Source organism: Cryptosporangium aurantiacum (genome assembly GCF_900143005.1).
GTDB lineage: Bacteria > Actinomycetota > Actinomycetes > Mycobacteriales > Cryptosporangiaceae > Cryptosporangium > Cryptosporangium aurantiacum.
Genome location: NZ_FRCS01000029.1, coordinates 1 through 57,671, shown reverse-complemented (window position 1 = coordinate 57,671; position 57,671 = coordinate 1). Strand labels below are relative to the sequence as shown.

Here is a 57,671-nt window from a genome sequence, read left to right as displayed (position 1 = left end):
CGGCGGGCTTCTCCTCGCTCTTCGCGCTCTGCTCGGGAGCGTCGCCGCTGGGCGCCGCCGCCGTGTCGGTGCCGGCACCGCTGCCGCCCCCGAGCGCCCCCACGAGGCCGCCCGCGACGCACAGCGCGAGGATGCCGAGGAAGACGAACAGCACGATCTTCCCGCCGCTGGTCTTCTTCGGCGGCGGCGCGCCGTAGCCGCCCGGGCCGACCATCGCGCCACGGGGCGGGTAAGGCTGGTGAGGCGGCTGGGGCTGGTGCGGCTGGTGGTACTGCGGCTGCTGGTACGGGTCGTACGCGGACATGACTGAACCCCTTGGGTTTATCGAAATGGAGAAAACGAATTCCGCAGCGGCGGGCCACAGGCCGCGGCCCGCCGCCGCTCACCCCACCGCCGGTGCGCGCCCCTCCAGCGCACCGACGGTCCCGCGCACCTCGACGTAGAGGTGGCGCAGCTCGCCGGCCGTGGGTGCCAGCTCGTAGCTCCGGTGGTGCCCGGCCCGGGAGAGGGCCCACCAGAGGTAGCTCGCCCGGCCGGTCAGCGCCGGGCCCGCGTGCTCGGTCAGCATCAGCAGCTGTGCCCGGCGGTTCCGGCAGCCGGCGACCGCGGGCAGCGTGCGCTGCCAATAGGCGTCCAGGGCGGCCTCCAGCGCGAGCCGGAGCAGCCAGACGCAGATCCGCGGCCAGACGCCGGGAGTCCCGGCCACGGCCCGCCGCAGAACGTCCTCGGCACCGGCCAGGTACCCGCCCGCCGTCACTTCCGGCCCGGAGGTGGCAGCGGGCCCCGCCGTCACACCCGGCCCCGGCGTCGCACCGGGCCCCATCACTTCCGGCCCCGCAGCAGGGCGGTCAGCCGGGTGGTGTCGGCGACCAGCTTGGGCAGGTCACCGGAGTAGCGGCCGTGGGTGCCTTCCTTGCACGCCCGGAACGCGTCGGCTGCCCAGCCACCGGCGCGGTTCAGCCGCGGCAGCACCCGGCCGCCCGCCGCCGGATCGTCGAACAGCGCCAGCGCGGCCACCTGCGTGGTCGGCCCGGCCGCGCCCAGCACCGCGTCCACGTCGCGGTGCGGCTGACCACGGTCGATCCGGACCCTCCGGACCTGCTCGTGGCACGCGGCCTCGACCGCCGAGCGGCAGAGCGCCGCGACCACCGGCCCCCGCACGTCCTCGGTGAGCTCGTCGGTACGGGCGAGCGCCCGCGCGTCGTCCAGATACCGGTCGACCGGGTCGTGGTTGGCCCGGATCTCGATCCGGGAGTTCTCCCGCCGGGTGACCTCGAGGATCCGGCCACCGAGCCCCAGCCGCCGGACCGCCTCGGGCAGCCGGTCGTCGTGGGTGAACACCACGACCTGGCGGTGCGCGGCCAGCCCGGCCAGCACCCGGGCCAGGCCGTCGACCTTGGCCGGGTCCATGCTCTGCACCGGGTCGTCGACGACCAGGAAGCGGAACGGGCTCTCGGTGGCCACCGCCCGAGGCAGGAACACCGCCAGCCCGAGCGCCTGCAGTTCACCCTGGCTCATCACCGCGAGCGCCGGTGCGGCCGCGCCGTCGACCGCGGCCGGGAAGCTGACCCGCCGGCGGGTGCTCGACCCGTCCAGCGTCATGCCGGCCAGCTCGACGTTGCTCTCCTGCCGCAGCGCCTGCCAGATCTGCTGCGACCGCTCGGCGAACGGGGCGAGCCGGGCGGCCCGCAGCTCGCCGATCGCGCCGCGCAGCCACTCGATCGCGGCCTTCAGCTCGGTCAGCGGCTGTTTGGCCGCGGCCGCCTCGTCCGCCGCGGTCAGCCACTGCTGCAGTGCCGCGGCGGGGCCGCGCCAGGCGTCGTGCCGGTCCCGCAGCCAGGCCGCGACCGCGTCCGTGGTCCGGTCGACCGCGTCCCGCAGCCCGGGGTACTGCAACCGCAATTCGGACGCCAGGCGCAGCGGATCGTCGTCGGGATCAACGGTGCGCCACCGCACCAGCGCGTCCAGAAGCCCCGCCCGAACCTCCGCCGGCACCCCCTCCAGCCCAACCAGCCCGCCCCAGCCGTCCGAACCGCCCGCGGCGCCCGGGTCTCCCGGGCCTCGCGTCCCGTTCGGGCCTCCCGGGCCGTCCGGCAGGACGGCGCGCACCCTCGCGAGCAGATCGCGGGCCTTCCGCCGAGCGTCGGCGAGCGATTTCGCGGCCTCGCGGGCGCCGGCCACCGCACGATCGGCCTGCTCCAGCCGGTGCCGCGCCTCGGCGGCCCAGTCGGCGTCCAGGCGGCCGGTGCGGCAGACCGGGCAGTCCTCGTCCCCGTGCGCGGCGTGCCGCCCGACGGCTAACCGCAGCAGCCCGGCCAGCTGCTCGACCCGCTCGGTCTCCGGACCCGTTCCCCCGGCGACCCGCCCGGCAGCGGACTCCAGCGCCGACGCCACGTCCTCGGCGTACTCGGCGCCGGGCAGCGGCGGCGCGGCCAGCAGACGCCGTGCGGCGGCCACCCCGGGCTCGTCCACGTCGTCGGCGCGCGCCAGCAGAGCGTCGATCCCCGCCCGGTCGGGCCGGGGACGGGCCAGCAGCCGCTCGGCCTCCCGCGCCCGCTCGTCGGTGCTCGCCGCCAGCAGCGCGAGCAGCTCCTTCTTCCCGTCCCGGACGGCGTTCTGCCGGGCGGTCAGCTCCCGGCGCACGGCCTTCAGCCGCTCGTCCGCGGCGGTGACCGGTTCGATGCCGAGCAGCGGGGCCAGCGCGTCGAACAGGTCGCTGGGCCGCGCGGCGATCAACCGGCCGAGGTCGTCGGCGGTCAGGAACGGCCGGTAGACCTCGAGCGGCCGCTGCCAGCCGAGCGCCGCGGTGCCGTCGTAGCGATCCGCACCGTGGCGGACCTCGACGGCTGCCTCCTCGGGCGCGGTCTCGTCCTCGCCCCAGGTACGCCGGATCCGGATCGGCCGGGCGTCGCCGTCGACCAGCGCGTTCAGCTCGATCAGGCCCGGCGACGGCACGTGCAGGTTCCGCCAGCCCGACCGGAACGTGCCGGACCGCTCGGCCAGGCGGGCGCTGCCGCCGGTGAGGGCCAGCTCGACGGCCTCGGCGAAGCTCGACTTGCCCGAGCCGTTACGGCCGACGATCAGCGTCAGGCCGGGCTCGGGCCGCAGCATCAGCTCGGCCTTCGGTCCCACGCCGCGGAACCCGGCGACCGTGATCGACCGCAGATAGACCGCGGCCTGCTCGGCGTCGGCCGCCGGACGTTCGGGAAGTTCCACGCGCTCACCGGCCAGCACGGCCCGGAGTTCGTCCTCGCCCGCGTAGGCCGCGAGCACCAGGTCAGCGGTGCGGTCGGCGACGTCGTCCGTCGTCAGACGGTCGAACAGTGCGTCAAGCAGTACGTGCTCTCGATCCATGTCTCCCCTCCGAGGGTGCGTCGTAGTCGCGTAGCGACGCCCATCGGGCCAGACCCGTTTACTGGAACATGCTGGAGATTATGGGGAGACATGAGCACGCAGCGCAAGAGGAAAACGCTGGGTCTTGCTGGAGAACACTGGAAGCGACTAGGTTCGAGGCGTGTCCGAGACCGCCGAGGCGCTGGAGCGCCGCATCGACGATCTGCGGGCGGCCGTCCGCCGGGCCGTCACCGCGGGCGACCGGTCACGCGCGCAGACGCTGCGCGCCGAACTCCGGCGCGCCGAACGCGAGTGGGACATGGCGCTGGACGCTCTGGCCCCACCCTCGGAGCCGGACCCCGACGAGCCGCCCCCCGCCGACCACCGCGCGGCCGCCGCCCTGCTCCCGCTCCGTGAGCAGGTCCACCAAGCGCTGACGATGCTCGGCGCACCGGCCGCGCCGAAGCTGATCGTCCAGGTACACGAGGCGTTCTCCACCGGCGAGATGACGTCCGCGCGGCTGACCAGCCTCCGGCGCGACGAGGAGCGCTCGTTCCGGTCGGCGCCGCACGCGCGGCCGTACTACCTCTGCGCGGCGCTCACCGCGGACCTGCTCGCGCCGGCCAGGGGCCTGCTCGCGGTCTCGACCTGGTCGATGTCCACCCGCATCATCGGGCCGCTCAGCCCCCGCGTCGACTTCCTCACCGCCGCAGCGCGGCTGGCCGAGGAGATCCAGCGCCTGGCCGACCCGGGTGCGGCGGCGCGCCGGCTGCTCTGGCGGTTCGCCGCGAACATCCCCGGCGCAGGCACCGGCCCCGACCGCATGACCCCGGAGGCCGTCGCCGCCGCCGCGCGCGCCGAACTCGCCCTACACCAGGACGCCGACCAGCGACATCGCGACTCCGCCGCGCGGCGAGCCCGGGACCAGCTCGACGAGGTCCAGCAGTTGTTCGGCAGCCGGTTCGTCACCGTCGCGGGCGGCGCGGGCAGCGGCTGAGTCACACTGTTCCCACCCGCCAGTCCGTTCCCCCGCGCTTCCCCGCGAAGGAATCCCGTGCCGAAGCCTCCCCTTCCCCCGCCCGATCCCCGCCTCGCCGTGCTGCGCGGTGGCACCCCGCCGAAGCGTCACAACGCCCGGACGATCGCGGCGCTGACCACCAACCCCGGCTGCGTCCGGCGCGCGGTGCTGGACACCGCGGGGATCGACAAGGACGCGCTGGCCCGGCACCTCGGCTTCCCCGCGCCGTTCGGTCAGTCGTCGTTCGCGATCACCCGCGGGAACTCGTTCGAGGCGCAGGTGAAGGCCGACGGCTGCGCGGAGCTGCTGACGCTGCTCCGGGACACGCTCGACCTCGACCTGACCGAGGTCGCCTACACCGACCTGGAGAGCGTCGGCGACAACACCTCCGAGGACGTCCGGAACGTCTACTCCGAGCAGCAGCTCGCCCACGCTGCCGGGCAGGGTGGCGGCACGCTCTTCGACCATCCGCTGCTGCGCCTGATCGTCGCCGGGCAGAGCGTCTACCTGGAGCCCGACCTGGTCGCGTTCCAGCACGACGGCGTCTTTCACATCGTCGAGATCAAGTCGTTCGCGGTGATCGACGGGCAGGCCGACCCGGGGAAGGTCGCGGCAGCCGCGATCCAGTCGGCGGTCTACGTTCACGCGCTCCGGCACCTGCTCGGACGGCCGGAGGCCGTCGCGGACGAGGTCGTGCTGGTCTGTCCGAAGGACTTCTCCAACCGGCCGGTGGCTACCAAGGTCGACGTCCGCAAGCAGCTGATCGTCCTGAACCACCAGCTCACCCGGCTGGAGAACGTCGATTCGCTGCTGAACGAGCTGCCGTCCGGCCTGAGCCTCGGCCTCGACCCGGACGCCGACGGCCGCCCGACCCGGCCGGTCAAGGAGCTCACCGCCACGCTCGACGAGATGCACGCCCGGTACGCGCCGGACTGCCTGGGCCACTGCGAGCTGGGGTTCTACTGCCGCGAGGAGGCCGCCGGGTACACCGACGCGCTCGGCACCGCGGTACGTGAGCAGCTCGGCGGCGTCGACACGGTCGCGGAGGCGCTGGCGCTGGCCGACGGGTCCTGGACGGGCGCCGACCACCAGGCGGAGGTGGCCGCAGCGCTGCGCACCACCGCACGCGTCTGGACCGAGACCCGCGCGACGGGCAGCGGAGCGGCATGAGCGCGGTCAGTGCCTACGGGCGGGCGATCGCGGTCGTCGACGGCGCCGCGCAGCCGATCACCACGGTCGCGCACGTGCACGTCGCCGCGCGTCCGCTGGTGTTCGTCCCGCTGGCGCTGGCCGGTGAGGCCAACGCGCCGCTGGCGGCGATGGTCGGCACCGACCCGTCCGCGCCCCGGTTGCTGATCGTGCCGCAGCCGCGCGACCGCGGGCTGCGGTTCGGGTTCGCGGCGGAGCTGGCCGACGTCGTGCTCGCGTACCTGGACGAGTTCCCGGTCGCCGAGGGTGAAGAGCCGACCGCGGAGGACGCGCCCCAGATCTGGGTCCCGAACGCCGCCGGCCTCGGGTTCCTCCGGCTGTTCGGACGCTCGACGCGTTTCCGCCGCACCACCGGGCAGTACCCGGTCGCCCCCGGGGTGCCGGTGCTCGGCCGCTGGCTGACGTGGTTCGCCGAGCGGTCGGAGTACCCCGGCGCGAGCACGCTGCTGGCTGCCACCGAGGTCCTCGCGGCACACTGGGCCACCGGGCAGAGCGCGCTGGAGGACGCGAACCTCGCGGCGCTGCTCGGCTGGATCGACCCGCCGCCGGGACGGTCGCCCCGGGAGGCCGCGCGCGACGCCGAGGACCCCCTGCTGTCGCCGCCCGCGGGCCCGTCGACCGACCCGTCGTTCGACAACGAGATCCTGGCGCCGGCGATCGCCGCTTACGGCGCGGCCCCGGACGGCTCGGCGGTCCAGGAGCGGGCGCGGACGAACCTGGAAAACGCGCTGCGCAGCCAGACCCGCCCGACCTGGGACCTGATCTGGCGGGCGATCGAGCTGCTGCGCGGGCTCACACCGGGCGCGTCGGTCGCCGGGCGGTGGGCGGTCGACCGGCGGCGGTTCGCCGGGTTCCACCAGTGGCTGGCCGAGGACGGGCCGCCGCAGGCCCGCCGCGACGGCGCGGTCGCCGCGGCGCGCCGTCTGCTCGCGCTGGAATGGGCGCAGCACGAGTACACGGTGTCGCGCTCGTTCGACGATCCGCTGGTGATGGCCGACTTCCGGGTGACCGGCGAGGCGTTCCGCGGCACGGTGGTCGAGCTGGACCCGGAGCGTCGCGTCGAGAACGAGAACGGCAACCTGGTGAAGCGGCCGCGGGTGGTGGTTCGCACCGAGGACCCGGTTCAGCTGGCGCCGGGCACGGCGGTCGGTTCGCCGGTCCGCCCGAAGCAGTTCGGCCGCATCCTCGAGATCACCGACGGGCTCGTGACGCTCGAACTCGACAAGGGCATCCGGCCGGCCAAGGGCGGCAGCGTGCTCGACGTCCTGCCCCGGGTCGGCGACGAGCTGACGTACACCAGCGTCCTGTCGTCCGGGAACCGCGGACCGGCGCTGCCGTCCCCGGAGGACACCCCGTGGACGCACGGCGGGCCGCCCGAGCCGTACGTGCCCACCGACGAGGACGCCGTGGAGGCCTGGGAGTGACCGTTCTGACGTCCGACCCCGCCGCCGAAGCCGCCCGGACGACCGACGCGATCCTCGCCGACCTGCGGTCCGGCACGTCTCGCGGGATCGTCGTCGACTCGCCGCCCGGCGCGGGCAAGTCGACGCTCGTGGTGCGTGCCGCCGTCGAGCTGGCGCGGGCCGGCGAGCCGCTGATGATCGTCGCGCAGACCAACGAGCAGGTCGACGACCTGATCGTCCGGCTCTCCGACGCGCTGGGCTCCGCCCGGCCGGACGCGCGGATCGGCCGCCTGTCCCGCGGCGGGTTCGTGGCGCCGCCCCGGATCGCCGACCTGCCCAACCTCGTGGTCTCCAGCAGCCTCGGCGACCTCAACGACCCGCTGGTGACGATCGCGACCGCGGCGAAGTGGGCGCACGTGAAGGACCGCGTCTGGCCGTGGGCGATCGTCGACGAGGCGTACCAGATGCGCTCGGACGCGCTGCTCACGCTGGCCGCCCGGTTCGAACGCGCGCTGTTCGTCGGCGACCCGGGTCAGCTCGACCCGTTCTCGACCGTGGAGAACGACCGCTGGCGCGGTCTGACCTGGGATCCGATGCAGAGCGCCGTCTCGGTGCTGCTGCGGAACAACCCCGACGTCCCGGTGCACCGGCTCCCGGTGTCGTGGCGGCTGCCGCACACGGCTCAGGACGTCGTCGCGTCGGCGTTCTACCCGTTCACGGGGTTCCGCACCGGCACCGGCCCGGGCGAGCGAGAGCTCGGGTTCACGGTCGCCCGCTTCGGCCGCAACGCCGAGGACGCCGTGCTGGCCAAGGCGGCCGAGAGCGGATGGGGCCTGCTGGAGCTCCCGCGGCGGCACACGATCCGCACCGACGGGGAGGCCGTGGACGCGGTCGCGGCGGTGGCCAGGCGGCTGATCGAACGCGGCGCCACCGCCCGCGACGGCACCACCGTCACGCCGATCGGCCCGGACCGGATCGCGGTCGGTGCGGCCCACCGCGACCAGGTCGCCGCGATCCGCAGGGCCCTCGACGACCACCCGCGCATCGTGGTCGACACCGCCAACCGGCTGCAGGGCCGCGAGTACGACGTCACGGTGTTCCTGCACCCGCTGTCCGGCCGCCGGGACGCGACCGCGTTCCACCTGGAGGCAGGACGGCTGTGCGTGCTGGCCTCCCGGCACCGGCAGGCGTGCATCGTGGTGGCCCGGGCGGGGATCCGCGACCTGCTCGACGCGCATCCGTCCAGCGCGCCGGTGCACCTCGGCGATCCGGTGAAGTTCCCGGACGGGTGGGCCGCCAACCAGACGATGATGGCCCACCTGGAGTCCCACAGCGTCCAGTGGTGACCCTCGCTCAGGAGTCGCGTGCCAGGCGCACGAGGTTCCAGGAGAGCGGCGGCAGCTCCACGGTGACCCGCCCGCCGTCGACGGCCGGCGGCTCGAGCGGCCGCGGAACGACCCGGTCGGGCTCGGCTTCCGTGTTCACCGCGTCCGGGTCGTCGTCGGCGAGCGCGACGTGCGACGTGACCCGGTACCCGGGCCAGGCCCGGAGGTCGACGTCCAGCGCGAGCGGCGTCGTCTGCGACCGGTTCACCGCGAACAACGACAATGAACTCTTTTCAACTTCACGTATTTCCGCAGGCTGAGCGCCGCCCGCCGGGGTCGGTCGAAAAGAATTCACGTCTTCGGACGCCGAGAGCACCGCCACCGCATCCAGCAGCGGCACCTCCCCCAGCCACTTCGTCTCGTACGTCGGCGAGACCGGCTCCACCCGCAGCACGGTGCCCCGCCCGTAGCGTGACGTCAGCGCGAACGGGTGGTACGTGGTCTGCTTCCACGCCCCGCCGCCGGGCGACGTCATGATCGGCGCGATCACGTTGACCAACTGCGCCTGACAGCCGATACGGACCCGGTCGGCGTGCCGCAACAGGCTGATCAGCATGTTCCCGACCACGACCGCGTCGGTGACCGAGTACACGTCCTCGATCAACGGCGGGGCCTCGCGAATGGCGAGGTTCGCCTCGCCCTCGAAGCGCTTGAGGTACCAGACGTTCCACTCGTCGAACGAGATGTTCACGCGTTTCGCACGGCGCTTCACGGCCCGGACGTGGTCCGCGGTGGCGATCACCGCGTCGATGAACCGGTCCATGTCGATGCTGCACGCCAGGAAGCTGTCCCGGTCGTCGCCGCGCTGCTCGTAGTAGGCGTGCATCGAGACGTAGTCGACCTGGTCGTACGTCTCGCCCAGCACGGTGGCCTCCCACGAGCCGAACGTCGGCATCGAGGAGTTCGAGCTGCCGCACGCGACCAGCTCGATCGACGGGTCGACCAGCCGCATCGCCTTCGCGGTCTCGGCGGCGAGCCGCCCGTACTCGTACGCGCTCTTGTGGCCGATCTGCCAGGGCCCGTCCATCTCGTTCCCGAGGCACCACGTGCGAATCCCGTACGGCTCCGGGACGCCGTTCTTCCTGCGCAGATCCGACCAGTACGTGCCGCCGGGCAGGTTGCAGTACTCGATCAGGTCCCGGGCGGCCTCGATGCCCCTGGTGCCGAGGTTGACCGCCATCATGGTTTCGGCGCCGATCCCGGCGGCCCAGCGCTGGAACTCGTCCACCCCGACCCGGTTGGTCTCGAGGGAGCGCCAGGCCAGGTCGAGCCGCGTGGGCCGGTCGGCGACCGGCCCGATCCCGTCCTCCCACTTGTACCCGGACACGAAGTTCCCGCCGGGGTACCGGATCAGCGGAACGCCCAACTCCCGGGCCAGCGAAGCCACATCGGACCGGAACCCGTCGGCGTCGGCACGAGGGTGCCCCGGCTCGTAGATACCCGTATACACACACCGGCCCATGTGCTCGACGAACGAGCCGTACAGCCGCGGGTCGACCTCGCCGACGGTGAACGCCGGATCGATGGTCAGCGAAGCAGGTAACACGTGGTTCACCCCTTGATCCCGGTGCCGGCGATGCCCTCGACGATGTTCCGCTGGAACAGCAGGAACAGCGCGACCAGCGGAACCGCCCCCAGCACCGCGGTCGCCATCGTGTCGGCGTACCGGATACCGAACGCGCCCTGCACGGTCGCCAACCCCACCGGGATCGTCATCAGATCCGGGTTGGTCAGCACGAGCAACGGCCAGAGCAGGTTGTTCCAGGCCATCACGAACGAGAAGATCGACACCGCGGCGACCGCGGGCCGGGACAGCGGCAGCACGATCTGCCGGTAGATCCGGAAGAACCCGGCGCCGTCGACGCGAGCCGCCTCCTCCAGGTCCGGCGGCAGCCCGTCGAAGAACTGCTTGAAGATGAACACCGCGATCGCGGTCGGCGCCTGTGGCAGCGCCACGGCCCAGAACGTGTTCAGCAGGCCCACCGACTGGAACTCGCGGAACTGCGGCACCATCAGCACCTGCGAGGGCACCATGATCCCGGCCAGGATGAACCAGAACAGCAGCGTCCGGTACCGGAACCGCATCCGGGACAGCGCGAACGCGGCGAGGCTCGCGGTCACCACGGTCAGCACCGCGGCCAGCGCCGACGCGATGAACGTCGACGCGTACCAGCTCAGCATGTCGGTGTCGGAGAGCACCCGCCCGAACGCGGCGAGCGTCGGGCTCTCGATCCACCACGTGGTGTTCACGGTCTCGGCGTTCGGCTTCAGCGCGGTGTCCACCGCCCACAGGATCGGGACGAGCCAGAGCAGCGCGAACGCGATCAGCACCCCGATGCAGATCCGGTTGAACAGCGCGACCCGGCGGTCGAACGTGGGCACGGCGACCGCGCGGGCTCGCAGCGGAGGCGCCAGCGTCTCGGAAACCACGATCAGACCTCCTTCTGCTGCGAACGGACCATGCGGAACCAGACCGCCGAAATGGCGAGCAGGATCACGAAGAACAACATCGAGACCGCGGACGCGTAGCCGACCCGGTAATTGGTGAAGCTCTCGTCGTAGACGTATTGCAGGAGCGACCGGGTGGAGAAGTTCGGCCCGCCGGACGTCATGATGTACATCTGGTCGAACACCTTCATCGACGCGATGAGTTGCAGCACCGCCACCAGCGTCGTGGTGCGCCCCAGCAGCGGGATCGTGATGTGCCGGATCTGCTGCCAGGGGCTCGCACCGTCGAGCGCCGCCGCCTCGTACAGGTCACGCGGAATCTCCTGCAGACCCGCCAGATACAACACGAAGTTGAAGCCGAGCGTCCACCAGACCGTGGTGAGCGCCAGCGCGGGCATCGCCCAGTTCTCGCTGCCGAGCCAGTTCGGCGCCGTGATGCCGATCTGCGCGAGCGACGTGTCGAGCAACCCGATGCCGGGCGCGAGGATCCACATCCAGATCAGCGCGACCACCGCGGACGGCAGGACGTACGGCAGAAAGAACGCCAACCGGTAGAACCACCGGCCGCGCCCGACCCGGTTCGCGAGCAGCGCCAACGCCAGCGCCAGAATCACCAGCGGGGGTGTGGTCAGGATCGTGAACCACAGTGTGTGCCACAGCGACGACCAGAAATCGGCGCTGCTCACAGCGTCCACATAGTTTTGAAGGCCGGCGAAGGTCGACAGACCGGCCTTCACCATGCTGGTGTCGAAGAAGCTCATCAGCAGGCCGTAGAGCGCGGGCCCGACGATGAACAAGACGTAAAGAATCAGGAAGGGAGCCAGAAACGCGGCGGCAGAGCGCCCCTGCCGCACCGTTGGGGTGGTCATCGTCGACCTCCGGAGTCGGGAGCAGGGCTCAGATCGGTGAGGCGGTGGCGGCGAGGTTGTCGAGCTTCGTGCGCATCTCGTCGAGTGCCTGCTGCGGCTCGGAAATGCCGGCCATCATCGCGCCGATCGCGGAGCCGGTGACGATCTCGAAGTTCGACCCCGAGCCGGAGTACCAGCCCTCCGGGTCGTAGGCCGCGCTGTCGGCGGCGGACGCATACGTCGCCTGCGGCTGCAGGGCCCGGTACTCGGCGCTGTTCCGGTACGGCAGCCAGGACGGGATGTGTCCGCCCTCCGCCCAGGTGTTGCTCTGGTCGAGCAGGCTCCGGATGAACGCCAGCGCCCGGTCCAGCCGCTCCGGCGTCAGCTTGGTGTTCTGCGGGATGACGAGCGTGTGCGAGTCGGCCTGCACGGCGTACGGACCCTCGTCGAAGACGTGCGGGAACAGCGCCATCGAGAACGGCGTCTTCGCGGTCTGGAACGTCGTGATCTCCCACTCGCCCTGGAACAGGAACGCGGTCCTCCCGGCGGAGAAGTCGGCGATCGAGCCCTGGTAGTCGACGTTCTCCGGGAACAGGCCGCTCTTCGTCAGCCCTCGCAGGAACGTCAGCGTCCGCAGCGCCTTCGCGTCGTCGATCACGACCTTCGTGCCGTCGTCGGCGAGCACCGTGCCGCCGAGCTGGGAGTAGAGCGACTGGAACGCGCGCCACGGCGTGACGATCTCGGTGTTCATCGCGATCGCACCCGCGAACCCGCCGGTGACCTGCTTGGCCTTCTGCATGGCGTCCAGAAAGGCTTGTTCGCCGTTGAGGGGTTTGAGAACGCCGTCGGCGTCGAGCAGGCCCGCCTTCTCGCAGATGTCGGTGTTGTAGAACATCACGAACGGGTGGGTGTCGAACGGGATCGCGTAGGCCTTGCCGTCGACCAGCCCGGCGTTCCACGCGCGGTCGTTGAACTTGTCCGGGGTCATGCCCGCTCGCTCCAGGGTGTCCGGCGTCAGTTCCTGCAGCAGGCCGCCCTCGACCATCGACTTGGCCCTGGTCAGGTGGGCGACCGCGACGTCAGGCGGCTTGTTGCCGACCGTCGCCAGCGACACCTTCGTGTAGTACGGGTTGCCCCAGTTGAACGTGGTGGACTTCAGCGTGATGTCCGGGTTCTGCTTCCGGTAGACGTCCAGCATCGACTGCATGCGGACGCCGTCACCACCCCCGAACAGGTCCCAGAACTGGAGTGTGCTCGCCGGTTCACCGGCGGTGGTGAGGCCGGACGCGACGGAGCAGCCGCTGAGAGCGGCGAGGGCTCCGGCGCCGACGGCACCTCGGAGTAACGATCGTCGGGAGAACGCTGCTGGCGGAGAGGTCATCGCTGTCCTTTCCGTTTCTCGGGGTTACGGGGGCGGTGCGGTGGAGGCTCGGACGACGAGGTGGACGGGCAGCAGGTCACGGGGCGGGATGTCCTCGCCGCGGATCCGGGCGAGCAGCAACTCGGCCGCGCGCGCTCCGGTCTCCTCGAACGGAACCCGGACCGTGGTCAGCGGTGGCGCCGCGAACCCGGCCAGCGGCGCGTCGTCGCAGCCGACCACCGAGCACGCCTGCGGCACCGGCACGCCGCGCACCCGCAGCGCGGCCAGCACGCCGAACGCCATCGTGTCGTTGTGGGCGAAGATCGCGGTGATGCCCGGGTCGGCGTCGAGCAGGCGGTGGGTGGCCGCGGCGGCGCTCCCGGCGTCCCACTCGGTGGCCAGCACGCGGTGCTCGGGAAGACCGACCCCGGCCGCGTCCAGCGTCGCGCGGAAGCCGCCGAGGCGGCTGCCCACGACCCGCCGTCCGGTCGGACCGGTCACCGTGCCGATCGCCCGGTGCCCGAGACCGACGAGATGCTCCGCGGCGAGCGCACCGGTCTGGCGGTGATCGGACCCGACCGCGGGCACCCCGCCGCCCGCGATGTGGTTGAGCGTCACGGCCGGCAGCGGCCCGCGGAGGTACTCGCCGAACCCGGCGTCCTCTTCGATGCTCGGTGCGACGACGACGATGCCGTTGACGCGGTACTCCTGCAATCGCCGGAGTGGCGCCGCGCTCTCCGGGGCGGTGGTGGCGACCAGGGCGGCGTGGCCCTGCCGCTCGACCGTGCGCTGGACGGCCACCACGAACCGGGACAGCGCGACGTCGGAGAAGTCGTCGGCGAGGATGCCGACCGTCAGCGAGTCCCGCCGGACCAGGCCGCGCGCCAGCGCGTTCGGCACGTAGCCGAGTTCGCGCGCCGCCCGCTCGATGCGCTCGCGGGTGGCCACCGAGACGACACCGGACCGTCGGTTCAGGACCTTGCTGGCCGTCTGGAAGCTGACCCCGGCGCGCTCGGCGACGTCCTTGAGCGAGACGTACACGGGATCACCTCCATGTGACCGCTAACATCCCGCCAGGACCGTCCGTCGGCAGAGACCGAGGGTTGGTTAGGCGAACGTTCGCCTTCGGCAGGATGCGCCTTCTCGACCGAGAGTGTCAAGGATCACTCCGTTCGCTAAGGTGAGCCGGTGTCACTCCCCGTCACGTCTCATGTGACCGATCACTTCACCCCGTTCACCACCGTGGACCCGCACGAACCGCTCGACGACCTCGAGCCGCTCGCAGCACTGTTCGCGCAGGCCAGAGTGGTGGCGATCGGCGAGAGCGCGCACTACGTACGCGAGTACACGCTGCTCCGGCACCGCATCACCCGGTTCCTGGTCGAGCGGTGCGGCTTCACGGTGTTCGCGCTGGAATCCGGGTTCTCCGAGGGCGTCGCCGTGGACGCGTGGATCCGTAGCGGGCGTGGCGACCTCCGGACGCTCGCGGACCAGAACCTCACCTACCGGATGGGACAGTCCGCGGAGATGCGCGGCCACCTCGCCTGGATGCGCGAGGCCGGGGTCCGCTACGCCGGCCTCGACCTGCCCGGGTCCGCCGCGACGCCGCTTCCGCTGCTGGAACGGCTCCGGGTGGCGTTGGACGGGACGAGCGGGCGGGCACTCGTCGAAGATCTGATCACCGCGACCGGGGCGTTCGCCGACGAGCACGCCCTGCACACCTACGCCGCCTACACGGCGCTCCCCCGCGCCGACCGCGACGCGCTGACCGCACACTGGGCCGAGCTCGCCGCCTGGTGCGATACGCAAGTGCCGGGGCCGCCGGCGGCTACCCGCCACGAGGTCCGGCTCGGCGTCCTGTTCGACCAGATGCTGCGCGGCCACGCCGCGCGGAGCGCACTCATGGCTTCCGCCCGCGACCGGGCGATGGCCGAGACCGTGTTCTGGTTACTACAACACCATTCGGACGCCAAAATCGTGATCGGTGCGGCGAACGGGCACATTCAGCGGACGCCGGTCAGCCTGCCGGGGATGCGGGTCTCGCCGGCCGGGCACCACCTGGCGCAACGCCTCGGCGAGGCGTATCTGAGCATCGCGATGACCGCGCTCGGCGGGCACACGCCGAGCCGCCGGGCGGATTCGTCCGCGCCGGGTGGGGTGGCGGTGTCGTCTGTGGACCTGGGGGCGCCGCGGGCGGGGAGCATCGAGGCGGTGCTGCCGGGGCGGCTCGGGGTGCTGGATGCGCGGGGTCTGCGGGGTCTTTGGGGGGCCCCGGGGGCGGCCGAGGCGCCGTCTGCGATTCGCGTGCAGGACGGGTATCTCGACGGGGCGGTGGCGGAGGCGCACGATTTTGTCGTCGGCGTGCCGTTGACGTCGGTGAGCGAGCAGGTGGGCGACTAACCGGCCACGGTCGCGGGTCTTCGCTCGTTCCGCCTCTGTTTGGGCTTGTTATTTTGCCGGGCTCCCGGGTTGTCGGTGGGGCACGGCACACTGTCGGCATGGCGGGGAGGCGTAGCGCGGGGCTGCTGATGTTCCGGACGAGCGACGACGGGTTGGAAGTGCTGCTCGGGCACATGGGCGGCCCGTTCTGGGCCAGGAAGGACGCGGGCGCCTGGTCAGTGCCGAAGGGCGAGTACGCCGACGACGAGACACCGGAGGCCGCGGCGCGTCGGGAGTTCGCCGAGGAACTCGGGCTGCCCGCTCCGGACGGTCCGCTGGTGCCGCTCGGCGAGGTGAAGCAGTCCGGTGGCAAGACCGTGACCGTCTGGGCGGTGGAGGGCGACCTCTCCCCCGAGGACGTCGTCCCGGGCACGTTCACGCTCGAGTGGCCGCCGAAGTCCGGGCAGATGCGGGAGTTCCCGGAGGTCGACCGGGTCGCGTGGTTCGATCTGGACACGGCGCGGGAGAAACTGGTCACCGCGCAGCGCACGTTCCTCGACCGGCTCGCCGAGTCGCTGCCCTCCGGCGCCGGGTGACCGGCCGTGGAGCAGCGCATCGGCTTCTGCTCGGTGCCCGGCGGCCGGATCGCGTACGCCGAGACCGGTGACGGCCCGCCGCTCGTGCTGCCGGCGCCGTGGGTCAGTCATCTGGAGCGGGACTGGGAATTCCCGGAGTACCGCGCGTTCGTGACCGCGCTCGCCCGAACACACCGGGTCGTCCGGTACGACCGCCTCGGCACCGGCCTCTCCGATCGTCCGCCGCTCGCCGATTCAGTGCTGCCGGGCGTCGGCACCGATGACGTAGTGCTCGGTGCGCTGCTCGACGCCCTAGGCCTCGACCGGGTGGCCCTGCTCGGCATCTCGGTCGGCAGTTGCGCCGCGATCCGGTACGCCGCGACCCATCCCGATCGGGTGACGCGGCTGGCGCTCGTGGGCGGGTTCGCCGACGGTGCCGCGAGCGCACCGGCCGCGCTGCAGGAGTCGATCGTCGCGACGATCCGGGCGCACTGGGGCGCCGGGTCACGCCTGCTCGCCGACGTCTGGATCCCGGGAGCGGACGCGCGGGTCCGCGACGCGTTCGCGCGCCTCCAGCGAGATTCCGCAGATGCGGACACCGCGGCGTCCGTGCTGGCGTCGGTGTACGGGGTGGACGTCCGCGCCGCGTTGCCGCACGTGCAGGCTCCGACGCTCGTCCTGCACCGGCGCGACGACCGGGCGATCCCGTTCACACTCGGACGCGAGGTGGCCGCCGGGATACCCGGAGCGCGGCTACGGCCGCTGGACGGTGTGGTGCACCCGCCGTGGCTCGAGGACTCCGCCGCGGTGCTCGCCGCGCTGACGCCGTTCCTCACCCCCGCGGTTCCGTCCGACGGCGCCCAGGTCGGCAGCGCTCCGTCCGATGGTGCTGTGGTCAGCGGCGCCCGGGCCGGCGGGGAGGCGTCCGGTGGCGGGGACGGGCGGCTCACTGAGCGGGAGCGGGACGTGCTGCGGCTGGTCGCCGCCGGCCACAGCGACGCGGAGATCGCAGCCGCACTGGTGGTCAGCGCTCACACCGTGCATCGACACGTGGCCAACATCCGGCGCAAGCTTGATCAGCCGACCCGCGCCGCGGCTGCCGCCGCCGCGATCCGCCGCGGCTTGATCTGAGCGACAGATCCTCTGGTTCCCGGAGTGGGTGGCGAAGCGGTGAACATTTTGTGCCGTCAGAGGGGCACAAAGTGTTCAGCGCCTCCACGCGGGTCGAAGGCGTCACGCGGCGGATGGCAGGCAGGCGGCGGCGGCGCTGCCGGCACGGCGACCGGCCCGTACGGCGTCGGCGACCCGGCCGGGCGCCATCGGATCCGGCCCCATCGCCGCTCGGGCCGCCGGGTCCGGCGACACCGTGACGACATGGAACCCGGCAGCGGTCAACGCGGCTTCCTCCCGGACGGCGGCGGCCGCCCAGAGCGAATCGGGGCCCTCGGTCGCGGCGGGATCGGTCGCGCTCACGACGACGACCGGCCCGGCGGGGATGCCGAGCGTCACGAGCAGGTCCGCGTTGGCCGCCGACCCGACCGCACCGTCGATGTACGCGTTCCCGTCGATCGGCACCGGCGGGCGCAGCACCGGCACGGCCTGCGATGCGGCGACGGCCCTGGCGAGCGCGACGCCGTCCCAGGGTCCCCAGACCACGCGGCGACCGGCCGTGGCGTCGACCGCGGTGATCCGCAGCGTCTCCGGCCATCGCGCCCGCCCTAGCCGGGCCGCGGTGGCGGTGAGGAAGGCGTACGCGTCGCCCGGCGAGTTCTCGATCGCCAACCGCCCGATCAACCGCCGGCCGACGTCCGGATCGCCGTCGGCCGGCCACACCTCCGCGAGCGCCCGGAACAACGCGCCCGCGCGACTGTCGCCCGAGCGCTCGCGCGGCTCCACCGTCCCGCCCGACCCAGCGGAGGGTTCACCAGAATCCCCCAACTCGTCCGATCCGGCCGAGGGCGCCCCGGGTTCCGCCAGCCCGGCCGCGGGCTCGTGGGGCTCCACCGGCCCGTCCGATCCGGCCGAGGCCGCGGCTCCGACCGACCCGGCCCACCCACCCGGCGAGTCCGGCGAGTCCGGCCCGCCGGGCCTGCCCGCCAAGCCGGTAGAGCCCGGCTTGCCACGCCCACCAGGCTCGCCGCGCACGCTCGACCCGTCCCGCGCACCCGGCACACCTGGCCCGCCAGGCACTGAAGGCACACCCGACCCACCCAGCACACCAGACCCGCCGGGCTTCCTCGGCGCGCGGGAAACCCCGGAGCAGCCGGGCACGGACGACGCGGACGACGCGGACGACGCGGACGACGCGGAGGGCGCCGACGGCTCACGCGGCGCAAGCGGCGCGCACGCTAGCCTCTCCGCTTCCTCGCGGGCGTCGACGCCACCGGCGAGCCGTGCCGCCAGGAACGCCCCCGCCGACGTCCCCAGCACCACCGACGCCGCCCCGAGGGTCAACCCCGCGTCGGCCAACCCGGCGACCACGCCGAGTTCCCAGGCCAGCACCCGCTCGCCGCCACCGGCCAGTACCAGCACGAACCCGGTCATCACGCGTCCGGCGCGGCAAGCGCCCCGACGACGAGCGGACCGACGATCGCCGGCATCCCGCTCCAGTGGTCCCGCCACAGCGTCTCGACGTCGAAGCCGGCGTCCGTGAGCACCCGGCCGGTGGACTGGTCGCACCGGCAGCCGGCCGCGAGCGCCTTCCACGGTCCGGCCAGCCGATGCTGCCACCGAGCCAGACGACTGCCGTCGACGGCCCGGACGTGCTCGATCACCAGGAACCGGCCGCCCGGACGCAACACCCGGCGCACCTCCGCGGCAGCCGCCGCCGGGTCCTCGACCGTGCACAGCACCAATGTCGACACCACCGTGTCGAACGCGGCGTCCTCGAACGGCAGAGCGGACGCCGACGCCGGCGACACCACGGCCGGAACCCGGGATTCACCGACTCGACGTTCGAGCACGGCCCGCATACCCGCGTCCGGCTCGGACACGATCAGCGCCCGCACGTCCGACGGGTAGTGCGCGAGGTTGAGCCCGGTGCCCGCGCCGATCTCGAGGACCGCGCCACGCGCCCCGGCCAGCAGCCGGTCGCGCCGCTGGGCCATTCCCCGCCGCTCCCCCAGCGCGAGGAACGGATCGTAGATCGCCGCGCCGAAGCGTTCCCTGCGGCTCGGGCGCTCCCCGGACCTGACGGGCGACGGAAGCGTGGTGGTCATCGCATTTCTCCTGTGAAACGAGTTGATCGGACCCCTGTTTTCTACGGACCGCAGTGCCTCCACCGCGTCCCGCGAACCGGCCATCCGCGGAAGATGGCCGGAACCGGCCACGCGTTCACCGGACGTTCGTACGGCGACCATCCGCCGCCCCTAACGTCTGTCCGGATTCGTCCATACCAGACCGGAGGTGCCTTTGATGTCCCGCCGCCCACTGTTCCTGAGCGCCGTCGGCCTCACGATCGCGCTGCTCGCGGGGACCGGCGCAGCCGCCGCCGAGTCTCCCCCGCGGGCGGCCGTGACCGCTGCGGTCGAGACCCCGGCCGAGTTCGACGACGAGGCCGGGGGCAACTCCGACGCCGACGACCCGGCGATCTGGGTCGACCCGAGTGACCCCGCCCGCAGCCTGGTGATCGGCACGCTCAAGGAGGGCGGCCTCGCCGTCTACGACCTCGCGGGCAGGCAACTGCAGCGGATCGCCCCGCCCGCGCCTCCGACGGCCGACGACGCCCCGGGTCGCTTCAACAACGTCGACGTCGCGTACGGCGTCCGCCTCGGCCGGACGACGGCGGACCTCGCGATCGTCTCCGACCGGGGCCGTGACCAGCTCCGGATCTACCGGATCGACGGCACCCGGGCCGCCCGTCCGCTGGTGGACGTCACGGCGCCGGACGTGCCGTTCGCGTTCAACGCCGACCAGGCCGCGGTGAACGACCAGTCGACCGCCTACGGTCTCACGACGACGGTCGACGGCGGCACTGCGTGGACGGTGGTCAGTCGCCGCTCCAGCACCCAGCTCGGTCTGTTCCGCCTCGTGAACACCGCACGGGGCGTCAGCTACCAGCGCGCCGACACCCTGACCCTGCCCGGCCGGTTCCGGCTGCCGAACGGCACCACCTGGACGCCGTGTGACGAGCCGGGCGTCGGGCCGCAGGTCGAAGGTGTGGTTGTCGATCCGGTCGCGGGTGTGCTGTACGCCGCTCAGGAGGACGTCGCGCTCTGGAAGATCGACCTGCGGAACCACCGCTTCGGCGCGGCCCGGATCGTGGAGAAGGTGAAGGAGTTCGGCGTCCCGGGCACGTACGACGCGGCCGCCGACGAGTGCGCGTACGGTGCGAATCCCGGCTACGGCGGTACCCGGATCACCGCGGACGTCGAGGGGCTGGCGATCTACGCCGACCGGTACCTGCTGGTCTCCAGCCAGGGCGACTCCGGCTTCCTCGTCTACGACCGGCGGACGCTGGGTTACCTGGGCCGCTACGACGTGACCGACGGTGCGGCCACCGACGGCGTCCAGCACTCGGACGGCACCGCGGTCGTGCACACGCGGCTGAACGCCACGTTCCCGGCCGGGCTGCTCGTCGTCCACGACGGCGAGAACACCCCAGCCGCCGACGGACGGGCGAACACGAACTTCAAGCTGCTCGACTGGCGGGCGGTCGCCAAGCCGCTCCGCCTCGCGGTCACGCCGTCGGCACCGGGTCCGCGGTAGCGGCACCCCGGCGGGAACGACGCCGGGTGTACCAGGCGTGCGCGAGGCCGAGCGACCCGACCAGCGCGACCAGGCCTACCGAGAGCAGGAACGCGGGTGAGCCGGGGTGGTCAGCCGACGCGCCGACGAACACGTACGCGGTGGTGCTCGGCGCGACGCCACACACGGTGCCGACGACGAACGGCAGCAAGCGGACCGACGTCGCACCGAACAGGTAGTTGAGCAGGCCGAACGGGAAGACCGGCAGGATCCGGGCGTACACCACCGCCCGGGTCCCGTCCCGGTCGAGCCAGGCCTGCAGCCGGGCCAGCCGGGCATCGGGGGCGACGCGAGCCGTCCGTCCGGCCAGGTAGGGCCGGCCGAGCCAGCGGCCCAGCGAGAACGCGACCGTCGCACCGAGCGCGATGCCGCCGAGCGCGGCGGCGACGGCGAGAACCGGCGGCAGCAGCAACCCGGCCAGCACGGCGGGCACCCCGCGCGGCACCATCAGCACCGACGTGACCACCGCAACGGCGCCCACCCCGATCGACGTCCAGGCCCCGGCGCCGGCGACGAACGCCCGCAGCTGCGAGGGCTCCGGAACGCCGCTCGTCAGCAGCACCGCCACCAGGACGAGAAGCAGGAGCCCGAGGGCGACCGCCCGGAGCGCGGGCGAGCTCACTGCGGCAGATCCCTGCGCAGAGCGGCCGCCCCACGCAGGTAGACGTGGTGCAGACCGGAGCGCGGCGTCTCGGTCTCGACGTGTGCCAGCAGCCGCAGCACCCGTGGCATCGACCCCGGGACCCCGATCTCGGTCGTGCACAGCAGCGGCACGTCGGTGAAGCCCAGCAGGCGCGCCGCGTAGGCCGGGAACTCGGCGTCCAGGTCCGGCGTCGCGGTGAAGATGACGCTGATCAGGTCGTCCGGGGTGATCGAGTTACGGTGCAGCACCGCCTTGATCAACTCGGTCGTTCCCTCCAGGATCGCGTCCCGCGAGTTCTCGTCGACCTGGATCGCACCGCGCACAGCCCTGACCGCCACCGGCCGTCTCCTTCCCGTCCGCCTCGGCCCGAGCCTAACGGCGACCTCCGACCGCCTCGGCTACAGGCCCACCTCGGAGTGCAGGCGGCCGATCTCCTCACGGTTGAGGTGGCGGAACTTACCGGGCTTGAGGCTGGCCAGCTGCACCGCGCCGATCGACGTCCGGACCAGGCGACTCACCGGGTGCCCGACCTCCTCGAGCAGCCGCCGGACCACGTGCTTGCGGCCCTCGTGGATGACGACCTCGACGAGCAGCTTGCCGGGCAGGTTGTCGACGACCCGGAACTTGTCGACCTTCACCAGCCCGTCCTCCAGGTCGACGCCCTCCAGCAGCCGCTTGCGGACGTCGCTCTGCATCGGCCCGGGGACCTCGGCCAGGTAGGTCTTCAGCACGCCGTACGACGGGTGGGTCAGGCGGTGCGAGAGCGCGCCGTCGTTGGTGAGCAGCAGCAGCCCCTCGGACTCGGCGTCCAGGCGACCGACGTGGAACACCCGGGTGTCCCGGTCGGCGACGTAGTCACCCACGGTGGGGCGGCCCTTGTCGTCGGTCATCGCGGACAGCACGCCCTTGGGCTTGTTGAACGCCAGGTAGACCATCCGGTCGTCGACGATCACCCGCTGGCCGTCGACGTGGATCACCGCGGTCAGCGGGTCGACCCGCTTGCCCTGGACCCGGACGACCTCGCCGTCGACGCTGACCCGCCCCTCCTCGATCAGCTCCTCGCACGCGCGGCGCGACCCGACGCCCGCGGCGGCGAGGACCTTCTGAAGGCGGTCGCCTTCCTTCGGTTCGTCGAGCTTCGCGGCCCAGTTCGGGTCGCCCTCTTCCTCTTCCCACACGTCTTGATACGGACGCTGGGGAGAGGCGGCTTTGCCCCGGCCGACGGTGCGGGACGCGCGCCGCGGCGCGGGTTCACCATCGCGGCCCAGGGGTTCCGAGCGCGGACCGTCCGAGGCACGCGAGTACCGCGCGGCACCGCTGTCGCCCCGCCGCGGTCCGGCGCCGCGGCTGGCGCCGCCCGTACCCGGCGCACCGCCCGTACCCGGCGCACCGCTACCGCCCGTTCGCGGAGCACCGCCGCCGACGCGTGAGGCACCGCCGCTGCCGCCGGTACGCGGCGCACCGCCGCGGCTACCGCTGTCACTGCCCCGGCGAGGCGCACCATCACGCCCGCCGCCGTCGCCCCGACGCGGCGCACCGTCACGCCCGCCATCGCCACCTCGACGAGGCGCACCGTCACGCCCGCCATCGCCACCCCGGCGCGGCGCACCGTCACGCCCGCTCCCCTCGCCGCGGGCAAAGCCCTCGCCCCGACCGGAGCTCTCGCTGCGGACAGGGCGGTCGCTGCCGCCAGAGCGCTCGCTGCGACCGGGGCGGTCGCTACGAGCGGGTCCGTCGCCGGACCCGCGGCGGTACTCGCCCCCGGCCTCCCCACGGCCGCCGCGGGCGTCGCCCGCGCCACGGCCGCCGCCGTCACCAGCGGCACCGCGCGGCGCTCCACCCGAGCGCGGCGCCCCGCCTCCAGAGCCCGGCGCTCCGCCCGTACGCGGCGCGCCACCGCCCCAGCGTGGCGGGCCGTCGCCCCCACGCGGGCTGGGGTTACGACGCGGCGATGACATCATCCAGGGCATCCATTCCGGGCAGGAGCGGCGCGAGCGCCGGCAATTCGTCCAGTGAGTTCAAACCGAGCTTTTCGAGGAAGAGCACCGTCGTCCGGAACTGGTGCCCACCGGTCTCCGGGTCGGTGCCGCACTCCTCGATCAATCCGCGGGAGAGCAGGGTACGGATCACCCCGTCGACCGAGACACCGCGGATCGCCGCCACCGCCGACCGGGTGACCGGCTGCTTGTAGGCGATCACCGCCAGCGTCTCGAGCGCCGCCTGAGTGAGCCGGGCCTGCTGGCCCTCCAGAACGAACCGTTCGACGTACGGTGCGTATTCCGACCGGGTGTAGAGACGCCAGCCACCCCCGAGCTGACGCAGCTCGAATCCGCGTCCGGCGGCGGTGTACTCCTCCGCCAGCCCGCGCAGCGCCCTGGTGACCGCGTCGACCGGGCATCCCAGCGTCTGGGCGAGCAGGCCCTCGGGCACCGGCTCGTCCACGACCAGCAGGATCGCCTCCAGCGCGGGCTCGATCCGGTCCCGCTGCGCGTCCTCCGGAACCGCGAACAGCGCGCCCTCCGCCGCAGCCGCCACAGCCGCGTCCGCGTCCGCGACCGCGTCCGCGACCGCATCCGCAGCGGCCTCCGCGGCCGCAGCCGCCACGGCCGACTCCGCAGCCGCGGCCTCCGCGGCAAACCCCACGGCCGCAGCCTCCGCGTCCGCGTCCGCAGCCGCGGCCTCCGCGGCAAACCCCGCGACCGCAGCCTCCGCGTCCGCAGCCGCGGCCTCCGCGGCAAACCCCGCGACCGCAGCCTCCGCGTCCGCAGCCTCCGCGGCGGACCCCACGAAAGCCGCCTCCGCAGCAGCCTCCGCGACGGCAGCCGGAACCTCCGACCCCACCGCGGCCGACGGCTTCCCGTCGGCCGGTGTCTCCTCGTTCACCCGCGTTCCTTCGTCTCAATCGGTGGAGCGGACCGGCTGGCCGGCACCATAGGCGGCGCCTGCTCGGCCCGCGCCGGCTCCGCCGCCGAAGCACCGGCCGAAGAAGCACCGGCCGACGACGCGCCCGCCGCCGACGCACCCGCCGCCGACGCACCCGCCGACAGAGCGTCCGCCGCCGAAGCCTCCGCCGGCGAGACGCCCGACGACGAAGCGCCCGCAGGCAAAACACCCGTCTGCTCCGGCAAGGCCTGCGCCGCCGCCGCAGCGTCCGCGTCGCTGCCGTACTCGTCGATCTCGACCGCGACCCGCTCGCTCCCTCCGACCCAGCGTACGTGGAGCTCGCCCAGCGGCTCGACCTGGTCGAACAGCAGGACACCCTCCCGGTACAGCTCGAGCAGCGCCAGGAAGCGCGCCACGATCTCCAGCGTGTTCGCGCAGTCCGAGCAGAGCGCCCGGAACGACGCCTGCCCCAGCCGGGCCAGCCGCTCCCGCAGGATCGCCGCATGCTCGCGCACCGACACCCGGGGCGCGTGGATGTGATCGATGGAGACCGTCGGCACCGGCTTCGGCGTCATCGCCTGCACCGCGAGCCGGGCGAACTGCTCCGGACCGAGCCCGAGCAGCACCTCCGGCATGGCCGCCGCGAACCGTGCCTCGAGTTGCACCGCACGGGGCCAGCGCGTCGCCCCGTCCCGCTCCCGCTCGGCCAGGAAGCTGGCCACCTGCTTGAACGCCCGGTACTGCAGCAGCCGCGCGAACAGCAGGTCGCGGGCCTCCAGCAGCGCCAGGTCCTCCTCGTCCTCGACCTCGGCGGCGGGCAGCAACCGGGCGGCCTTCAGGTCGAGCAGTGTCGCGGCGATCAGCAGGAACTCGCTGACCTGACCCAGGTCCCACTCGTCCCCCATCCCGCGGATATGCGCGATGAAGTCGTCGGTGACCTGGCTGAGCGCGACCTCGGTGACGTCCAGCTTGTGCTTGCTGATCAGTTGCAGCAGCAGGTCGAACGGGCCCTCGAAGTTCTCCAGCCGGATGTGGAACTTCTCGCCGTACCCGCTGCCGCGGGGCGGGCCGCCCGACGGACCATCCTCGGCGACGGCTGCGCCCACAGCGCTGTCCGGACCGCTCTCGCTCACCGCACGACCGTACCGTGCCGGAGCCCGAACACCCTGCTCAACGGGTCCGGGTCAGCCCCAGAGCAGCAAGAACGGCAACGTAAAGATATCGAGGAGGAACAGGAACAGCGGCAGACCCCGGAACAGCGGCAGCAGCATCCCGGCCAGCAGGATCGCGATGCCGACGTTCTGGTCCTCCAGCCAGTGCCGCGCCTTCTGGAACCCGGTTCCGGGACGCTTCACCGCGTGCCGCAGCAGCCCCCACCCGTCCAGCGGGGGCAGCGGCACCAGGTCGAGCAGCCCGAAGCAGAGCAGGCCGACCGCGAGCGACAGCAGGAACAGCTCCGCGCTCGTCCCGCCGATCAGGTCGCCACGGAGCACGCTGGACGAATCCAGCTGCCCGAGCGGCACCCGCCCGGCGACCAGGACGAACGCCAGAAAAGCCAGCTGCGCGGCGACGATCACCGCGATCGGACCGGCCAGCAACACCCGGACCGGCGCCGGGTGCATGCCGGAGTCCTCGACCTTCTTGCCCCAGCCGGTACCGCCCACCACGGCGGCGACCACACCGAAGATGTCGACGTCGCGCCGGACGTCGACCAGCTTGCCGCCGGACCGCCGGGGCGTGCCCCAGCCCGCCGGTACCTGGCGACGCTGGACGACCCGGATGGCGAGCACCCGGATCACCAGCGCCAGCACGAAAGCCAGCGCGAGACCGGCGAGCGCGACCGGCCGACTGAGCGCGAACAGCACGTCAGTGGCCGCTCGCGAGCCGACGGACCAGCACCGAGTGCTCTCCGTTCGCGTCGTACTCCGCCAGTGCTATCGCGATCGCCTCCCGGACGATACGGCCGCGGTCGATGCCGATGCCGTGACGAGCCCGCAGGTCCAGCCGGGTCCGCTCGAGTTCGAGCAGCTCACCGGAGGACAGGTACACGGTGATCTTCTCATCGTGCCGCTGCCTGCCGCTCGGAGTACGCGGCGACGCGCGGATCGGCGTCACCTCGGCCGGAGGCTGCGCGCCCGAACTGCCCGGATCAGCCCGCGGCCGCGGGCGTGCGGGCGCTGGGCGCGCCGTCGGTGTCCCGCCGATCACCTCGACCGTGCTGGCCCCGGACGACGTCGTCATCCGGAACAGCTCGGAGGCGCCGGGGAGTTGTACGCGGCGCCTCACCTGGCGAGCACCTCGCGGGCCAGCGCCCGGTACGCCTTGGCACCGCCGGACCCTGGGGCCCACGTCGTGATCGGCTCACCCGCGACCGTCGTCTCCGGGAACCGGACCGTACGCGAGATCACCGTGTCGTACACCTTGTCGCCGAACGCCTCCACGACGCGGGACAGTACCTGGCGCGAGTGGACGGTGCGCGAGTCGTACATCGTCGCCAGGATGCCGTCCAGCTCCAGATCCGGGTTGAGCCGGTCCTTCACCTTCTCGATCGTGTCGATCAGCATGGCCAGACCACGGAGCGAGAAGAACTCACACTCCAGCGGAACGATCACGCCGTGCGCCGCGGTGAGCGCGTTGACCGTCAGCAAACCCAGCGACGGCTGGCAGTCGATCAGGATGTAGTCGTAGTCGTCGCGGACCTGCCGCAGCGCACGGTCGAGCGTCTGCTCCCTGGCCACCTCGCTGACCAGCTGCACCTCGGCTGCCGACAGGTCGATGTTGGACGGCAGTAAGTCGAGCCCGGTGACGTTCGTCTTGACCAGCACGTCCTCGGTGCGCACGCCGGACTGCATGAGCAGGTTGTAGACGGTCAGCTCGAGGTCGTAGGCGTTGACACCGAGCCCGACCGAGAGCGCACCCTGCGGGTCGAAGTCGACCAGCAGCACACGCTGGTCGCACTCGGCCAGCGCCGCGCCCAGGTTGATCGTGCTGGTGGTCTTGCCGACGCCACCCTTCTGATTGCAGAGCGCGATGACCCGAGCCGGGCCGTGACCGCTTTTGGCCTGCAGACCCTCGTCCGGCCGGCGGGATCGCCGCGGCTCGTTGACGATGCCCAAGGTCGCCAGGTCGAGGGTGGCCTGCTCCAGAGCGCCCGAGTCGTCGCTCATCACCGGGTTCGTTGACATCTCACCAGCTCCCGCCGCAATCCGCCTCGTCCGCTGCGGACGAGTCCCCCCATGTACGAGTGCGACGGCAGAGTCCGCCGAACTTGCCGTGAACCCTAGGGAGCTGGTGGGGCCAAAGCAAAGATTGTCGATAAACCCGCAAGTCGCTCGGCGTGTCGTCCGACGTGCCGAATCTCCTATGCGGACGCCACCGTGATCTGACCGACGTCCACACGCACATCGACCGCCCGGGGCGAGGACGGAACGCGCGGCACCGAGACCTCGGTGTCACCGACGTCGGTGTGCGTGCGCACCGCGTAGTCGCCGGTGGTCGGCAGCTTGACCGAGACCGCGCCGGTGCCGGTCGTCACCGCGACGCGGTCGGGTGCCTGCGCGTACCGCAGGTCCACATCGCCGACATCCACCCGCACGTCCGCCCGGCTGCTCGCCGCCCGGCGCGCGGTGACCTGACCGGCTTCCAGCTCGAGGTCGAGGTCACCGGTGAGCCCACTCGTCTCGACCGTGCCCGCGTCGACCGCCACCACGAGCCGCGTGTCGGCCGGAACCGTGACCCGGTACCGCACCCGGCATGCCTCGCCCTCGGTGCAGCCGGCCGACTCCAGCCGGAGCGTCCCGTCGGTCACGCGATGGCTGGTCGCCGGTGAACTGCCGTTGTATCGGATCACCTCGTCCACGACGACCGGCCCGTTGCCGGTCACCACGTCGAGGTCGACGGCCGTCCCGCTGACCGACAGCGTGTGCACGTCGCCGCTCACCTCGTACTGCTGTGTGTCCTTCTCGGTCAGTACCCAGTCGCATCCGCCCACCAGCGCAGCCGCCGCTGCCAGCGCCGCCACCGCCACGATCCGTCCCGCGCCCATCGCCCCGACCTCCTCGCGTCGGCTTTCAGCCTCGCGAGAAAGGGCGCGCGTCTCATCCGGCTTCTCCCCCAAAAGACCCTGATTACGCCTGCCTGGCCGACTCCGGGACCTTCCGCACCCGCCGCGCGGTCCCACCCCCCGTGACGCCCCGCTCCCCCATGCGTGGTTGCTGGCCCACCCTCCCCCGCTGGGGGTATGCATGGCTCTGCACGGCCCGCCGCCGTTTGTCTGTGCAGAGCGCTAGAGGGCCCGTGGGTGGGAGGTCAGGTAGGCCTCGCGGAGTCTTTCGGCGGTGACCAGCGTGTAGATCTGGGTGGTCGCCACCGACGCGTGCCCGAGCAGCTCCTGGACGACGCGCACGTCGGCGCCGCCGTCGAGCAGGTGGGTCGCGAACGAGTGCCGCAGCGTGTGCGGCGACACCCGCCCGGCCAGCCCGGCACGTTCGGCCGCGGCCCCCAGGATTCCCCACGCCCCCTGCCGGGTCAGCCGCCCACCGCGGGCGTTGAGGAACAGCGCGGGCGTTCCCCGCCCGGCTCTGGCCAGCGCGGGCCGGGCGCGCACCAGGTAGGCGTCGAGCGCGCGGCGGGCGTACGAGCCGACCGGCACCAGCCTCGTCCGGTCGCCCTTGCCGGTCAGCGCGACCGTGTCGCGCTCACCGGTGGGCACATCGTCCACCGCCAGCCCCACCGCCTCGGAGATCCGCGCGCCGGTGCCGTAGAGCAGCTCGAGCAGCGCCCGGTCCCGCAGTGCGAGCGGCGTCGCCTCCCCGGCATCCCCCGCGTCGGAGGCCGGCCCGGCGGCGTCCAACAGGCGTTCGATCTCGGCGAGAGGGAGCGCCTTGGGCAACCGGCGCGCCGGCGTCGGGGGCCGGACCTCCCGCGCCGGGTCGGACCCGGCGCGCCCGTCGCGCACCGCGAAGCGGTGCAGGCCGCGGACGGCCACCACCGCCCTGGCCGCGGACGACGCGGCGAGCGGCGGGTGGTCCTCGTCGCCGGCCCGCAGACCGGCCAGGAAATCGCCGACGTCGCGCTCGCCGACGTGTTCGAGCCCGTCGATGCCGCGGGTGGTCAGGAACTCGACGTACCGGGCCAGGTCGCGGCGGTAGGCCAGCAGCGTGTTCCGGGCCAGGTTGCGCTCGACCGCGAGGTGATCGAGATACCCCCGTACGGCCCGCTGCAGCGCCTCCACGGAGCGACCGTAGCCGGTCGGTCCGACAACAACGCCCGGTGCGTCAGGCCAGGACGTCGGCGAGTGGCAGCGCCGTCCGGCCGTGCGCGGCCGCCACCGGCTCGGAGACGACCTGGCCGTCGAACGTGTTGAGGCCGAGCGCGAGCGCCGGGTCGGCGCGCAGGGCGTCTCGCCAGCCCTTGTCCGCCAGTTGCAGGACGTAGGGCAGCGTCACGTTGGTCAGCGCGTACGTCGAGGTGTGCGGCACCGCGCCAGGCATGTTCGCGACGCAGTAGAACACCGAGTCGTGCACCCGGTACGTCGGTTCGGCGTGCGTGGTCGGACGCGAGTCCTCGAAGCATCCGCCCTGGTCGATCGCGATGTCGACGAGAACGCTGCCGGGCTTCATCTCGGCGACCAGCGCGTTCGAGACGAGCTTCGGTGCCCGGGCCCCCGCGACCAGCACCGCGCCGATCACCAGGTCGGCGTCGGTCACCGCGCGTTCGATCTCGTAGCTGTTGGACGCCACGGTCTGCAGGTGGCCCTGGTAGATCCGGTCGGCGGCGCGCAGCTTGTTCAGGTCGGTGTCGAGCAGCAGCACCTCGGCCTGCATGCCGAGCGCGATCGCGGCCGCGTTCATCCCGGAGACGCCCGCGCCGATCACGACGGTCTTCGCCGCGTAGACGCCGGAGACCCCGCCCATCAACGTGCCGCGCCCACCGCCCGACCGCATCAGGTGGTACGCGCCGACCTGGGGCGCGAGCCGGCCGGCGACCTCGCTCATCGGCGCCAGCAGCGGCAGCGACCGGTCGGCCAGCTCGACGGTCTCGTAGGCGATGCCGGTGACCTTCCGGTCGACCAGCGCGTCGGTGCACTCCTTCGACGCGGCCAGGTGCAGGTACGTGAAGAGCGTCAGACCGGGACGCATCCGGTCGTACTCCTCGGCGATCGGCTCCTTCACCTTGAGCACGAGCTCGGCCTCGCCCCAGACCGCGTCCGGGCCGGTGACGATCCGCGCGCCGGCGGCGGCGAAGTCGTCGTCGGTCACCGAGGAGCCCAGGCCCGCGCCGGCCTCGACCACGACCTCGTGGCCGTGCCGGACCAGTTCGTGCGCGCCGGCCGGGGTCAACGCGACCCGGTACTCGTGGTTCTTCACCTCTGCCGGGACACCGATCTTCACGCCGTCCACCTTTCCCCACCACCGCGCCGGACGACATCGTTGCGTGGGGAAACGATGACGATCAGCGAGGGCTTGTCGTGAATCCGTGGCTGGAAACCCCCGTAGGTTGTGACTTGCCTAGAGGATAAACGACGCAAGTCGGTGGGCAATTAACAACAAAACGGGCATGAATTCACAGTTGTCGCCTACCCGATCGTGCGCGCTAACCCGAGCCCACTACGCTGCGGCGCCATGACCTACTCTCCACCTCCTGGCCAGTACCCCGGCGGGCAGCAGCCCGGCGGCTACCCCGGCGGTCAGCCGGGTTACGGCGCCGTCGACCCGGCGTCCGGCCTTCCGTACTCCGACAAGTCGAAGCTGATCGCCGGACTGCTCGGCATTCTGCTCGGTAGCTTCGGCGCCGGTCGGTTCTACACCGGTCACACCGGCATCGCGATCGGTCAGATCGCGGCCACGTGGCTCACCTGTGGCCTCGGTGCCCTCTGGCCGCTGATCGACGGGATCATGATCCTCGTCAACGGCGGCACGGACGCCCAGGGCCGCCCGCTCCGCCCGAACTGAGCAGTACCGTCCCCAGCGCCGCGGCCCGTTCTCGGGCCGCGGCGCTCTACCTTTCTGGGCCGTAGGCGCTCGTGCTCTGACGCGGAGCGCGCCGAGGACGAGGCTGGCAGTCGAGCGCGAGGCCGCCTCGACCTTGCGGTGGTCTCAAGGCCTCGCGCTCGCCTGTCAGGCTCGCCCCTCGGCGGCCGTGCACTACATGCGGTCGGGGCGGGCGCGCCAGGGCGCGTCGGTGCCGCGCAGGCCCTGCCAGCCGCGGGCGCGCGCTGCGGCCGCCGCGAGCACTCCCGCGGCCGCTGCCGCGTTCTCGATCTCGCCTGCCAGCACCAGGTCCACGGCCTCGTCGAGCGCGAACCACCGCGAGCTCATCGTGGCCTCCTCGCCCGTACGGACGTGACGGTCGCCGTCCGGCACCGGCGAGAGCCCCCGGGCCAGGTAGATCCGAATAGCCTCGTTCGACGCGCCGGGCGTCGTCAGCAGGTCGAGCAGTACGTCGTACTGCGTCGCCCGCAGATCCACCTCCTCGGCGAGTTCCCGGGCCGCGGTCAGCACGGCCGCCTCGCCGTCGACGTCGAGCAGGCCGGCCGGAAGCTCCCAGAGCTCCCGGCCGACCGGGTGCCGGTACTGGTGAACGAGCAGCACCCGCTCGTCGGAGTCGACCACGACGACCCCCACCGCCCCCGGGTGGATCACCCAGTCCCGGACCGCGGTCTCGCCGCCCGGCATCGTCACCGCGTCGCTGACGACCGAGAACACCGCGCCGGAGAACTGCTGCTCCCGCGACACCACCTCGAATGTCACGTGAGGGCACCCGCACCCGCCGGGGCGTCCCCGACCGGCACCTCCACCGGCAGCCGGCCGGCGTTGTTGTACTCCAGCGCCGCGGCCACGAACGACCGGAACAGCGGGTGCGCCCGGGTCGGGCGGGACTTGAACTCCGGGTGCGCCTGGGTGGCGACGAAGTACGGGTGCTGCTCCCGGTCCAGCTCGATGAACTCGACCAGCGTGCCGTCCGGCGAGGTACCGGAGAACTCCAGCCCGACCGCGGACAGCTGCTTGCGGTAGGAGTTGTTCACCTCGTACCGGTGCCGGTGACGCTCGGACACCGACGTAGCCCCGTACGCGTCCGCCACGAGACTTCCGGGCGTCAACGCAGCCGGATACGCACCGAGCCGCATCGTGCCGCCCATGTCCCGGTCACCCGCGACGACGTCCTTCTGGTCGGCCATCGTGGAGATCACCGGGTGCGGGGCGTCCGGCGTGAACTCGGTCGAGTCGGCACCGTCGAGCTTCGCCAGCGACCGGGCCACCTCGATCACCATGCACTGCAGCCCGAGGCACAGGCCCAGCGTCGGGATGCGGTTCTGGCGGGCGTACTTGATCGCGCCGAGCTTGCCCTCGATGCCCCGCACCCCGAACCCACCCGGGATCAGCACGCCGTCCACGTCGGCCAGCGCCGCCGCCGCACCGGCCGGCGTCGCGCACCGGTCGGCCGGGACCCACCGGATGTCGACCTTCGCGTAGTTCGCGATGCCGCCCGCGCGCAGCGCCTCGGTCACCGACAGGTAGGCGTCGGGCAGGTCGATGTACTTGCCGACCAGCGCGACCGTCACCTGGTGGTGCGGCCGGTGCACCCGGTCGAGCAGGTCGTCCCAGCTGGCCCAGTCGACGTCCCGGAACGGCAGGTTGAGCCGCCGCACGACGAATGCGTCCAGGCCCTCGCGGTGCAGCACCTTCGGGATGTCGTAGATCGACGCCGCGTCCGAGGCCGAGACGACCGCGTCGGCGTCGACGTCACACATCAGGCTGATCTTGCGCTTCAGCGACTCCGGGATCTCCCGGTCCGAGCGGCAAACGATCGCGTCCGGCTGGATACCGATGTTGCGCAGCGCCGCCACCGAGTGCTGGGTCGGCTTGGTCTTCAGTTCGCCGCTCGGGGCCAGGTACGGCACCAGCGAGACGTGCAGGAACAGGACGCGGTCCCGGCCGACGTCGTGCCGGACCTGCCGGATCGCCTCCAGGAACGGCAGCGACTCGATGTCACCGACGGTGCCGCCGACCTCGGTGATCACCACGTCCGGTACGACGCCGTCCGGGCCGGCGGCGGCCATGCCGCGGATCCGTTCCTTGATCTCGTTCGTGATGTGCGGGATGACCTGGACCGTGTCGCCCAGGTACTCGCCGCGGCGCTCCTTCGCGATCACCCGGCTGTACACCTGGCCGGTGGTCACGTTGGCGTTCGCCCGCAACTGGGTGTCGAGGAAGCGCTCGTAGTGACCGACGTCGAGGTCGGTCTCGGCCCCGTCCTCGGTGACGAACACCTCTCCGTGCTGGAAGGGGTTCATCGTGCCGGGGTCGACGTTGAGGTACGGATCCAGCTTCTGCATGACCACTCGCAGCCCGCGTGCGCTGAGCAGATTGCCCAGGCTGCTCGCGGTCAGGCCTTTGCCGAGCGAGGATGCGACTCCCCCGGTGACGAAGACATGCGTGGTCGCCTGCGACGACAGCGACAAGGGGACTCCCGCGGTAATGGCGCGGCCTGGTGGCCCGCGCGCCCACGGAATTTCACGGTAACACGTCGGCGGGTGCACCTGCGGAGCGTGCTGGCGTGTCCGAGGTTTTCCGGCCGTCGGTTGTACCCTCCGTAGCTGCCTGGTCGCCCTCATCCGTTTGCTGCCCGTTTTCCCTGCGGACGTCGTCCAAAGGCTCGTTCGGGGCAGTAGTCCGTCCGAAGCGGGAGCCGGGCTCGGGCCGCAACCAGGCCGCCACCGCTGCCGGGAGCGCCACCAGCGCCGCGTTCACCGGGACCGCGATCCCGGAGTCGTTGACGGCGAAGCCGAGCAGGCCGAGCACCACGACCACCTGCAGGCCGGTCCGCAGCCCCGGGTGAGCCCGGTAGGCCGCCCGCAGGCCCGCCGGTGGCCGGAATACCGCCACCCCGGCGATGACCAGCAGGATGGCCGCAGCGATCGTGTGCGGACCGGCGAACAGCAGGTCGAGGTTCGCGCGGATCTTCCGGTCGACGGTGGCCAGGCCGTCGCCGTCGAGCACGGTGGCGACGAAGCGGCCGAAGTGGGTGCGGTCCTCCTCCGGGCGGAGGTAGTCGGCGATTGCGAGCGACGCGACGAGCCCGGCTCCGGCGCCCAGCACGGCCACGGCGCGGCGGCCGGTGACCTTGCGCCCGGCGACCAGCAGCGCGAGGACGCCGAACGCCGGCACCAGCGTGAGGATGCCGCCGAAGTCGGTTCCGAGGCCGGGTGAGCCCTCGACCACGATCACCGGCACCGCGACGGCCAGCGCCACCGCGACCGCCGAGCGGCTGGGTCGGCCGGCGGCCAGGCCCGCGGCGAGCAGCAGCGCGGACGCGCCGAGCACCGCGAACGCGACGTTGCCGAAGCCCACGTACCGGCCGCCCTCCAGCGCGGTGTAACCGAGGAGGCTGTTGAGCTGCAGGCGGGCGCCGGTCATCACGTCCGCGAGCAGGACCACGACGGTCACCGCGCTGACCGCGGCCAGGCGGCCGGTGGCGGTGCGGCCCCACGGTGGTGCCACCGCGACGGCCGTGACCAGCGCCATCGCGCCGAGGATCGCCGCCGCCAGCGCCGGGGTCGTGGGGTCCGCCCGCCACCACGGCACGGTATTCGCGAGGAACGTGGCCACCGGGAACGCGCTCAGCGCGGTGATCGCGACCGAGGCCCGGCGGCGCAGCGGGTCGTCCACCGCGGGACGCCGTCGCAGCAGCAGCGCGGCGATGCCGTAGACCACCGCGCAGAGCACCGCGAAACCGGCCAGGAACGTGCCTACGAGGTGCTTACGGGCCACCGCGGCGGTGTCGGCATCAACCAGCGCCGCGCGGGTCGTAGCGAAGCTCTCGGACCGGGTCTCGGTCGAGCGGAACACCGGCCGGCCGGCGATGTCCTCGGGCACCGGCTCGTCGAGCGCCGCGAGCACGGTCGGGGCGATGTCCACCAGCTGCAGGTACGGCATCCGGCCGGTGCTGGACGAACGCAGCCAGCCGCGGTCGAAGCCGGGGCCGTCGGCGATCGCCACGTGCAGGCGGCCGTCGGTCGCGTCGGTGTCGGAGACCCCGACGACCAGCAGCGTGGAGTTCTCCGGGCGGGCCGCCTCAACGCGGGCCAGGGCGGCGTCGGCCCGTCGCAGCGCCGCGTTTCGGCCGTCACCAGCGGCGTCCGGGAGCGCACCCAGGTCGACCGCGGTGAGCGGGCAGGCGCGCAGCAGCGGCGCCGGGTCGTCCGGCAGCGTGGCGCGGTAGACGTCGACGTTGCCGGAGGAGTCGGCCGCGGCCAGCGCGCCACCGGTCCCGACGGCACCGGCGCAGGTCAGCCGGGTACCGAGCAGGCCCGGCTTGGCACCGAAGCGGAGCTGCCGGTTGAGCTCCGCGAGGTCCTCCCAGCCGTCGATCGACGCGCCGGAGCCGGTGTTCCGGCTGCTCACCGGGGGTGCGGTCCGTGGTCCGCAGCCTTCCGCGGTGTCGATGTCCGAGGGCTCGACGATGGCCGCCGAGCGACCGGCGCCCAGCGTCAGCCAGCCCTCGCCGACGCAGGTGACGGCCGGCGCGGCGCGCACCGAGAGCGTCCCGACCGAGCCGGAGGACGCCAGCCGGGCCAGCGTCGGCGTGCGGCCGGTGGCCACGTCGGACCACTGCAGGCCGGCGATGCCGACCACGACGACGGCGTTCGAGCGGATCGTCTCGGCGCGCGGGCCCGCCGCGGCGGGGACGGCGGTTCCGAGCAGCGCGAGCAGCACGATCGCGACCGCGAACCCCAACCGGTGGAACGGTGCAGCGTGACCGCTCACCGCGTCCCCCGGCCGCTCGGGGCCACGCTCTCGGCGTCCCGGGTCGGTGGCCGCTGGGACGGTGGTGCGGGCGCGGCTTCGGCGTCGGGGTCGGCGTTCTCGGACTGGGCACTCACCGGGCTGGCCTCAGGCACAACGGGTTCTCCGCCTGTCGAAGGGGGGTTGTCCGGTTCGGGGTCCGGAGCGTCGGCGGTCGTGCCACCGGCGTCCGGACCGTGGTCCGACGGCAGCAGCGGGGGCGCCACCTCCGGGGACCAGAGCGGCAGCTCCCGGCGGACCGGTCGCTGCCCGGCGAGAGCCACCCGGATCGTCAGCGCGATCGCGAGCGGCACCGCCACCATCACGGCGAACGCGGGGACCGCGACGCCGGAGTCGTTCAGCCCGAAGCCGAGCACCGCCGCGACGAGCAGCCCGACCAGCCCCGCCCGCACGGCCGGGTAGAGGCCGAGCACCCGGCGGAGCCGACCGGTCGGCACCAGCAGGACGAACGTGACGAACACCGCGACCGCCAGCACGAGGAGCGTCAGCTGGCTGGTCAGCAGCAGGTTGACGTTGGCCTCCGCCTTCCGCTGGATCACGGTGCCCGCCGAGCCGTCGAGCAGCTGGGCGACGAACCGGCCCAGGTGTGACCGGTCCTCCTCGGGCCGGGCGTAATCGGCGGCGGCGAACGCCGACACGGTGCCGAGCGCGGCCACCGCGGCGCCCGCGACGACACCGCCGGACACCCGCCGCCCGCTCAGCCGGACCGCGGCCAGCAGCACCGCCGGCGTCAGCGCCAGGATGCCCCCGATGTCGGCGCCCCACCCGGGCGCGCCGACGATCAGCACGGCGGCGGCGCCGGCCACCGTGAACAGCGTCGGGCGGCGCCAGCCGGGCACGGCCTGGGCCAGGCAGCCGATGCCGATCAGGACGCCGGCCGCGAAGACGCCGAACGCGAGGTTGCCGAAGCCGGTGAACCGGCCCGCGACCAGCGGCGAGTACCCGGGGAGCGCGTTGAGCTGCAGGTTGCTGCCGGTGAGCACGTCGGCGGCGAGCACCAGCGCGGTACCCACCGCGACGCAGCCGATCGGACCGGTGGGCCGCCCCCGCCAGGGGCCGCCGTAGGCGAGTCCGGTCAGCGCGGTCATCCCGGCCAGGATCAGCGTGATGCAGACGAACAGCGGGTGATCCGACCGCCACCACGGGACGATGTTCGCGGCGAACGCCGCCACCGGCACCGTGGCCAACACGACCGCGAGGACCTCGACGACCTCGATCGTCCGTGGCCAGCGGGGCCGTCCGGGTGTGCGTTTCCCGGCCGCACCCTTGGTCAGCGGCGCCGGGATCGCCTGGGCGACCACCGTGTGCCAGCGCCGGAACACCAGCCGCCAGGACAGCACGAGCAGGGCGATCACCGCGACGACCATCACCGTGAAGAACGGCTGCACCAGCGGCCGCTGCACCGCGGCGGCCCGATCCTGGTCGACCAGCCGGGCGATCTCACCGGCCGGAGTCGCCGCCTGCGTTCCGGCGCTCACCATCGCGACGCCGTTCATCGACGGCACCGGGTCGAGGCCGAGCGCGGAGATCGCGGTCGGGGCGATGTCCATCAGCTGAACGAACGGCGCCTTGCCGGTCGTCGGCGACGTGAGTTCGGCGCCCGGCTCGAAGCCGGGGCCGACCGCGAGGACGACGTGCAGGCGCGGGGTGTCGCCGGTGTCGGCGACGCCGACGACGATCAGCAGCGAGCCGGGCGGCCGGGCAGCGTCCACCCGTCCGATCAGCGCGTCCATCGTCGACGCCTGGTGGTCGCGCGCGGTGGTCTCCGCGATCGTCGGCGCCTCGACCAGCGTCACCGGGCAGCGGGTGAGCAGTTCGGTCGGGTCGGCGGGCAGCGTCGGCGTGTACCGGTCGATGCGGCCGCTGGGGTGGGCGGCGGCGACCGCCGCGCCCGACCCGACCGCGGTCACGCACCGGACGCCGTCGGCCAGGGCACCCGGCTGGGTGCCCTGGGACAGCTCGCTGTTGCGGGCCAGCAGCGCGTCCTGGTCGGGCAGGCGCGCGCCCTCCGCCCGGGTGGTGACCGGCGCCTGCAGCGGGAACCGGGCCGGGCAGGACATGCCGTGCCGCGGTCCGCGTCCGCGGTTGCCCGCGCCGAGCGTCACCCAGCCGTCGGCCGGGCAGGTGAGCGCGCCGGCCGCCCGCACCGACAGCGCGCCGGCACTGCCGTCGCCGAGCAGGCGCCAGAGCGTCGGGGTGCGGCGTTCGTCGACGTCGTCCCACCGCAGGCCGCTGACCCCGACCACGACGACGTGGTCGGTCGGTGCGGTCACCGCGCTGGGCGCCGCCACCGGTAGCCCCGGCACCGCGGTGATGCCGGTGATCGCGGCGATGACCACGACCGCGCACACCGCCGCGACCCGGAGCAGCAGCGAGACCGGCCGCTCCCCCGGGACGCCGGTGAAGGGCCCTGGCCCGCTTCGTCCGGCTTTCACGAGGGCGCCCCGCTGGCGGACGGGACCCCACGGAGCTCGGCGTAGACGGCCGCGGCGTGGGCGGCGACCGTGGCTTCGTCCGGCCAGGACGCCGCGACCTCGGCGCCGCGCGCGGCCAGCGTCGCGGCCGCGTCCGGATCGTCCAGAAGAGCCCGGACCGCCGCACCGACGGCCTTCGGGTCACCGGGCGGGACCAGCCGGGCGCCGTCGCCGACCAGGCCGGGGACACCGCCCACCGCGGTCGCCACCAGCGGGCGCCCGGCCCGCAGAGTCTCCTGCGCGAACAGCTGGCGCGCTTCCCAGTCGCTGGTGACCACCGCGACATCGCACGCCGCGAGCAGCTCCGCGACGTCGGTGCGGTGCCCGAGGAACCGCACCGGCGCGTTGTGCTCGGCGGCCCGCGTGCGGAGCGCGTTCTCCTCCGGACCGCTCCCGGCGATCACGACGGTCGCCGGTGCCCACCCGGCCGACGCGTCGATCAGCACGTCCAGGCGCTTCTGCGGGTGCAGGCGGCCGACGGTGAGCACGAGCGGGCCGTCGACGCCGAGCTCCGCTCTGACCTGGTCCCGGGTTTTGGTCGGTGGATCGAGCGTCGGTGCGGCCACCGGGCCGGGGCGGACGTCCCGCCCGCCGAGGCGCAGCACCCGGGCGATGAGGTCGTCGGAGGCGGTGAGCGTGAGGTCCGCGGACCGGGCCACGACGCGTTCCAGGCCGCGCAGCACCGGGTTGCGGGCCTGCGTCGGCATCAACATGTTGTGCCAGGTGACGACGAGCGGGCGCCGGCCGGCCGCGGCGGCCACCAGACCGGCACGCAGCCCGTGCGCGTGCACCACGTCCGGACGGTCGGCCCGCACGCGACGGCGGAGCGTGGCGACCGCGGTCGCGTCCCGGAGCGGATGCGGGCGGGCCGGGATCTCCAGCGGCGCGAACCCGGCACCGACCGCCCGGAAGCCGAACAGCTCCTCGGTGGCGGCCGGGCCGTACACGTCCACGCGATGGCCGGACTTCACCAGCTGCTCGGTGAGCGACCGGACGTGACGCCCGACGCCGCCCGTGCTCGACGCGAGCACCAGCGCTACCCGTGGCCGTCCGCTGCTCACGTCTTCACTCCTTCGTGGTCGGTCGTTAAACCTGTGGTCCCAGCATGCCTGGTCACTTTCGCCGAGGACGCCCGGGTCGGGGTAGTGGTACGGCCGTCTCGGCCCCGACCAGCCGACCGACGGATCGCAAAAGGCCTCCGAACAGCACGAGGACCACCACCGCGGCCAGCGCGCCCGCGCCGACGGCGGCGAGCAGGCTCTCTCCCGGCACCGCCGACGCGGCCCAGGCGCCCGCGGCGGCGGCCACCGCGGTCGCCGGTGCCAGGGCCAGCGCGAGCCGCCCGGTGCCGCGGAACGTCCCCGGTCCGGCCCGGCGCGCGGCCAGCACCAGCAGGGCCACGCCGAGCACGGTCATGCCGATCGTGTTGCCCGCCGCGAGCGCCGCGACCCGGTACTCGGCGGGCACGGTGAACACGAGGACGACGTCCGCGATCGCGGTGGCGGCCCAGCCGCCGAGTACCGCAGCGGCGGCGGGCCCGGGCCGCTCGGCGGCGTAGAGCGCGCGGGAGAGCAGCGCGAACAGCCCGTACCCGAGCAGGCCCGGTGCGAAGAACGCGATGCCGAGAGCCACTGCGCGCCTGCTGGCGTCGCCGTCGCCGGCCGCGGTGACGAGAGCGGCCACCGGTTCGGCGCCCGCGATCAGCGCGGCGGTGGCCAGCGCGCAGAGGATCAGGACGCCGTGCACGGTCGTCCGCAGCGTGCGCCGGTACGCGTCGTGGTCGGACCCCTCCCAGGCCGCGACCAGCCGCGGGTAGGCCGACGTGGCCAGCGGCACCGCCAGCACCGCCCACGGGAGCAGGAACACGGTCTGGGCCATCGTGAACACGACGACCGAGCCGTCCGGCGCCGACCACCGCTTGGCCAGCAGCAGCGCGATCAGCAATGCCAGCTGCTGCCCGACGACCGTCGCGACGCCGCTGCCGACCAGCCGCCGGACCCGGTCGACCGAGCCCGCCGGAAACCTCAGCGTCGGCCGGATCCGGACGCCGGTGCCCCGCAGCGGCACGAGCAGGCTGAGCGAGAGCACGACGACGCCGAGCGTGGTGCCGACCGCCAGCACGAGCTGCCCGGTGCGGCCGACCTCGGCGGCGGTCTCCGCACCGCTCTCCAGGCGTCCGTAGACCAGGTACGCGGCGATGACCGTCACGCTGGAGAGCAGCGGTGCCAGCGCGGGCCCGGCGAAGCGGCGGTGCGCCTGCAGGACGCCGGTGAGCACGATCCCGACGCCGTAGAGGACGAGCTGCGGCGCGAACACCCGCAGCAGCAGCCGGCCGAACTCACCGTCGGCGGCGCTCGCTTCCGGGCCGAGCAGCGCGGCGACGATCGGGCCCGCGGCGAGGCTGACCACGACCGCGAGCGGCGCGAGCAGCACGATGACCCAGGTGAGGAGCGCGGACGTCACCTGGTCGACGGTCTCGCGTGCGCCCCGGTCGGCGGCGCCTGCCAGCAGCGGGACGACGACGGCCGCGAGCGCGCCCCCGGCGACGATCTCGAACACGATGTTCGGGATCGTGTTGACGACCTGGTAGATGTCGCCGACGCCGTGGTAGCCGACCGTCCCGGTGAAGACGACGATCCGTCCGAAGCCGATGATCCGGGCCAGAATCGTGAGACCGGCGATCAGTCCGGCGGCACCGAGCAGCGAGCGGGTGACCCGCCGCTTCCCGGCGCCGCTCCCCCCGCCGTCCGCCGAGCCGTCCGCCGAGCCGTCCGGCAGGCCGTCCACCGGGCCGTCCGACGGGCCGTCCGACGGGCCGTCCGACGGGCCGTCCGACGGGCCGTCCCCCGGGCCGTCCGACGGGCCGTCCGACGGGCCGTCCGGCGACGGTGGCACGGGCGGCGTCCCGGTGTCGTCGGGGGCCGCCGCGGTGTCGGGCACGGTCACCGCCCTCCGGCGCCCGGCCCCGGCTCCCCCGTGCGCGGTGACGTCGGTGCCGCCGTGACCTCGGCCGCCGACGAGTCGGCGGCTGGCGCTTCGGCGGCAGGCTCATTCCCGGGCGATCCGGCTGCTGCCATGGCTGCGGGCGCCGCGGTCTCCGCGGCGGTCCCGCGCGCGGGCAGGACTGCGGGCGCGGGCGCGGCGGCGGGCGTGGGCGTGGGCGCGGCTGCGGGCGCAGGCGTGGGCGCGGGCGCCGCGATCTCCGCGGCGGTCTCCGTGGCGGTCTCCGCGGCGGTCTCCGTGGCGGTCTCCGCGGCGGGGGCGGGCGCGGCGGGGCGGCGGCCCCAGAGGTCGATCGTGTTCAGCGCGGGCGTCCGGGCGATCACCGCGGTGAAGCTGACCCGCTCGCTCGCCGCCATCAGCCCGATCAGCCCGGCGGCGGTGAGCGCACGACCGGGGCGGCCGAGCCGGGCCGCCGCGGCGACGCCCAGCAACGCCCCGAGCGCGTTCGCCCCGGCGTCCCCCAGCATGCTTCGCTCGCCCAGGTCGTCGGGGAGCGCGGCGACCGCCGCACCAGTGACCGCGGATGCCACGACGGCGGAGCCGTCGCGCCCCGGGCCCAGCAACGGCGCGGCAGCCAGCAGGCTGACCTTCAGCGCGCGCCCCGGGCGCAGGTCGAACAGGTTGACGACGTTCGCCGCGCCGGCGATCACGGTCGCCGCCAGCGCGGTGTCGACCGCAGCTCCCAGCGGCCCCCGACGCTCAGACGCACCCAGCACCGTCCCGGCGACCAGCGCGCTCACCCCGACCCCGGCCACCTTCACCGCACCCGCGCTGACCCGGCCCTCGCGCAGCGCCAGCAGGTGCCCGCGGAAGCCCTTGTCGGCGCGCTGCTCCGGGCGGGCCCCGACGATGTCGTCGTACGCACCCACGACCGCGGACCCCAGACCGGCGACCGCCGCGGCCACCGCGGTCCGGCGAGGGGCGGCGAACGCGGCCGCCGCGAGCGCGGCGCCGAGCGCCACCACCGGGCCCTCGGCGAGCGTCACCGGCTCACCGCGGTGGTTCGTGCGGGCCAACGCCTCGGTGATCGGCGCGGGCAGCCGCGTACCGGCGCGCTGCAGAGCACGGGTGGCCACCGCTGCCGCAGCCGCGGTGACAAAACGACGTGCGGCGGGCACGTGTCCTCCTCGTCAGGCAACTCACCGCGCCCGGGTCCTCGCGCGGTGAGGCGGCGTTGCGCGGCTACTCAGCTGCGGAGCGTGGGGATTCGCGCGCTCGCGCCGCTACCGGTGCCGTAGTGCCCGGCGCGGCCGGTGAACTGCTCGGTCAGCGCCATGGCGGTGGCCACCTGGCCCTCCGCGAGCGACACCCCGTCCACGGTCGAGATGGTCTTCGCCAGCGTACCGTCGTCCCTCACGGCCGCGACCGGGTTGCCCGCGCCCGCGGCCGTCGGCGCCGCCAGCACCATCTGCGACGCCACCACGTCGAACTGCTTCACGGCCTCCAGGAACGCGGTGTTGCGGTCCTCGGCGTCGCTGCCGGTCTCCGGCGCGCCGGCGACGATCACGACCGCGGTGGGCGGCACGTCGCTCACCTTGCCTTCCAGATCGAGTACGCCGAGGCTCTCGTATCCGGTCAGAATCCTGGTGCGGCTGTCCGGCGTGATCGGCGCCTTGTTCGCGAGCAGCACCGTGGCCAGCAGCGCGGACGCGGTCTCGACGCCGACGCCGTTGTTCGGCAGCGTGGTCACGGCGGGCGGCGTGACCCGGGCGGTGAGGTCCTGCAGGGCGTCGTCCTTGTTCGGGTCGGTGAAGTCCTTGCGCAGCCGCATCTCGCCGGTGATCGTCGCGCCGGCCTTCTTCAGCATGTCGACGACCTTGTCGCGCTCGTCGTTGTCGGCGGTCGGGCCGCTGACCACGAGCACGCTCTTGCCGGTGAGCTTCCCGGCCAGCAGCACGGGCGCGATCTGCCGCGTGAACTCGTCCTGCGACGCCGCTCTGGCCTGCAGTTCCTCGACCTGGTCACGCAGCTGGCCGTTGCTGTTGCGCAGGCCGCTCACCTGCTCGGAGATCTGGTTCTGCACGGTGCCGTTCAGCGCGGCCGTGCCGAGTACCAGCCCCACGGCGAGCGCGAGGAAGACCGCGGTCAACGAGACCACGTGGTAGCGGAAGTTGATCACGAGAAGAGCCTCTGCAGCTGGAAGACCAAGTTGTCCCACTGCTCGGCGAGCAGTTGCAGGGAGGTGCGACCGACCGTCGAGATCGCGAGTGCCGCAGCCATCGCGCACAGCGCGGCGGCGATCAGGACGAACAGGGACATCGAAGACACTCGTTGCCGGTAGAGGCGACTCACTCCCTTCGCGTCCACCAGCTTGCCGCCGACCCGCAACCGGGTCAGGAACGTCGACGCCATCCCGGCGCGTCCCTTGTCGAGGAATTCGACCAGCGTGGCGTGCGTCCCGACCGCGACGATGAGCGTCGCCCCCCGCTCGTCGGCCAGCAGCATCGCGATGTCCTCGCTGGTCGCCGCCGCCGGGAACACCACCGCGCGGACGCCGAGCCGGTCGACCCTGGCGAGGCCGGGCGCGCGTCCGTCCGGATACGCGTGCACGACGACCTCGGCGCCGCAGCGCAGGACGTCGTCGGAGACCGAGTCCATGTCGCCGACGATCAGGTCGGGGGTGTAACCGGCCTCCACCAGCGCGTCCGCACCACCGTCGACGCCGATCAGCACCGGCCGGAACTCGCGGATGTACGAGCCCAGCACCTCCAGGTCCTCGCGGTAGTCGTACCCGCGGACCACGATCAGACAGTGCCTGCCGTCGATCGGCGTCCGGATCTCCGGGACGCCGACGCCGTCGAGCAGGAGGTCGCGCTCCCGCTTCATGTACTCCATCGTGTTCGCGGCGAACGCCTCGAGCTGCACCGACAGCCCGGCCTTGGCCTCGGTCATCGCCGCGGCCACCGACTCGGTGTCCTGCCGCTGACCGGTCGCGACCAGCTCGTCACCGAGGTAGATGCTCGACCCGTCGATCCGGATCCGCTGGCCCTCGCGGACCCGGTCGAAGATCTCCTGGCCGACCGCGTCGACGAGCGGAATGCCCGCGCCGACGATCACCTCGGGGCCGAGGTTGGGATAGCGGCCGGAGATGCTCGGCGACGCGTTGATCACCGCCGAGCAGCCCGACGCCACCAGCGCGTCGCCGGCGACCCGGTCGATGTCGACGTGATCGATGATCGCGACGTCGCCGGGCTTCAGCCGTTGGGTGAGCCGTTTGGTGCGGCGGTCGAGTCGCGCCGGCCCTGCCGTGGCGGAGTCGCCGTCGGCAGCGCGGGGGCGTCGGAGAGTCGGGAGGCGCATCCCTTGCATCCTCTCATCGGACCGCACCCGCTTCCTAAACGACGCGCCCTCACCGATCGAACCACCACAAAGGCCACTAATCAGAACTCGTCGAGCATCCAGGGTGTCGGACCGGCGAACACCGCGGCCAGCCGGGCCAGCGCGCCCGGCTCCCCCTCGGCCAGACCGGCCGACGTCAGAGCGGCCGCACCGGCGTACCCGGTGAACACCGCCGCCAGCCCGCGGCTGCTCAGCCGGACCGCACCGGAACCGCCGGGGGCCAGGCTGCCCGTGCCGTCGGCGACCGACAGCTGCCACCGTCCCTCGTGCCAGGGGGCCTGGGGGTCGACGATCTCCAGGTCGACGTCGGCGGCGAGCGGCCCGAACCCCCGGCCGGCGACGGCCAGCGGCGCGTCGACGACCCGCAGCATCCACGGCTCGTGCTGGGTGTAACCGCCGCGCGGCAGCCCGAGGCCGCCGATCACCGGGTCGGCCAGCCGGATCCGGGTGTCGCCGATCGACGTCTGCCAGGAACCGGCGCAGGTCAGCAACGCGTCGCGGACGTCGGGGCGGTCGGCGATCAGGTCGTGGACGTCCAGCCGCGGCGGCCCGTCGGGCTTCTCGCGCCGGGACCAGCTGACGTAACCGGCGTCGACCCCGTCGACGGACGCGATCACCACGCCGTCCAGCGTGGCCAGCAGCGTCAGGTCGAACGCCGGCCCGGTGCGGGTGAGCGGCCCCACCGCCGGGCGCGCGGCCTCGGTGTAGAGCGCGTGCACGGAGGCGAGGTCGTCCGCGGCCGGATCGTCCCGGTCGAGCGCGCGGAGCGTCACCTCCTTGCCGTCGTGACCGGCCCCGGCCGGACCGGAGCGCCCGGCCGCCGACAGGCGGGCCGCCGGGAGGTCGATCCGGGCGAGCGTGCCCGCCACCTCCCAGCCGAACGCACGGTAGGCCGTCGGGATCGACGGGAAGAGCGCGCTCACCGGGGTGCCGTCGGCGTGCATCCGCTCGATCGCCCGCCCGAGCAACAACCGGGCGACGCCCCGGCGGCGGGCGTGCGCGGCGACGGCCACCGCCGCGATGCCGCCCATCGGCAGGTCACGGCCGGCGAACCACTGCCGGTACGGCCGGATCGTCGTGACGCCGAGCAGGTCGCGTCCGTCGCGGGCGGCGAACACGATCTCGGTCTCGGTCACGCTGCGATACCGGTCGGCACGGTCGGGGCCACCGAACGCGTTGCGCAGCAGGTGCGCACCCGCCCGGATCAGCGCCTCGTCGTCCGGGGTGAGCTGGATGACCTCGATCATGCGGCGGCGTCCTTCTCGGCCCGCGCGACCGCGAGCAGTTCCTCGGCGTGGGCGATACCCAGGTCGCTGTCGTCCAGACCGGCCAGCATCCGGGCCAGCTCCCGCGGACGCTCGGCAGCCGACAGCGACCGCAGGCCGCTGGTGGTGACCGATCCGTCCGAGTCCTTCACGACGACGACGTGGTGGTCGGCGAACGCGGCGACCTGCGGCAGGTGGGTCACGACCAGCACCTGGTGGGTGCGCGCCAGCCGGGCGAGCCGCTTGCCGATCTCCACCGCGGCCCGACCGCCCACCCCGGCGTCCACCTCGTCGAAGACCATCGTCGGCGGGCCACCGGCACCGGCGAACACCACCTCGATCGCGAGCATCACCCGGGACAGCTCACCGCCGGACGCGCCCCGGTGCAGCGCCAGCTCCGGCGCACCGGGGTGCGACGCCAGCCGCAGCTCGACGTCGTCGACCCCCTCCGGGCTGACCGCGAGGCGTCTGCCGTCGACCACGACCGAGGGTGTGGCGGCGCCCTCCGCGACCTCACGCTGCATCACCGCGGCCACGACTCGCGCGTGCGGCATCGCCAGCCCGGTCAGCTCCGCGGTGACCTGCTCGCCGAAGCGCGTGGCCGCGGCGGACCGGGCCGCCGACAGCGCGCCAGCCGTCGCGGCCAGCTCGGCGGCGACCTCGTCACGCTTGGCGCGCAGCGCGTCCAGCGCCTCCTCGGACGTGTCGAGGTCGGCCAGCTTCGCCGCGGCCTGCTCGGACCAGGCCAGGACGCCGTCGATCGTATCCGCGTACTTCCGGGTCAGGCCCGCCAGCTGCGCGCGCCGCTCGTGCACCGCGGCCAGCCGGGCCGGGTCGGCGTCGAGGCTGTCGGTGTAGGAGGCCAGCTCGGTGCCGAGCTCGCCGCAGAGCGCGGCCAGCTCGTCCGCACGGCGGCCGGCCTCGGCCAGCACCGCGTCGTGACCGGCCACAGCGGACAGCGCCCGCCGCACCACGCCGAGCAGCGCCGCGACGTCCGCGGACTCGGTGTCCATCGTCGGGTCGCCGGCCAGCGCCTGGTGCGCGGTGTACGCGGCGATCCGCAGTTCCTCCGCGTGCTCGAGGCGTTTGGACTCGGCTCTGAGCTCCTCGTCCTCACCGGGCAGCGGATTGACGGCCTCGATCTCGGTCAGGCCGAACCGCAGCGCGTCGGCCTCCTGCGTGCGTTCGCGCGCCCGGTTCGTCCGGTCGGTGATCTCGGCGACCACTGCCCGCCAGGCCTGGTACCGCTCCTGACACTGCGCGCGCAACTGCGTGACCTCGTCACCGGCGTACCGGTCGAGCGCGCCGCGCTGCTCGGCCGCCGACAGCAGCCGCAGCTGGTCGGACTGGCCGTGGACGGCGAGCATCTGCTCGGCCAGCTCGCCGAGCAGGCCGACCGGGACCGTCCGGCCGCCGACGTGCGCGCGTGACCGCCCCTCGGCGGCGACGCTGCGGGCGAGCAGCAGTGTGCCGTCGTCGTCGGGCGCCGCGCCCGCCTCGGCCACCCGGTCGAGCACGAGCTTCTGCGCCGGGTCGTCAGGCGCGAACCGCAGCCGCCCTTCGACCAGCGCCCGCCCGGTGCCGCGGCGTACGCGGCCCGCGTCGGCGCGGCCACCGAACAGCAGGCCGAGACCGGCCACGACCATCGTCTTGCCGGCACCGGTCTCCCCGGTGACGACGGTGAATCCGTCAACGAGCTCCAGCGTCGCGTCTTCGATGACGCCCAGTCCGGTGATTCGGATTTCCTCCAGCACGCCGCCGAGGCTACCCAGCCCCACCGACATCGGTGGCACCGCGCCCGGAACGAGCGGCTTCCGCGTCGCCGCGCCAGCCCTGCACCGGCAGGCCGAATTTCGCCACCAGACGGTCGGTGAACGGGCGCGGGCTCATCCGCACCACCCGCACCGGGTCGCCGCCCCGCCGGATCACCGCGCGGCTGCCCGGCGGCATCTGCACGACCCGCTGCCCGTCGCACGACACCACGGCCGGGACGCCGTCCGAGAGCACTTCGACGATGATCGTCGAGGTCGGAGCCGTGACCAGCGGACGGGCGAACAGCGCGTGGGCGCTGATCGGCACGACGAGCATCGCCTCCACGTCCGGCCAGACCACCGGGCCGCCCGCCGAGAACGCGTACGCGGTGGAGCCCGTCGGCGTCGCGCACACGACGCCGTCGCAACCCCAGCGGGACAGCGGGCGACCGTCGATCGACACCATGACCTCGAGCATCCGCTCGCGCATCGCCTTCTCGACGCTGGCCTCGTTGAGCGCCCAGCTGTGCGCGATCGAACCGTCCGGACGCCCGACCGTGAGGTCGAGCGTCATCCGCTCGTCGACGACGTAGTCACCCTCGACGACCCGCCGCACGGTCTCGTCGAGGTGCTCGGCCTCCGCCTCGGCGAGGAACCCGACCCGGCCGAGGTTGATCCCGAGCAGCGCGGCGCCGGCCGGGCGCGCCAGCGCCGCGGCCCGCAGCAGCGTCCCGTCGCCGCCGAGCGCGAACACGATCTCGGCGCCCACGGCTGCCTTCTCGTCCGGGCGGACGACCGTTGCGTCGATGTTGAGGTCGGGCGCTTCATCGGTCAGCACCCGCAGGCCGAAGCCGGCCTCGGAGAGCTGGGCCGCGACCCGGCGGGCGTGCACCACGTTGAGCGCGCGACCGGCATGCGTGACGAGCAGTGCCTGCCGACTCATCTCAGCTAGCTCTCCCTGGATCTGGTGCTTGCTCGACGGCTGTCCGGACAGCGGCGGGGTCCACCGGCGGGGCGTCCCGCCGCAGCCAGAGAAAGAACTCCACGTTCCCGGACGGCCCGGGAAGCGGGCTGGCGACGACCCCGGCGACGCCGAGGCCCATCGTCGCAGCCGTCGCCGCGACGCCGAGCACCGCCTCGATCCGCAGCTCGGGATCTCTGACGACACCCCCGCTTCCCAGCCGTTCCTTGCCCACTTCGAACTGCGGCTTGACCATCGGGACCAGGTCGCCGTCCGGCTCGGTGCAGGCGGCCAGCGCGGGCAGCACCAGGCCGAGCGAGATGAACGACAGGTCGGCGACGGTGACCGCGCACGGCCCGCCGATCGCGTCCGGAGTCAGCGTGCGGACGTTCGTGCGGTCGACGACCGTCACCCGCTCGTCGGTCTGCAGCGACCAGGCGAGCTGGCCGTAGCCCACGTCCACCGCGACGACGCCCGCCGCGCCCGCGCGCAGCAGCACGTCGGTGAAGCCGCCGGTGGACGCGCCGGCGTCCAGGCAGCGGCGATCCTTGACGCTCAGCCCGGTGAACGCGTCCAACGCGCCGGCGAGCTTGTGTCCGCCGCGCGAGACGTAGCGGGGCCCCTCGTCGACGGCGACCGTGACGGCGCTGGCCGGGTCGACCGCGGTCGCCGCCTTGGCGGCGGGCCGGCCGTCGACCTTGACCGCACCGGCGGCGATCAGCTGGGCGGCGTCCTCGCGGGACCGGGCCAGGCCGCGGCGTACCAGTTCCGCGTCCAGGCGGGTTCGGCGTGCCACGGCGTCAGGCTCGGGGATCGTGCGAGGTGGTGCGGAGACGCACGTCAGCTCCCGTCGACCGCGGCGAGCGTGTCCTGCAACGTGCGGTGCACGGCCTCGTAGGCGGCGACGTGCTCGGAGACCGGCCGCTCGTCCAGGTCGTCGAGGCGCGCGAGGACGGCGGTCACCTGCTCCGCAGCCGCAACGTCCGACCCCCCGGTCCCCAGCGTCGGAGTCCCCGGCGCCGAGCCCTCCGGCGCCAGGGTCGCTCCGGCCGAGGCCGCTGGCGCCGAGCCCGGCGCGGCCGAGCCCGGCGCCGTCGAGCCCGGCGCCGTCGAGCCCGGCGCCGTCGAGCCCGGCGCCGTCGAGCCCGGCGCCGTCGCTGCCGCGGAGCCCGCAGCAGCCGGAGTCGCGGCCGCCGCGGCGGCTCCGGCCGAGCCCGCGGCGGCGGCGGTCGAGATCGCGGCCGGCGGGCCGGAGGCGGCTGCGGCCGGAAGGCCGGAGGCCGGGGCCGGGGCCGGGGCCGGGGCCGGCAGGCTGCCGGGCGTCGCTGAGCGACCGGGAACCACCGGAGGCGGGCCGGGCTTCGGCGCGGGCGGCGGACCGGGCTTCGGTACCGCCGCGCCGAAGCTCCGACTGTCCGGTTCGGACGTCACGAGTCGGTCGACCCGCCGGCCGGTGCCGCGCTGTCACCACCGGTGCTCTTGGCCGGGGTGCTCTTGGCCGGGGGGGTCTTCGCCGGGCTGGTCTTCGCAGGCGTGGCCTTGCTGGCGGTCGCCTTCGTCGCCTTGGCCGCGGGCGTGCGCTTGGCCGGCGTGCGCTTGGCGGGCGTCGTCTTGGCGGGCGTCGTCTTAGCCGCCGTCGTCTTAGCCGCCGTCGTCTTAGCCGCCGTCGTCTTCGCCGCCGTCGTCTTCGCCGCGGTGGCCTTCGCCGTCGACGTGGCCGCGCTCGGCTCGGCAGTGGACGAGGCCGGGGCGGCCGCGAACGCGGGCTTCGCCGGAGCAGCCTTGGCCGCATCCGTCGTGGCCGGGGTCGCCTTGGCTGCGGTGGCCTTCACGGCGGTGGACTTGGCCGCGGTCGCCTTCGCCGGCGTCGACTCAGCGATGGCCGACGTCGCCGCCGGGGCCGTGGCCGCCGGAGTCATCCCTGCCGCAGCCGACGCTGCCTCAGCCGGGGTCGTCGCCGCCGGGGCCGTCGCCGCCGGGGCCGGGGCGGCGGGCGTCGCCGCCTTCGCCGGAGCAGCCTTCGCCGCCGTGCTCTTCGCCGCCGTCGACTTGGCAGGCGCCGTCTTCGCTGGCGCCGTCTTCGCGGGCGTCTTCACCGGCGCAGCCTTCGCAGCCGTCTTCGCCGGGGTCGCCTTGACGGCGCTCGCCAGCGCGTCGCCCTGCGTGCCGCCCGCGGTCTCACTGGCCGGCGTCGCCTTCGCCGGAGCCGACGGCTTCGCGGGAACCGGAGCCGGAGCCGGCGTCGCCTTGGTGGCCGTCGTCTTCGCCGCGGTGGCCTTCGCCGTCGACGCCGACGGCGCCTCAGCCGCCGCCGCCTTGGCCGGAGCCGGCGCCTTGGCCGGAGCCTTCACCGGAGCCGGCGCGGGAGCCTTCGCCGCCTTCTTGGCGACCTTCTTCGCCGCGACCTTCTTCGCCGCCGGCTTCCCGGTCGTCGCCGCCGCGCTCGCCAGCGGGTCGCCCTGCGGCCCACCCGCCGACCCGGCGGACGCCGGCGCACCAGAGGCCTGCGCCTTCTTCAGCGCGGCCTCGAGTTCCTTGATCCGCGCGGTCAGCTGGCTGACCTCGTCGGCGGTGGCCAGGCCGACGCGGTTGAGCGACTTCTCGATCTCCGAACGGATCAGGTTCGTCAGCGCCTCGCGGTTCTCGAGGCTGGTCGCCAGGAGGTCTTCCGTGAGCGCCTGGACCTGCTTGACGGTCGCGCCGCCACTCTTGGCGAGCTCTTTCGCGGCAGCCTTGGCACGCTTCTTGGGCACCTCAGTGAGCCCTGTCGCGAGGGCGAGGTACGTCTTCAGAGCATCCTGCATTGGGTAGACACCTTCCGCTGCGCCGCGTTGGCCCACGCGGCCGAGTCACCCCACGCTACCCGCTGGTCCCAGCGACCAGCACACCGCCGCTGCTGACGAACGTCCGTCCACGGCCAGAATCGCACGTCGCCGTCGTGTCGATCGACCACATCGGCCGGACACGCCGACACCACCGACCGCTTCCACCGTCACGCTCCGAGACGCCCGCCCCGCCGAGTACCGAACGGCGTGCCGCTCCCATACGAAGCGGCCCCGTCCAGGACAGCTATGGCTCGCCCGAACGGGTCCACTCACCTCGGCAGCAGCGACGAGCCGCGCCGGTCGCCCGGACCCTGCCGAGGTACCGTCCGTCCGGGGCGGAAAGCCCGGAACCACGAACAGACCGGAACCACGAACAGAGAGGACCGGCCACGTATGGCGACGCTGGAGGAGTGCCGCAAGGCGCTGCAGGACGTGGCCGACCGGATCGCGTCCGGCGACACCGGCGACCGGGAACCGCCGAAGCTCGATCGCTCCCTCGCCTGCCGGCTCACCGACCTCGGCACCGGATTCCACGGCCGGCTGGCCGGTGGCACGATCCAGGACATCGCCGACGGCGACGACCCCAAAGCGCAGATCGCACTGACCCTGAGCAGCGACGACCTGGTGGCGCTGAGCCGCGGCGAGATCAACTTCGCCAAGGCGTGGGCCAGCGGCCGGATCAAGGTTCAGGCGGGCGTCCGAGACCTAATCAAACTCCGCACCCTCCTGTAGTGCACGGCCCGCCGAGGGGGCGAGGCTGACAGGCGAGCGCGAGGCCTTGAGACAACAGCCAGATCGCGGCGGCCTCGCGCTCGACTGCCAGCCTCGTCCTCGGCGGGCTCCACGTCCAAGCGCTCGCGACCACGTCCGAACGCGGCGCCACGTCCAAACGCTCGGCCGCACGTCCGAACGCGGCGCCACGTCCGAGCACTCGGCTCCGCGCGCGCGACGTCGGGGCGAGCTACAGCTGCAGCGCCCGCAGCGCCGCGGCCGCGTCGGCACCCTCGCCCTTCACCGCCGACGGTGAGGGCAACGACCACGCCGCCACGGCCAGCGCGCGCAACGCGTCCACATCATCGGAACCGGACCCGCGCAACACCACAGCGGAGCCGTCGACGCGCGTCGTCCAACCCCCACAGGTAAAGCCGTCCGCAGACGGCACCATCGCCGGGTGGGGCACCGCAAGTCCCCGCAGGTCCGCCGCCACGTACGTCGGCCGTTCCCCCGGCCCGGCGGCCAGCAGGTCGGAAGCCTCGGTCACGCCGGTCAGCACCAGCAGGCTGTCCGCACCACCGTTGACCGCTCCGGCCATGTCGGTGTCGAGCCGATCCCCGATCACCAGTGGCCGCTGCGCACCGGTCCGCCGCACCGACTCCTGGTGCAGCCGTGGATGCGGCTTCCCGACCACCACGTCCGGCTCCCGGCGCACCGCCGTGACCAGCGCCGCCACCAGCGCACCGTTCCCCGGCAACGGACCCCGCGACGACGGGATCGTGAAATCCCGGTTCGTCGCCACCCACAGCGCGCCGGCACGCAGCGCCACCGACGCCTCGGCCAGCTGCTCCCAGCCGACCTCCCGCGCGTACCCCTGCACGACCGCCGCCGGCTTCTCGTCCGCCGACCGCACCGGCCGCAGCCCCACGTCCGCGACCTCGTCCGCGAGCCCCTGCGCACCCACCACCAGCACCGGCGCACCGACCGGCAGTTCCTCGGCCAGCAGCGCCGCCGATGCCTGCGCCGCGGTGACCACCTCGTCCTCGGAGCCCTCGACCCCCACCCGCGCCAGCAACGCCACCACGTCCGGCGCGCGCCGCGACGCGTTGTTCGTCACGAACCCGATCCGCATCCCGGCAGCACGAGCGGCGGCCACGCCGTCCGGCGCGAAAGCGATCGGTTCTTCCTGCAGGTACAACACACCGTCGAGGTCGAACAGGGCAGCGTCGTACCGTTCGGTGAGCGGCGTCTCGCTCCCGGGGAGTCCACTCACCGGGCGTCGCCGTCCTCGATGTCACGCAACAGTCGTTCCAGGTCCGACGGCACGTTCACGTCCGATCCCCGCACCGGCGGAGCCTCCTCCGGCACACCCGCCGTCGCCGGCCCACCGACCGGGTCCACCGCGTTCTGCGCCCGAGCGTTCCGCAGCGCGGTCGCGTAGTGGTGGTCGTGCGGCTTCATCGCGACCGCCAGCGACAGATGCTCCACCGCCGCCTTCGGATCCCCGGACCGCAACGCCGCCAACCCCAACCCGAACAACGCGTAGTCGTCGGACGGATGGTCGGCCACAATCTGCGCGAACAGCTGCCGGGCCTCCTCGTACTGCTGCGCGTCGAACAACGCGCGCGCCAGCGTCTCCCTGGCCGCCCGCGATCCGGGGTCGGCTGCGAGCGCCCGCTGCAACAGCTGGGCCGCCGCCGCCGCGTTGCCCTGCCGCAGCAGCTCTTCGCCCCGACGGAACCAGTCATACGCCTCGCCGGTCGGCGAGCCGTGCTCCGGCGTCTCAGTCATGCGTCAGCCTCCGAAGTCATAGCGGCCTACGGCCGCCGACGGCGGGTTACCCCGCGCGACCGTCCCCGCCGTCGTAGTTCTCTCCATCGGAGAACGACGCCGTCCGGCTGGGCACCGCACGCTCGGAGGTGGGGGCCGGCCCCGTCCCGGCGGAACTCGAGTCACCGTCGGCGCCCGACCGCTCGGGGGCACCACCGTCGATGTCGCTCTCCCCCACCGACGCGGTCAACTCCTCGTCCGTGGGCCGCTCGACGACGTCCTCGTCGTCGTCCCAGTCGTCGTCCTCGTCGGTCACCGCGCTGACGGCGTCGTCAGCCACAGCACCCGCGCCGTCACCGACGCTGCCGCGGCCGTCGCTGCCGTCGACGTTGGTGTCGCTGCCGTCTCCGCCGACGCTGCTGTCGCCGCCGCTCCGGCCGAAACCGTCGTCCCCGCCGCCCGAGTCCTGCACATCACCCCGGCCGACGATCTCGCCGTCCTCACCAGCCGCGACGCCGGCGCCGACCAGGTCCGCGGTGTCGCTCCGCTCGGCCTCGTCGCCGTCGATGGCCTCGTACGGCTCGTCCGCCAGCACCCGCGCGCGCACCGCGCAGTCGTCGGCTCCCCGGCCAGGATTCTCGCCGTCGCCGTCGCCCAGCACGTCCACCACCACACCACCGGCGCTCTCGCCGCCGCGGCCCTCGGCATCGGCGCCCTGCGCATCAAGCACCGCGCCACCGGCGTCCTGGCCGCCGCGCAGCCCGCCGCCGCCGTCCTCGGCGCCGTGCGGGTCAACCACCGCGCCGCCGGCGCCCTGGTCACGGGTCTTGCCGTCGTGCCCGTGAGCCACCGGGCCGTCGACGTCTCCGCCGAGAATCTCGCTGTCCTCGTCCTCGGCTACCGGGGTGCCGTCGGCGTCGAGTCCGTCAGGCTCGCCTTCGTCATCGGCGTCATCGGCGTCATCGGCGTCGTCGTCCCAGCTGTCGCCCTGCTCGTCGCGGGCGCTGCCGTCGAGGAACTCGTCCTCGTCGTCGCTCTCGTCGGTGAACAGGAAGCCGTCGAGGTCGAGCACGCGCTCGCCGGCGTCGGTCACGCCGTCGGAGTCCACGTCCGCAGCCTGGACGAACCATTCCCGCGCCTCGTCCACGCGCCCGGCCGCGAGCAGCAACTCGGCGTACGCGTACCGCAGGCGCGCCTGCCAGGACGCCGGGCGGCCACTCCGCAGCTCCGGCACCTCGAGCTGGGTGATCGCGCCGTCCAGGTCGCCCTGGTCCTGCCGGGCGCCCGCAGCCACGATGAGCAGTTCCACCCGCGTCTCGGTGTCCAACTGAGCGGCTTCCGGACTCCCGGCCAGCTCGATCGCTTTCTCCGGCCGTCCCAGCGCCCGCTCGGAGTCCGCGATCACGGCCAGGTGGACGTCCGACCCGGTGAACCGCCGATAGGCCCGGAGTTCCGCGATCGCCAGGCGCCACTCACCGGCGTGGTAGGCAGCCAGGCCGACCGCCTCACGCACCGACGCGATCCGCGCCGCCTGCTGACGGGCCGCCTGGGCGTGCTCCAGCGCACGGGCCGGGTCGGAGTCGAGGAACCGTCCCGCGGCGACGAGGTGACGCGCCACGGTGTCGGATGCGCCCTTCGGCAGCGAACGGAGCTCTGCCCGCACCTCGCGGTCGAGATCCCGCACCTCGATGTCGGCGGGGATCTCCGGACCGAGCGGCCGCGGCCGTGACGGCGCACCAACCACGATCGGCCCGCTCGAACCGGGACGCGTAGGCCGCGAGGACGACGACCGTCCGGAGCCGCCTCGCCCGTCCGGACGCCCCGGCCGCTGCCGGTCGCCGTACGAACCGCGGTCGCCGCGCGCTCCCCGGTCACCGTACGAAGGCCGATCGCCCTGAGAGGGCCTCCCCGCGCCATAAGCCGGCCGGTCCCCCCGCTGCGGCCGGTCACCGGACGAACCCCGGTCACCGCCATACGCCGGACGATCCCCACGCGACGGCCGGTCACCAGACGCACTCCGGTCACCGCCGTACGCGGGACGGTCACCCCGCGAGCCGCGGTCGCCGTACGAGGGTCGATCCCCGCGCGGCGGCCGGTCGCCCGACGCACCGCGGCCGCCCCCATACGCCGGACGGTCCCCACGGGACGGCCGGTCACCAGACGAACCCCGGTCGCCGCCATACGACGGTCGGTCGCCCCGCGAGCCACGATCGCCGTACGGGGGACGGTCTCCACGGGGTGCCCGATCGCCGGACGAACCGCGGTCACTTCCGTATGACGGGCGGTCGCCACCAGACGGCCGGTCGCCAGACGAGCCACGGCCCCCATACGACGGACGGTCACCCCGCGGTGGCCGGTCACCAGACGAGCCCCGGTCACCGCCGTAGGACGGGCGGTCCCCGCGGGACGGACGGTCACCGGACGAACTGCGGTCGCCGCCGTAGGACGGGCGGTCCCCGCGGGACGGCCGATCGCCAGACGAGCCCCGGTCACCGCCGTAGGACGGGCGGTCCCCGCGGGACGGACGGTCACCGGACGAACTGCGGTCGCCGCCGTAGGACGGGCGGTCCCCGCGGGAGGGCCGGTCGCTCGACGAGCCTCGGTCACTGCCGTAGGCGGGCCGTTCACCGCGGGAGCCGCGGTCACCGTAGGACGGGCGGTCCCCGCGGGACGGACGGTCACCGGAGTAGCCGCGCTCCCCGTCTCGCGGAGCGCGGTCGCCCCGCGGCGGTCCGTCGGAACGCTGGTCGCGGAAGCCGGACCGGCCCTCCTCGGAGCGCGCACCGCCGTGCGGACGCCCACCGCGCGACCAGCTCGCTCCCGGCGGACGCGGTCCGCGGCCTCCGGCACCGCCGGCGCTGTGGCCGCCCGAGCCGCCCTGGCGCCCGGCGCGGAACGGCCGCTCCTGGCGGCCGGCGTCGTCACCGGAGCGGTCGAACCGCCGCGGGCCGCCGCCATCGCGCTCCGAGCGCTCGCCCGAGCGGTAGGGACGCCGCTCCCCACGCTGATCACCGGAGCCGTGCTCACGATGTCCGGCGCCAGGCCGCGGTCCCGACGGACGGCCGGAACCCTGCTGGCGCGGACCGGAGTGGCCCTCACCGCGGGCAGCCTGACCCCGCACGTGACGGCCGGCCGACGGCGCACCGGCGCCGGAGCGACGTTCACCTCGGGGAGCTCCGCCTCGTGCGCCCGCGCGGTCGTTGCGCCGGCCTTCCCCGCGCGCGTCTCCGCGTCCGTACCCGCCTGCGTCGGCCACTCTGCACCTCCGGTTCACAACGTACTGGGCGCGGCCGCCAGGCCGTCCCCGCGGGGCGCGCTCGGAGCACCGACACCGGATACCCGCTCGACGCGACGTAGTCCCCACATAGCAGTAACGCCGCTACCGACCCCAGACCCGAAATCGGGTATTCCTAGGGCCAGTAACGGCGTTACCAAAGAAAAGTCCGGCGGCGTCCTACTCTCCCACACCATCACCAGTGCAGTACCATCGGCGCTGAGGAGCTTAGCTTCCGGGTTCGGAATGGGACCGGGC

The 57,671-nt window shown here is 73.5% G+C and carries 48 protein-coding genes, 1 rRNA gene and 1 pseudogene (1 of these 50 running past the window's edge); 10 read left to right on the top strand and 40 right to left on the bottom strand.

Annotated elements, in window-relative coordinates; genetic code table 11:
* From BUB75_RS42165 to BUB75_RS42155, 3 genes are all read right to left on the bottom strand, one after another.
* Positions 1-304: the 5' end (the start) of a DUF4352 domain-containing protein gene (locus tag BUB75_RS42165; RefSeq protein ID WP_218618107.1), read on the bottom strand. Its footprint begins 392 nt before the window's first position; 304 of the gene's 696 nt are visible here — the first part of the coding sequence; the start codon lies at positions 302-304; the stop codon falls past the left edge of the window.
* 78 nt (positions 305-382) lie between these two features.
* Positions 383-793, bottom strand: coding sequence for a hypothetical protein (locus tag BUB75_RS42160; protein ID WP_143175768.1), 411 nt, complete (start codon positions 791-793; stop codon positions 383-385).
* Positions 794-822: 29 nt separating this feature from the next.
* The gene (locus BUB75_RS42155; RefSeq protein ID WP_073266171.1) at positions 823-3,354 is read right to left on the bottom strand and encodes an AAA family ATPase; all 2,532 of its coding nucleotides are present in this window, start codon (positions 3,352-3,354) and stop codon (positions 823-825) included.
* 160 nt (positions 3,355-3,514) lie between these two features.
* Between BUB75_RS42155 and BUB75_RS42150 the strand changes: the two genes are divergently transcribed.
* Genes BUB75_RS42150 through BUB75_RS42135 form a run of 4 tightly spaced genes read left to right on the top strand, consistent with a single transcriptional unit; the run spans position 3,515 to position 8,309 of the window.
* Positions 3,515-4,330 (top strand): hypothetical protein, encoded by an 816-nt coding sequence (locus tag BUB75_RS42150; RefSeq protein WP_073266169.1) that lies wholly within the window; start codon positions 3,515-3,517, stop codon positions 4,328-4,330.
* 57 nt (positions 4,331-4,387) lie between these two features.
* Positions 4,388-5,521, top strand: a complete 1,134-nt coding sequence (locus tag BUB75_RS42145) for a hypothetical protein (protein ID WP_073266167.1) — start codon at positions 4,388-4,390, stop codon at positions 5,519-5,521.
* Positions 5,518-6,984: a hypothetical protein gene (locus BUB75_RS47470; protein ID WP_073266164.1), complete on the top strand. Its 1,467-nt coding sequence runs from the start codon at positions 5,518-5,520 to the stop codon at positions 6,982-6,984. The genes BUB75_RS42145 and BUB75_RS47470 overlap by 4 nt, the downstream gene beginning before the upstream one ends.
* Entirely contained in the window at positions 6,975-8,309 is a 1,335-nt protein-coding gene (locus tag BUB75_RS42135; RefSeq protein ID WP_073266196.1) for an AAA domain-containing protein, read from the top strand. The genes BUB75_RS47470 and BUB75_RS42135 overlap by 10 nt, the downstream gene beginning before the upstream one ends.
* A 7-nt stretch (positions 8,310-8,316) precedes the next feature.
* Here the strand turns inward: BUB75_RS42135 and arfA are convergent, their stop codons facing one another.
* From arfA to BUB75_RS42110, 5 genes are read right to left on the bottom strand one after another with little or no spacing between them, the layout of a single operon-like run.
* Positions 8,317-9,894 (bottom strand): arabinosylfuranosidase ArfA, encoded by a 1,578-nt coding sequence (gene arfA / locus BUB75_RS48360; RefSeq protein ID WP_073266194.1) that lies wholly within the window; start codon positions 9,892-9,894, stop codon positions 8,317-8,319.
* Positions 9,895-9,899: 5 nt separating this feature from the next.
* Positions 9,900-10,778, bottom strand: coding sequence for a carbohydrate ABC transporter permease (locus tag BUB75_RS42125; RefSeq protein ID WP_073266162.1), 879 nt, complete (start codon positions 10,776-10,778; stop codon positions 9,900-9,902).
* Between the two features lie 2 nt (positions 10,779-10,780).
* Positions 10,781-11,665 carry a carbohydrate ABC transporter permease gene (locus BUB75_RS42120; protein ID WP_073266160.1) on the bottom strand — a complete coding sequence of 295 codons (885 nt, stop codon included), beginning with the start codon at positions 11,663-11,665 and terminating at the stop codon, positions 10,781-10,783.
* Positions 11,666-11,693: 28 nt separating this feature from the next.
* On the bottom strand, positions 11,694-13,025 hold the full coding sequence (locus tag BUB75_RS42115) for an extracellular solute-binding protein (RefSeq protein ID WP_073266158.1): 1,332 nt from the start codon (positions 13,023-13,025) through the stop codon (positions 11,694-11,696).
* Positions 13,026-13,049: 24 nt separating this feature from the next.
* Positions 13,050-14,045 (bottom strand): LacI family DNA-binding transcriptional regulator, encoded by a 996-nt coding sequence (locus BUB75_RS42110; protein ID WP_073266156.1) that lies wholly within the window; start codon positions 14,043-14,045, stop codon positions 13,050-13,052.
* 147 nt (positions 14,046-14,192) lie between these two features.
* Here BUB75_RS42110 and BUB75_RS42105 point away from each other — a divergent pair, with 147 nt between their 5' ends.
* The 3 genes from BUB75_RS42105 (at position 14,193) to BUB75_RS42095 (ending at position 17,089) form a co-directional block, all read left to right on the top strand.
* Positions 14,193-15,404, top strand: a complete 1,212-nt coding sequence (locus BUB75_RS42105; RefSeq protein WP_084742460.1) for an erythromycin esterase family protein — start codon at positions 14,193-14,195, stop codon at positions 15,402-15,404.
* Positions 15,405-15,502: 98 nt separating this feature from the next.
* Positions 15,503-15,979: an NUDIX hydrolase gene (locus tag BUB75_RS42100; RefSeq protein WP_073266152.1), complete on the top strand. Its 477-nt coding sequence runs from the start codon at positions 15,503-15,505 to the stop codon at positions 15,977-15,979.
* 6 nt (positions 15,980-15,985) lie between these two features.
* On the top strand, positions 15,986-17,089 hold the full coding sequence (locus BUB75_RS42095) for an alpha/beta fold hydrolase (RefSeq protein WP_073266150.1): 1,104 nt from the start codon (positions 15,986-15,988) through the stop codon (positions 17,087-17,089).
* Between the two features lie 102 nt (positions 17,090-17,191).
* On the opposite strand, the gene BUB75_RS42090 is transcribed toward BUB75_RS42095, so the two are convergent.
* Positions 17,192-18,502: a patatin-like phospholipase family protein gene (locus tag BUB75_RS42090; protein WP_073266148.1), complete on the bottom strand. Its 1,311-nt coding sequence runs from the start codon at positions 18,500-18,502 to the stop codon at positions 17,192-17,194.
* Positions 18,502-19,176, bottom strand: a complete 675-nt coding sequence (locus tag BUB75_RS42085) for a class I SAM-dependent methyltransferase (RefSeq protein WP_073266146.1) — start codon at positions 19,174-19,176, stop codon at positions 18,502-18,504. The genes BUB75_RS42090 and BUB75_RS42085 overlap by 1 nt, the downstream gene beginning before the upstream one ends.
* Before the next feature lie 196 nt (positions 19,177-19,372).
* Between BUB75_RS42085 and BUB75_RS42080 the strand changes: the two genes are divergently transcribed.
* A complete protein-coding gene (locus BUB75_RS42080) occupies positions 19,373-20,665 on the top strand; it encodes a phytase (RefSeq protein WP_084742459.1) in 1,293 nt (430 codons plus the stop codon).
* Here the strand turns inward: BUB75_RS42080 and BUB75_RS42075 are convergent.
* The 11 genes from BUB75_RS42075 to ald all read right to left on the bottom strand — a co-directional run bounded on the left by BUB75_RS42075 (position 20,637) and on the right by ald (position 30,622).
* Positions 20,637-21,326 carry a TVP38/TMEM64 family protein gene (locus BUB75_RS42075; RefSeq protein WP_073266144.1) on the bottom strand — a complete coding sequence of 230 codons (690 nt, stop codon included), beginning with the start codon at positions 21,324-21,326 and terminating at the stop codon, positions 20,637-20,639. The genes BUB75_RS42080 and BUB75_RS42075 overlap by 29 nt on opposite strands.
* A complete protein-coding gene (aroH, locus tag BUB75_RS42070) occupies positions 21,323-21,685 on the bottom strand; it encodes a chorismate mutase (RefSeq protein WP_073266142.1) in 363 nt (120 codons plus the stop codon). The genes BUB75_RS42075 and aroH overlap by 4 nt, the downstream gene beginning before the upstream one ends.
* A gap of 60 nt (positions 21,686-21,745) precedes the next feature.
* Positions 21,746-22,525, bottom strand: a complete 780-nt coding sequence (locus BUB75_RS48020; RefSeq protein WP_245806388.1) for a pseudouridine synthase — start codon at positions 22,523-22,525, stop codon at positions 21,746-21,748.
* 760 nt (positions 22,526-23,285) lie between these two features.
* Positions 23,286-24,230 carry an SMC-Scp complex subunit ScpB gene (gene scpB, locus BUB75_RS42060; protein ID WP_073266138.1) on the bottom strand — a complete coding sequence of 315 codons (945 nt, stop codon included), beginning with the start codon at positions 24,228-24,230 and terminating at the stop codon, positions 23,286-23,288.
* Positions 24,227-25,363, bottom strand: a complete 1,137-nt coding sequence (locus BUB75_RS42055; RefSeq protein WP_084742458.1) for a segregation and condensation protein A — start codon at positions 25,361-25,363, stop codon at positions 24,227-24,229. The genes scpB and BUB75_RS42055 overlap by 4 nt, the downstream gene beginning before the upstream one ends.
* 51 nt (positions 25,364-25,414) lie before the next feature.
* The gene (locus tag BUB75_RS42050) at positions 25,415-26,095 is read right to left on the bottom strand and encodes a hypothetical protein (RefSeq protein WP_073266134.1); all 681 of its coding nucleotides are present in this window, start codon (positions 26,093-26,095) and stop codon (positions 25,415-25,417) included.
* 1 nt (position 26,096) lies between these two features.
* Positions 26,097-26,516 carry a hypothetical protein gene (locus BUB75_RS42045; protein ID WP_073266132.1) on the bottom strand — a complete coding sequence of 140 codons (420 nt, stop codon included), beginning with the start codon at positions 26,514-26,516 and terminating at the stop codon, positions 26,097-26,099.
* Positions 26,513-27,415, bottom strand: coding sequence for a ParA family protein (locus BUB75_RS42040; RefSeq protein ID WP_084742457.1), 903 nt, complete (start codon positions 27,413-27,415; stop codon positions 26,513-26,515). The genes BUB75_RS42045 and BUB75_RS42040 overlap by 4 nt, the downstream gene beginning before the upstream one ends.
* Positions 27,416-27,591: 176 nt before the next feature.
* Complete coding sequence (locus BUB75_RS42035; RefSeq protein WP_073266130.1) at positions 27,592-28,275, bottom strand: DUF4097 family beta strand repeat-containing protein; 684 nt, start codon at positions 28,273-28,275, stop codon at positions 27,592-27,594.
* A 240-nt stretch (positions 28,276-28,515) separates the two neighbouring features.
* Positions 28,516-29,463 carry a site-specific tyrosine recombinase XerD gene (locus tag BUB75_RS42030; protein WP_073266128.1) on the bottom strand — a complete coding sequence of 316 codons (948 nt, stop codon included), beginning with the start codon at positions 29,461-29,463 and terminating at the stop codon, positions 28,516-28,518.
* Positions 29,464-29,506: 43 nt separating this feature from the next.
* Entirely contained in the window at positions 29,507-30,622 is a 1,116-nt protein-coding gene (ald, locus tag BUB75_RS42025) for an alanine dehydrogenase (RefSeq protein WP_073266189.1), read from the bottom strand.
* A 231-nt stretch (positions 30,623-30,853) separates the two neighbouring features.
* Here ald and BUB75_RS47465 point away from each other — a divergent pair, with 231 nt between their 5' ends.
* Positions 30,854-31,183: an NINE protein gene (locus BUB75_RS47465; protein WP_084742456.1), complete on the top strand. Its 330-nt coding sequence runs from the start codon at positions 30,854-30,856 to the stop codon at positions 31,181-31,183.
* Between the two features lie 192 nt (positions 31,184-31,375).
* On the opposite strand, the gene BUB75_RS42015 is transcribed toward BUB75_RS47465, so the two are convergent.
* From BUB75_RS42015 to BUB75_RS48005, 15 genes and pseudogenes are all read right to left on the bottom strand, one after another.
* Positions 31,376-31,981 (bottom strand): NUDIX domain-containing protein, encoded by a 606-nt coding sequence (locus tag BUB75_RS42015; protein WP_073266126.1) that lies wholly within the window; start codon positions 31,979-31,981, stop codon positions 31,376-31,378.
* Positions 31,978-33,693: a CTP synthase gene (locus tag BUB75_RS42010; protein ID WP_073266124.1), complete on the bottom strand. Its 1,716-nt coding sequence runs from the start codon at positions 33,691-33,693 to the stop codon at positions 31,978-31,980. The genes BUB75_RS42015 and BUB75_RS42010 overlap by 4 nt, the downstream gene beginning before the upstream one ends.
* Positions 33,694-33,745: 52 nt before the next feature.
* The gene (locus tag BUB75_RS42005) at positions 33,746-35,998 is read right to left on the bottom strand and encodes a sulfatase family protein (protein WP_073266122.1); all 2,253 of its coding nucleotides are present in this window, start codon (positions 35,996-35,998) and stop codon (positions 33,746-33,748) included.
* A complete protein-coding gene (locus BUB75_RS42000; RefSeq protein ID WP_073266120.1) occupies positions 35,995-38,472 on the bottom strand; it encodes an alkaline phosphatase family protein in 2,478 nt (825 codons plus the stop codon). Before BUB75_RS42000 ends, BUB75_RS42005 begins: the two co-directional genes overlap by 4 nt.
* The gene (locus tag BUB75_RS41995) at positions 38,469-39,572 is read right to left on the bottom strand and encodes a glycosyltransferase family 4 protein (protein WP_073266118.1); all 1,104 of its coding nucleotides are present in this window, start codon (positions 39,570-39,572) and stop codon (positions 38,469-38,471) included. The genes BUB75_RS42000 and BUB75_RS41995 overlap by 4 nt, the downstream gene beginning before the upstream one ends.
* A gap of 52 nt (positions 39,573-39,624) precedes the next feature.
* Positions 39,625-41,457: a lipid II flippase MurJ gene (locus BUB75_RS41990; protein WP_218618105.1), complete on the bottom strand. Its 1,833-nt coding sequence runs from the start codon at positions 41,455-41,457 to the stop codon at positions 39,625-39,627.
* A 323-nt stretch (positions 41,458-41,780) separates the two neighbouring features.
* Positions 41,781-42,632, bottom strand: a pseudogene (locus BUB75_RS41985) (hypothetical protein); the annotation flags it as partial.
* Positions 42,633-42,700: 68 nt separating this feature from the next.
* Positions 42,701-43,633 carry a copper transporter gene (locus BUB75_RS41980; RefSeq protein ID WP_073266114.1) on the bottom strand — a complete coding sequence of 311 codons (933 nt, stop codon included), beginning with the start codon at positions 43,631-43,633 and terminating at the stop codon, positions 42,701-42,703.
* Complete coding sequence (gene steA, locus BUB75_RS41975; RefSeq protein WP_073266112.1) at positions 43,630-44,814, bottom strand: putative cytokinetic ring protein SteA; 1,185 nt, start codon at positions 44,812-44,814, stop codon at positions 43,630-43,632. Before steA ends, BUB75_RS41980 begins: the two co-directional genes overlap by 4 nt.
* Before the next feature lie 80 nt (positions 44,815-44,894).
* Positions 44,895-46,100 (bottom strand): GNAT family N-acetyltransferase, encoded by a 1,206-nt coding sequence (locus tag BUB75_RS41970; protein ID WP_073266110.1) that lies wholly within the window; start codon positions 46,098-46,100, stop codon positions 44,895-44,897.
* Positions 46,097-47,872 carry a DNA repair protein RecN gene (gene recN, locus BUB75_RS41965; protein WP_073266183.1) on the bottom strand — a complete coding sequence of 592 codons (1,776 nt, stop codon included), beginning with the start codon at positions 47,870-47,872 and terminating at the stop codon, positions 46,097-46,099. Before recN ends, BUB75_RS41970 begins: the two co-directional genes overlap by 4 nt.
* A gap of 10 nt (positions 47,873-47,882) precedes the next feature.
* Complete coding sequence (locus tag BUB75_RS41960) at positions 47,883-48,812, bottom strand: NAD kinase (RefSeq protein ID WP_073266108.1); 930 nt, start codon at positions 48,810-48,812, stop codon at positions 47,883-47,885.
* Position 48,813: 1 nt separating this feature from the next.
* Entirely contained in the window at positions 48,814-49,626 is an 813-nt protein-coding gene (locus BUB75_RS48015) for a TlyA family RNA methyltransferase (protein ID WP_073266106.1), read from the bottom strand.
* Positions 49,627-49,670: 44 nt separating this feature from the next.
* A complete protein-coding gene (locus BUB75_RS48010; RefSeq protein WP_073266104.1) occupies positions 49,671-50,261 on the bottom strand; it encodes a hypothetical protein in 591 nt (196 codons plus the stop codon).
* Positions 50,258-51,634, bottom strand: a complete 1,377-nt coding sequence (locus BUB75_RS48005; protein ID WP_073266102.1) for a phasin family protein — start codon at positions 51,632-51,634, stop codon at positions 50,258-50,260. The genes BUB75_RS48010 and BUB75_RS48005 overlap by 4 nt, the downstream gene beginning before the upstream one ends.
* Before the next feature lie 414 nt (positions 51,635-52,048).
* Between BUB75_RS48005 and BUB75_RS41940 the strand changes: the two genes are divergently transcribed.
* A complete protein-coding gene (locus BUB75_RS41940; RefSeq protein ID WP_073266100.1) occupies positions 52,049-52,387 on the top strand; it encodes an SCP2 sterol-binding domain-containing protein in 339 nt (112 codons plus the stop codon).
* Positions 52,388-52,616: 229 nt separating this feature from the next.
* On the opposite strand, the gene BUB75_RS41935 is transcribed toward BUB75_RS41940, so the two are convergent.
* From BUB75_RS41935 to rrf, 4 genes are all read right to left on the bottom strand, one after another.
* A complete protein-coding gene (locus BUB75_RS41935; protein WP_073266098.1) occupies positions 52,617-53,642 on the bottom strand; it encodes an HAD-IIA family hydrolase in 1,026 nt (341 codons plus the stop codon).
* On the bottom strand, positions 53,639-54,160 hold the full coding sequence (locus tag BUB75_RS41930; protein WP_073266096.1) for a tetratricopeptide repeat protein: 522 nt from the start codon (positions 54,158-54,160) through the stop codon (positions 53,639-53,641). The genes BUB75_RS41935 and BUB75_RS41930 overlap by 4 nt, the downstream gene beginning before the upstream one ends.
* 46 nt (positions 54,161-54,206) lie before the next feature.
* The gene (locus tag BUB75_RS45920) at positions 54,207-55,883 is read right to left on the bottom strand and encodes a tetratricopeptide repeat protein (RefSeq protein ID WP_073266094.1); all 1,677 of its coding nucleotides are present in this window, start codon (positions 55,881-55,883) and stop codon (positions 54,207-54,209) included.
* A gap of 1,697 nt (positions 55,884-57,580) precedes the next feature.
* Positions 57,581-57,671, bottom strand: a 5S ribosomal RNA gene (rrf, locus tag BUB75_RS41920); the annotation flags it as partial.

What these genes read in the sequence shown, in the direction of transcription:
- BUB75_RS42155 (WP_073266171.1), bottom strand. Translation starts at nt 3,354, where the DNA reads ATGGATCGAGAGCACGTACTGCTTGACGCACTGTTCGACCGTCTGACG.
- BUB75_RS47470 (WP_073266164.1), top strand. Translation starts at nt 5,518, where the DNA reads ATGAGCGCGGTCAGTGCCTACGGGCGGGCGATCGCGGTCGTCGACGGC.
- BUB75_RS42120 (WP_073266160.1), bottom strand. Translation starts at nt 11,665, where the DNA reads ATGACCACCCCAACGGTGCGGCAGGGGCGCTCTGCCGCCGCGTTTCTG.
- BUB75_RS42115 (WP_073266158.1), bottom strand. Translation starts at nt 13,025, where the DNA reads ATGACCTCTCCGCCAGCAGCGTTCTCCCGACGATCGTTACTCCGAGGT.
- BUB75_RS42100 (WP_073266152.1), top strand. Translation starts at nt 15,503, where the DNA reads ATGGCGGGGAGGCGTAGCGCGGGGCTGCTGATGTTCCGGACGAGCGAC.
- BUB75_RS42090 (WP_073266148.1), bottom strand. Translation starts at nt 18,502, where the DNA reads ATGACCGGGTTCGTGCTGGTACTGGCCGGTGGCGGCGAGCGGGTGCTG.
- BUB75_RS42085 (WP_073266146.1), bottom strand. Translation starts at nt 19,176, where the DNA reads ATGACCACCACGCTTCCGTCGCCCGTCAGGTCCGGGGAGCGCCCGAGC.
- BUB75_RS42080 (WP_084742459.1), top strand. Translation starts at nt 19,373, where the DNA reads ATGTCCCGCCGCCCACTGTTCCTGAGCGCCGTCGGCCTCACGATCGCG.
- BUB75_RS42040 (WP_084742457.1), bottom strand. Translation starts at nt 27,415, where the DNA reads ATGTCAACGAACCCGGTGATGAGCGACGACTCGGGCGCTCTGGAGCAG.
- BUB75_RS42035 (WP_073266130.1), bottom strand. Translation starts at nt 28,275, where the DNA reads ATGGGCGCGGGACGGATCGTGGCGGTGGCGGCGCTGGCAGCGGCGGCT.
- BUB75_RS47465 (WP_084742456.1), top strand. Translation starts at nt 30,854, where the DNA reads ATGACCTACTCTCCACCTCCTGGCCAGTACCCCGGCGGGCAGCAGCCC.
- steA (WP_073266112.1), bottom strand. Translation starts at nt 44,814, where the DNA reads ATGCGCCTCCCGACTCTCCGACGCCCCCGCGCTGCCGACGGCGACTCC.
- BUB75_RS41970 (WP_073266110.1), bottom strand. Translation starts at nt 46,100, where the DNA reads ATGATCGAGGTCATCCAGCTCACCCCGGACGACGAGGCGCTGATCCGG.
- BUB75_RS41960 (WP_073266108.1), bottom strand. Translation starts at nt 48,812, where the DNA reads ATGAGTCGGCAGGCACTGCTCGTCACGCATGCCGGTCGCGCGCTCAAC.
- BUB75_RS48005 (WP_073266102.1), bottom strand. Translation starts at nt 51,634, where the DNA reads ATGCAGGATGCTCTGAAGACGTACCTCGCCCTCGCGACAGGGCTCACT.
- BUB75_RS41940 (WP_073266100.1), top strand. Translation starts at nt 52,049, where the DNA reads ATGGCGACGCTGGAGGAGTGCCGCAAGGCGCTGCAGGACGTGGCCGAC.
- BUB75_RS41930 (WP_073266096.1), bottom strand. Translation starts at nt 54,160, where the DNA reads ATGACTGAGACGCCGGAGCACGGCTCGCCGACCGGCGAGGCGTATGAC.